At 58.8% G+C, this 42,995-nt stretch carries 41 protein-coding genes and 1 pseudogene; 4 read left to right on the forward strand and 38 right to left on the reverse strand.

Annotated features, from left to right (window positions below; genetic code table 11):
- The first annotated feature begins 14 nt into the window (after window positions 1-14).
- From ACIF4X_RS22070 to ACIF4X_RS22080, 3 genes are all read left to right on the forward strand, one after another.
- A complete protein-coding gene (locus ACIF4X_RS22070; protein WP_397483753.1) occupies window positions 15-902 on the forward strand; it encodes a hydrogen peroxide-inducible genes activator in 888 nt (295 codons plus the stop codon).
- Between the two features lie 9 nt (window positions 903-911).
- Window positions 912-2,987, forward strand: a complete 2,076-nt coding sequence (recG, locus tag ACIF4X_RS22075; protein ID WP_397483728.1) for an ATP-dependent DNA helicase RecG — start codon at window positions 912-914, stop codon at window positions 2,985-2,987.
- Between the two features lie 79 nt (window positions 2,988-3,066).
- On the forward strand, window positions 3,067-4,467 hold the full coding sequence (locus ACIF4X_RS22080; protein WP_064116442.1) for an aminoacyl-tRNA deacylase and HDOD domain-containing protein: 1,401 nt from the start codon (window positions 3,067-3,069) through the stop codon (window positions 4,465-4,467).
- Between the two features lie 152 nt (window positions 4,468-4,619).
- Here ACIF4X_RS22080 and ACIF4X_RS22085 read toward each other — a convergent pair whose 3' ends face one another.
- The gene (locus tag ACIF4X_RS22085) at window positions 4,620-5,003 is read right to left on the reverse strand and encodes a helicase (protein ID WP_016985803.1); all 384 of its coding nucleotides are present in this window, start codon (window positions 5,001-5,003) and stop codon (window positions 4,620-4,622) included.
- 515 nt (window positions 5,004-5,518) lie between these two features.
- On the opposite strand from ACIF4X_RS22085, the gene ACIF4X_RS22090 reads away from it, so the two are divergent.
- Window positions 5,519-5,890 (forward strand): DUF6124 family protein, encoded by a 372-nt coding sequence (locus tag ACIF4X_RS22090; RefSeq protein ID WP_123376100.1) that lies wholly within the window; start codon window positions 5,519-5,521, stop codon window positions 5,888-5,890.
- 51 nt (window positions 5,891-5,941) lie between these two features.
- Here the strand turns inward: ACIF4X_RS22090 and ACIF4X_RS22095 are convergent, their stop codons facing one another.
- The 37 genes and pseudogenes from ACIF4X_RS22095 to ACIF4X_RS22275 form a co-directional block, all read right to left on the reverse strand.
- The gene (locus ACIF4X_RS22095) at window positions 5,942-6,367 is read right to left on the reverse strand and encodes a hypothetical protein (RefSeq protein WP_397483729.1); all 426 of its coding nucleotides are present in this window, start codon (window positions 6,365-6,367) and stop codon (window positions 5,942-5,944) included.
- A 56-nt stretch (window positions 6,368-6,423) separates the two neighbouring features.
- Entirely contained in the window at window positions 6,424-7,395 is a 972-nt protein-coding gene (locus ACIF4X_RS22100; RefSeq protein ID WP_397483730.1) for a hypothetical protein, read from the reverse strand.
- 96 nt (window positions 7,396-7,491) lie between these two features.
- Window positions 7,492-8,040: a hypothetical protein gene (locus ACIF4X_RS22105; RefSeq protein WP_397483731.1), complete on the reverse strand. Its 549-nt coding sequence runs from the start codon at window positions 8,038-8,040 to the stop codon at window positions 7,492-7,494.
- Between the two features lie 19 nt (window positions 8,041-8,059).
- A complete protein-coding gene (locus ACIF4X_RS22110) occupies window positions 8,060-8,431 on the reverse strand; it encodes a hypothetical protein (protein WP_397483732.1) in 372 nt (123 codons plus the stop codon).
- A 4-nt stretch (window positions 8,432-8,435) separates the two neighbouring features.
- On the reverse strand, window positions 8,436-8,891 hold the full coding sequence (locus ACIF4X_RS22115) for a hypothetical protein (protein ID WP_397483754.1): 456 nt from the start codon (window positions 8,889-8,891) through the stop codon (window positions 8,436-8,438).
- Window positions 8,892-8,977: 86 nt separating this feature from the next.
- Entirely contained in the window at window positions 8,978-9,487 is a 510-nt protein-coding gene (locus ACIF4X_RS22120; RefSeq protein WP_397483733.1) for a hypothetical protein, read from the reverse strand.
- A complete protein-coding gene (locus ACIF4X_RS22125) occupies window positions 9,484-11,934 on the reverse strand; it encodes an alpha/beta hydrolase (protein WP_397483734.1) in 2,451 nt (816 codons plus the stop codon). Before ACIF4X_RS22125 ends, ACIF4X_RS22120 begins: the two co-directional genes overlap by 4 nt.
- A 9-nt stretch (window positions 11,935-11,943) precedes the next feature.
- Window positions 11,944-13,338 carry a TIGR01777 family oxidoreductase gene (locus ACIF4X_RS22130; RefSeq protein WP_397483735.1) on the reverse strand — a complete coding sequence of 465 codons (1,395 nt, stop codon included), beginning with the start codon at window positions 13,336-13,338 and terminating at the stop codon, window positions 11,944-11,946.
- A gap of 139 nt (window positions 13,339-13,477) precedes the next feature.
- Complete coding sequence (locus ACIF4X_RS22135) at window positions 13,478-14,848, reverse strand: lysozyme inhibitor LprI family protein (protein ID WP_397483736.1); 1,371 nt, start codon at window positions 14,846-14,848, stop codon at window positions 13,478-13,480.
- 32 nt (window positions 14,849-14,880) lie between these two features.
- Window positions 14,881-15,330, reverse strand: coding sequence for an XAC2610-related protein (locus ACIF4X_RS22140; protein WP_242207842.1), 450 nt, complete (start codon window positions 15,328-15,330; stop codon window positions 14,881-14,883).
- Window positions 15,331-15,339: 9 nt separating this feature from the next.
- A complete protein-coding gene (locus ACIF4X_RS22145; RefSeq protein WP_397483737.1) occupies window positions 15,340-15,765 on the reverse strand; it encodes a hypothetical protein in 426 nt (141 codons plus the stop codon).
- A gap of 47 nt (window positions 15,766-15,812) precedes the next feature.
- Window positions 15,813-16,643 carry a lysozyme inhibitor LprI family protein gene (locus ACIF4X_RS22150; RefSeq protein ID WP_397483738.1) on the reverse strand — a complete coding sequence of 277 codons (831 nt, stop codon included), beginning with the start codon at window positions 16,641-16,643 and terminating at the stop codon, window positions 15,813-15,815.
- 155 nt (window positions 16,644-16,798) lie between these two features.
- Entirely contained in the window at window positions 16,799-16,987 is a 189-nt protein-coding gene (locus ACIF4X_RS22155; protein WP_397483739.1) for a hypothetical protein, read from the reverse strand.
- Between the two features lie 105 nt (window positions 16,988-17,092).
- The gene (locus ACIF4X_RS22160) at window positions 17,093-17,629 is read right to left on the reverse strand and encodes a hypothetical protein (protein WP_397483740.1); all 537 of its coding nucleotides are present in this window, start codon (window positions 17,627-17,629) and stop codon (window positions 17,093-17,095) included.
- 14 nt (window positions 17,630-17,643) lie between these two features.
- Window positions 17,644-20,349 carry a hypothetical protein gene (locus ACIF4X_RS22165; protein WP_397483741.1) on the reverse strand — a complete coding sequence of 902 codons (2,706 nt, stop codon included), beginning with the start codon at window positions 20,347-20,349 and terminating at the stop codon, window positions 17,644-17,646.
- A gap of 51 nt (window positions 20,350-20,400) precedes the next feature.
- A complete protein-coding gene (locus ACIF4X_RS22170; RefSeq protein WP_397483742.1) occupies window positions 20,401-22,455 on the reverse strand; it encodes a type VI secretion system tip protein VgrG in 2,055 nt (684 codons plus the stop codon).
- Window positions 22,456-22,483: 28 nt separating this feature from the next.
- A complete protein-coding gene (locus ACIF4X_RS22175; RefSeq protein WP_397483743.1) occupies window positions 22,484-23,485 on the reverse strand; it encodes a serine/threonine-protein kinase in 1,002 nt (333 codons plus the stop codon).
- Window positions 23,482-24,210 (reverse strand): PP2C family protein-serine/threonine phosphatase, encoded by a 729-nt coding sequence (locus tag ACIF4X_RS22180; RefSeq protein ID WP_397483744.1) that lies wholly within the window; start codon window positions 24,208-24,210, stop codon window positions 23,482-23,484. Before ACIF4X_RS22180 ends, ACIF4X_RS22175 begins: the two co-directional genes overlap by 4 nt.
- The gene (gene tssM / locus ACIF4X_RS22185) at window positions 24,210-27,749 is read right to left on the reverse strand and encodes a type VI secretion system membrane subunit TssM (protein WP_397483745.1); all 3,540 of its coding nucleotides are present in this window, start codon (window positions 27,747-27,749) and stop codon (window positions 24,210-24,212) included. Before tssM ends, ACIF4X_RS22180 begins: the two co-directional genes overlap by 1 nt.
- A gap of 13 nt (window positions 27,750-27,762) precedes the next feature.
- Window positions 27,763-28,638, reverse strand: a complete 876-nt coding sequence (icmH, locus tag ACIF4X_RS22190) for a type IVB secretion system protein IcmH/DotU (RefSeq protein ID WP_016985783.1) — start codon at window positions 28,636-28,638, stop codon at window positions 27,763-27,765.
- 5 nt (window positions 28,639-28,643) lie between these two features.
- Window positions 28,644-29,975: a type VI secretion system baseplate subunit TssK gene (gene tssK, locus ACIF4X_RS22195; RefSeq protein WP_007920300.1), complete on the reverse strand. Its 1,332-nt coding sequence runs from the start codon at window positions 29,973-29,975 to the stop codon at window positions 28,644-28,646.
- Window positions 29,976-29,977: 2 nt separating this feature from the next.
- Window positions 29,978-30,478 carry a type VI secretion system lipoprotein TssJ gene (gene tssJ, locus ACIF4X_RS22200; RefSeq protein ID WP_007920299.1) on the reverse strand — a complete coding sequence of 167 codons (501 nt, stop codon included), beginning with the start codon at window positions 30,476-30,478 and terminating at the stop codon, window positions 29,978-29,980.
- A 5-nt stretch (window positions 30,479-30,483) separates the two neighbouring features.
- Window positions 30,484-31,680 (reverse strand): type VI secretion system-associated FHA domain protein TagH, encoded by a 1,197-nt coding sequence (tagH, locus tag ACIF4X_RS22205; RefSeq protein ID WP_397483746.1) that lies wholly within the window; start codon window positions 31,678-31,680, stop codon window positions 30,484-30,486.
- An 18-nt stretch (window positions 31,681-31,698) separates the two neighbouring features.
- Complete coding sequence (locus ACIF4X_RS22210) at window positions 31,699-31,839, reverse strand: hypothetical protein (protein WP_007920296.1); 141 nt, start codon at window positions 31,837-31,839, stop codon at window positions 31,699-31,701.
- A gap of 93 nt (window positions 31,840-31,932) precedes the next feature.
- On the reverse strand, window positions 31,933-33,453 hold the full coding sequence (locus ACIF4X_RS22215) for a sigma-54 interaction domain-containing protein (RefSeq protein WP_397483747.1): 1,521 nt from the start codon (window positions 33,451-33,453) through the stop codon (window positions 31,933-31,935).
- 10 nt (window positions 33,454-33,463) lie between these two features.
- Window positions 33,464-36,121 (reverse strand): type VI secretion system ATPase TssH, encoded by a 2,658-nt coding sequence (gene tssH, locus ACIF4X_RS22220; protein ID WP_397483748.1) that lies wholly within the window; start codon window positions 36,119-36,121, stop codon window positions 33,464-33,466.
- 11 nt (window positions 36,122-36,132) lie between these two features.
- The gene (gene tssG / locus ACIF4X_RS22225; RefSeq protein ID WP_397483749.1) at window positions 36,133-37,140 is read right to left on the reverse strand and encodes a type VI secretion system baseplate subunit TssG; all 1,008 of its coding nucleotides are present in this window, start codon (window positions 37,138-37,140) and stop codon (window positions 36,133-36,135) included.
- Entirely contained in the window at window positions 37,104-38,891 is a 1,788-nt protein-coding gene (gene tssF, locus ACIF4X_RS22230) for a type VI secretion system baseplate subunit TssF (protein WP_122596749.1), read from the reverse strand. Before tssF ends, tssG begins: the two co-directional genes overlap by 37 nt.
- A gap of 27 nt (window positions 38,892-38,918) precedes the next feature.
- A complete protein-coding gene (locus tag ACIF4X_RS22235) occupies window positions 38,919-39,344 on the reverse strand; it encodes a hypothetical protein (RefSeq protein ID WP_397483750.1) in 426 nt (141 codons plus the stop codon).
- Window positions 39,337-39,753 (reverse strand): hypothetical protein, encoded by a 417-nt coding sequence (locus ACIF4X_RS22240; protein ID WP_150647521.1) that lies wholly within the window; start codon window positions 39,751-39,753, stop codon window positions 39,337-39,339. The genes ACIF4X_RS22235 and ACIF4X_RS22240 overlap by 8 nt, the downstream gene beginning before the upstream one ends.
- Window positions 39,750-40,127, reverse strand: coding sequence for a hypothetical protein (locus tag ACIF4X_RS22245; RefSeq protein WP_397483751.1), 378 nt, complete (start codon window positions 40,125-40,127; stop codon window positions 39,750-39,752). The genes ACIF4X_RS22240 and ACIF4X_RS22245 overlap by 4 nt, the downstream gene beginning before the upstream one ends.
- Before the next feature lie 23 nt (window positions 40,128-40,150).
- On the reverse strand, window positions 40,151-40,558 hold the full coding sequence (locus ACIF4X_RS22250; RefSeq protein ID WP_283438307.1) for a hypothetical protein: 408 nt from the start codon (window positions 40,556-40,558) through the stop codon (window positions 40,151-40,153).
- Between the two features lie 22 nt (window positions 40,559-40,580).
- Window positions 40,581-40,925 (reverse strand): hypothetical protein, encoded by a 345-nt coding sequence (locus tag ACIF4X_RS22255; RefSeq protein WP_110718146.1) that lies wholly within the window; start codon window positions 40,923-40,925, stop codon window positions 40,581-40,583.
- Window positions 40,915-41,739, reverse strand: a complete 825-nt coding sequence (locus ACIF4X_RS22260; protein ID WP_095119780.1) for a hypothetical protein — start codon at window positions 41,737-41,739, stop codon at window positions 40,915-40,917. Before ACIF4X_RS22260 ends, ACIF4X_RS22255 begins: the two co-directional genes overlap by 11 nt.
- A gap of 14 nt (window positions 41,740-41,753) precedes the next feature.
- Window positions 41,754-42,254: a PAAR domain-containing protein gene (locus ACIF4X_RS22265; protein ID WP_397483752.1), complete on the reverse strand. Its 501-nt coding sequence runs from the start codon at window positions 42,252-42,254 to the stop codon at window positions 41,754-41,756.
- Between the two features lie 11 nt (window positions 42,255-42,265).
- Window positions 42,266-42,673, reverse strand: a complete 408-nt coding sequence (gene tssE, locus ACIF4X_RS22270) for a type VI secretion system baseplate subunit TssE (RefSeq protein WP_007920274.1) — start codon at window positions 42,671-42,673, stop codon at window positions 42,266-42,268.
- Between the two features lie 9 nt (window positions 42,674-42,682).
- Window positions 42,683-42,995: pseudogene (locus ACIF4X_RS22275) on the reverse strand (hypothetical protein); the annotation flags it as partial.

The raw sequence follows: 42,995 nt of genomic DNA on the forward strand, positions 1-42,995 counted from the left end.
TAACCCTCGCCCCAGTGCAGCAGGTCGGCCACGCCGCCGAGCGGTGCCACGTCAGCCAGCCGACCCTTTCGGTGGGCGTGAAAAAGCTTGAAGACGAACTCGGTGTGCTGATTTTCGAGCGCAGCAAAAGCGCCGTGCGCCTGACCCCGGTCGGCGAAGGCATCGTCGCCCAGGCGCAAAAAGTCCTTGAGCAAGCCCAAGGCATCCGCGAACTGGCCCAGGCCGGCAAAAACCAGCTGACCGCGCCACTGAAAGTCGGCGCGATCTACACCGTCGGCCCGTACCTGTTCCCGCACCTGATTCCGCAACTGCACCGGGTCGCCCCGCAGATGCCGTTGTACATCGAAGAAAACTTCACCCACGTGCTGCGCGACAAACTGCGCAACGGCGAGCTCGACGCGATCATCATCGCCCTGCCGTTCAACGAAGCCGACGTGCTGACCCTGCCGCTGTACGACGAGCCGTTCTACGTGCTCATGCCGGCCCAGCACCCGTGGACGCAAAAAGAAACCATCGACGCCGGCCTGCTCAACGACAAGAGCCTGCTGCTGCTCGGTGAAGGCCACTGCTTCCGCGATCAGGTTCTTGAAGCCTGCCCGACCCTGACCAAGGGCAACGACGGCGCCAAGCACACCACGGTCGAATCCAGCTCGCTGGAAACCATCCGCCACATGGTTGCGTCCGGTCTGGGCATTTCGATCCTGCCGTTGTCGGCGGTCGACAGTCACCACTACGCCCCCGGCGTGATCGCTGTGCGTCCGCTGTCGCCGCCGGTGCCGTTCCGCACCGTGGCCATCGCCTGGCGCGCGAGCTTCCCACGGCCGAAAGCCATCGAGATCCTCGCCGACTCCATTCGCCTGTGCTCGGTGGCCAAGCCAGCGGCACCGGTTACGGCCGGTTAAGCGAGCGTCATGACTGAGCTGTCGCAAGTGTCGGTGACGGCACTCAAGGGTGTCGGTGAAGCCATGGCCGAGAAATTGGCCAAGGTCGGCCTGGAGAACCTCCAGGACGTGCTGTTTCACCTGCCGCTGCGTTATCAGGATCGCACCCGCGTGGTGCCGATCGGCCATTTGCGACCGGGACAGGACGCCGTGGTCGAAGGCACCGTCAGCGGCGCCGACGTGGTCATGGGCCGCCGTCGCAGCCTCGTCGTGCGTTTGCAGGACGGCACCGGCGGGCTCAGCCTGCGCTTCTACCATTTCAGCAACGCGCAGAAAGAAGGCCTCAAGCGCGGCACGCGGATTCGCTGCTACGGCGAAGCCCGGCCCGGCGCCTCAGGGCTGGAAATCTACCACCCGGAATACCGCGCCATCACCGGCGACGAACCACCGCCAGTGGATGAAACCCTGACCCCAGTTTATCCGCTGACCGAAGGTCTGACCCAAGCGCGTCTGCGTCAGCTGTGCATGCAGACGCTGACCATGCTCAAGCCAGACACCCTGCCCGACTGGCTGCCGACCGAGCTGGCCCGCGACTATCAACTGGCGCCGCTGGCCGACGCGATCCGCTACCTGCACAACCCGCCCGCCGATGCCGACGTCGACGAACTCGCCCTCGGTCATCACTGGGCCCAGCATCGTCTGGCCTTCGAAGAACTGCTGACGCATCAACTGTCGCAACAACGTCTGCGCGAAAGCATGCGTTCTTTGCGCGCGCCGGCGATGCCGAAAGCGAAAAAGCTGCCGCCGAAGTACCTGGCCAACCTCGGCTTCAACCCGACTGGCGCCCAGCAGCGCGTCGGCAACGAAATCGCCTACGACCTCAGCCAGCACGAACCGATGCTGCGGCTGATTCAGGGTGACGTCGGCGCGGGCAAAACCGTGGTCGCCGCCCTCGCCGCTCTGCAAGCGCTGGAGGCCGGTTATCAAGTCGCGCTGATGGCGCCGACCGAAATCCTCGCCGAGCAACACTTCATCACCTTCAAGCGCTGGCTCGAACCGCTGGGCATTGAAGTCGCGTGGCTGGCCGGCAAGCTCAAGGGCAAAAACCGCGTCGCCGCGCTGGAACAGATCGCCAGCGGCGCGCCGATGGTGGTGGGCACCCACGCGCTGTTTCAGGACGAAGTGCAGTTCAAGAACCTTGCGCTGGTGATCATCGACGAACAGCACCGCTTCGGCGTGCAGCAGCGTCTGGCGCTGCGGCAGAAAGGCGTCGACGGACGCATGTGCCCGCATCAACTGATCATGACCGCCACACCGATTCCGCGCACATTGGCGATGAGCGCCTACGCCGACCTCGACACCTCGATCCTCGACGAACTGCCGCCCGGACGTACCCCGGTCAACACCGTGCTGGTCACCGACACCCGCCGCGTCGAAGTCATCGAACGCGTGCGCGGTGCCTGCGCCGAAGGCCGTCAGGCCTATTGGGTATGCACGCTGATCGAAGAATCTGAAGAGCTCACCTGTCAGGCCGCCGAAACCACCTTCGAAGACCTCACCCTCGCCCTCGGCGAACTGAAAGTCGGGCTGATCCACGGGCGCATGAAACCCGTCGAGAAGGCCGCCGTCATGGCCGAATTCAAGGCCGGCAATCTGCAACTGCTGGTCGCCACCACCGTGATCGAAGTCGGCGTCGACGTGCCCAACGCCAGCCTGATGATCATCGAAAACCCCGAGCGCCTCGGCCTCGCGCAACTGCACCAATTGCGCGGCCGAGTTGGCCGGGGCAGTGCCGCCAGCCATTGCGTGCTGCTCTACCATCCGCCGCTGTCGCAGATCGGTCGTCAGCGCCTGGGCATCATGCGCGAGACCAATGACGGTTTCGTCATCGCCGAAAAAGACCTCGAACTGCGCGGCCCCGGCGAAATGCTCGGCACCCGCCAGACGGGTCTGCTGCAATTCAAGGTCGCCGACCTGATGCGCGATGCCGACTTGTTGCCCGCCGTGCGCGATGCCGCGCAAGCACTGCTGGAACGCTGGCCGACCCACGTCAGCCCGTTGCTCGATCGCTGGTTGCGTCACGGGCAGCAATACGGCCAAGTGTGAGCACCGTCGCAGTTTCTGACAGATCGTTCCGACCAAGCTGGTTATACTCCTGCCATTGTTTCAAAAACGGATACAGATCATGACCGAAGCCGCCCTCGCCCCCGAATCCCCGCACGCGCCGTCTGTCATTCGACTGCTGCTAGGCAAACTCGGGATCGCCTACGAAGAAGTGCTCGACCACCACGGCCTCAATGCCTCGCGCAAGGTACAAGCCGTGTTGCTGGACGACGCCGTTGGCGCGCTGATGGTGCTGTTTCCGCAGAGCCAATTGCTCGACCTCAATCGCCTCGCCGAACTGACCGGCCGTCGCCTCACCGCCGTCTCCACCGAGCGCCTGGAAAAGATGCTCGGCAAACACAGCCTGAGCCTGTTGCCGGGCCTGCCGGCGCTGACCAGTTCGCCGTGCCTCTACGAAGAAAGCCTGCTGCGCGAACCGAAGCTGCTGATCAACTCCGGTGAGCCGGGCCTGTTGCTGGAAATCGCCAGCGAAGACTTCAAGACCATGCTGACCAAGGCCAGTGCCGCCAACTTCGGTGAAGCCCTGAGCAGCATCCGCCCGAACCTCGACCGCCCGGACGATGACCGCGAGGAAATCACCCAGGCCGTGCAAGCGTTCACCGCGCGGCGCATTCAGCAGCGTCTGGAAGCGACCATCGAGATTCCGCCGCTGGCCGAGACCGCGCAAAAAATCATCAAACTGCGCGTCGACCCCAACGCCACCATCGACGACATCACCGGCGTCGTTGAAACCGACCCGGCGCTGGCCGCGCAAGTGGTGAGCTGGGCGGCATCGCCGTACTACGCCTCGCCGGGCAAGATCCGTTCGGTGGAAGACGCGATCGTTCGCGTACTTGGCTTCGATCTGGTGATCAACCTTGCGCTGGGCCTGGCCCTCGGCAAGACCCTGAGCCTGCCGAAAGACCACCCGCAACACACCACGCCGTACTGGCAGCAGTCGATCTACACCGCCGCCGTCATCGAAGGCCTGACCCGCGCTATGCCGCGCGCCCAGCGCCCGGAAGCCGGCCTGACCTACCTGGCCGGTCTGCTGCACAACTTCGGTTACCTGCTGCTGGCCCACGTGTTCCCGCCGCACTTCTCACTGATCTGCCGCCACCTGGAGGTCAACCCGCACCTGTGCCACAGCTACATCGAGCAACACCTGCTCGGTATCAGCCGTGAACAGATCGGCTCGTGGCTGATGCGCTACTGGGACATGCCCGATGAACTGGCCACCGCCCTGCGCTTCCAGCACGACCCAAGCTACGACGGCGCCTACGCCGAATACCCGAACCTCGTCTGCCTGGCCGTGCGCCTGCTGCGCGGTCGCGGCATCGGCTCCGGCCCGGATGAAGACATTCCGGATGCGCTGCTGGAGCGTGTGGGTTTGACTCGCGACAAAGCCAACGACGTCGTCAGCAAAGTGCTTGAGGCTGAAGTTCTGCTGCGCGAACTGGCCTCGCAGTTCAGCCAGGCCTAAAACGAAACAGGCCCGCTCCCCCAAGGATCACCAAAATCCCTGTGGGAGCGAGCCTGCTCGCGAAGAATCCAACTCGGTCTACCAGACCGCCACTGATCGTTCCCACGCTCCGCGTGGGAATGCATCCCGTGACGCTCCGCGTCACCAAAGGCTCAAGCCTTAGGCTTAGCCTTCCTCGGCACCAAATACTTCATCAACCCTTGAAACCACATCACCAGCGCCGGGTTGCCCTTGAGCTGGATCGACTTGTCCTGAATGCCCTGCATAAACGCCAACTGCTTGTTCTTCGCCTGCATCGTGGCAAAGCCATAACCGGCATCTTTAAACGCAATCGCAAACGCCGGCTCCGCCACCACGCCAGACTTGCTGGTGATGCGCTGATCCTTGACCACGAAATGCCGCGCCACTTTCCCATCCAGCGTCTGCAGCTGAAACACCAGATCCTTGTCACCCAACTGCTGCTGGAACGCAGGATTTGTCCGGCTGGCCTTACCCATCAACAAACCCATCATCCACAGAAGAAAACGAAATTTCATGCGCACAGCCTCAAAAGGAAAATGAACGGCCGAGGCAGTGTAAGGGATTCGGACGATAACGCCAGTATCTGACTCTATTGGAAGAGGATGCAGACCATTTCCCGCACGATGACCGCCAAGTCACGATTCCGCAAGCAACGTCCTACACCTGTTGAAACACATCCCTGTAGGAGCTGGCGAAGCCTGCGATCTTTTGATCTTCCGGCCCGCGACTCTATGGGAAATTTCCTGCAAAGTGCGGTGCTGTCCATGAACTAGGCGAGTTGGTGCGGTGGGGATAGGATCTGTGGGTCGCCGCAAAATCGGTGATACGGACGTGCAAGTCCAGACTCGTCATGCATTCAGTTATGGCTATTCGCCGAGTGTTTTCCTATGCTCGCGAACTGTTATGGCGGTTGTGTATGGGAGACCTTCGGGTCTGCCGGTTTCCGAGTCCGGTCTTGCACACCTATACACAGCTGCCACCTTTTCGAAGCAAGCGAAACGGTGTTGGCTCCATAACTCGGAAAATACCTATGATCAAACCAACACCCAATCCCCCCGAAAACCCAGACGTTTCGCCCTACGAAACCCTGGAATCAAAGAAATTCCACGAAGCCGCCGAACGCGCCCTCGATCACCATTTCAAACCAGCCGTCGATCCACATCCCAAACGCGAGAACGGCCTCTTCAAACTCTCCCCCGGCACCGACGCCGAAGCCCTCATGGCCAACGCCTCCGAAGATCTCCTGTCCATCAGCGTCATCGCCTGCGACCTCGCCGACGACCTCCACGGCTCCCGCCGCTCGGTGGCGCTGGCCCTGAGCAGAATGGCGGACGGTGTGAGATTGATGGTGGAAGGGACACTCGACCAGATTGAAGTGCGAAGCGTGGCGGCCAAGCCGTAGCGAGATTTGCGGATGAAAAAAGGGGACGTTAAGTCCCCTTTCTTGAAGATTTCATCCCCACTGACAACCCGTCTCCGGAGAGGCTTCGATACTGAAGTCCTCATCGAACGAATACTGCTTGCCGGATTTGTAATTCGTGTAGCGCATCGAGTTCACCCGAGCGCCTTGCGTTGCAATGACATACTGCCCCGTCACTGCACCGTCTGAAACTTCCACCCAAGTCGTCGTGAATTCGTAGGGCCCGCTCTCCGTCATGACGTACTCTTCGGTTCGGTGATGAACCAAAGCAATAGCTTTCTTCGACTTGCTGTACCTGACACTGGCGCCGCTCCATTTGGCAACCACGTCGTAATAGGTTCTGAACTCAAAATTGATGTTTTTGCCTTCCAGCGAGTGGAAGCACCTTACCTGTGTAGAAACTTCGCTGTGGGCCGCCAACGGCAACACCAACAACAGCACTAAAAATAACTTCTTCACAAATCCCTCTGAACCCGTTCTGGTGAATGCGCTTATGCCGATGAACGCCGGCGTTTCTAAAGCGAATAATCCGCCACTTCTTCCAGCCGCCAACACTGCCCACGGACAAACCGATACTCGAAGACGTAGTCGGTATCCGGCTTCTGCAGGATCGCGATCGCTTTTTTGTCCCGCGCTTCCTTGACGGTCAACGTCAGGCCCTGGGCCTCTCGCGTTGCTTGATCCGGAATGACAGGAAACTTAAGTTGATCGCCGCTGAGACTGCGCTTTTCCATCTCGGGTTCGGGATCGCCGGCCACGGTCGTGACCATTTTCAGCGGTTGTTGTACGAAGGCTTTTTGCACATCTGCGCGTTCGGAGAAGGCTGAGAGGAACGCTGAAAATTCGGTCGAAGGGCAAGCAACATTGGACGTATCAACCTCGGCTTTGAGTGGATTCTGGCCGTTGTCCTGATGCAGTTTTGAATCCGCAATTATCTTTGCATCCAAGTCTGCCAAGCGCTTTTTAATGCTGGTCGCATCCTTGTAAGCACATTCGACCTTTACATCATCCGCCAGATTTCGACCGTCGAGGCAGTTCTCAAGCTCGGGATCTGGTGGGTCGCCGCTAAAAAACCGCAAAGCCAATTGTTCGCCGTCCTTCACCAGTGGCAATTCCAGCACCGAATAGGAATCACCTTCGAATTGACTGTGCGAGACTTTTTGTTTTGTCAGAACAAACATGGACTTCCCCGCTTGCTCCGGGAATTTGCGTTCAAAGAAGAACACCGAGGCGATCTGCTCACCTTCGACCTTCCACACATAATTCAGCGAAGGCTTCACTGCATTCGTGGTGGTGTAGAAGATCTCGGCGTAAGGAACATGCCCTTCCCTCACCTGACCTTTGAGGTTGTTCTTCAAAAAGAACACGGTGATTTTTTGATCACCGAGCGAGGCAACTACAGGCGGATGCAGCTCACCGATGGTTTGTGGGTCACTCGCTAATGCCGGCTGAGCCAACAAGGCAACCATGAATCCGAGCGCACTCATACAACTTAAGAGCCTGGCCAATTCCACTCACTTCCCTGTTAATCAATATTCGAATGTTAATGCTGATGGTTTCACGATGACTCAGGTGCGTCACATTTAAGGCTGGCCATAGACGATCCTCTTCACCGCCGGGCTTTCTGACATTAACTGTCTCTTCGTAACGCCATAGGCCTTGATCAGCTCTTCCCGAGATACCTTCGAGCCAAAAGAGCGTTGGTTATTATCGAAGCTGTATTGCTCCAATCGCCCTGCTGTCGAGTAATACCCATGCCACTCCGCGCAGGCACCACAACCGCCATATCCGCCTATGGAAACAAGGCTGCCCTGGGTGCCTTCCACGCAATCCATCGCCACAACAACATTGCTCAACATTTTCGTCTTCGCACCGTCGGAAGTGAGCTGTGAAACTTTGCTGATATCGCGACGAAGCACTTTGCCGCCGATGTTGATGGTTTGGTCAGAGCAAACCGGGATGACGTGGGTTTGCGCACCATCCACCGTCACCGATCGGCAGGACGACACCAACACCACTTCAACACCGCCGCACTGCATGACATCGCGTTGGGTGTAAGCATCCGTCGGCGTGGCGAAGGCTGGGGAAGAGAACAACCATGCCAGGCTCCCGGCGAACAAAAGCTGATTCATTGAGAAATCCTTTTCGCCGTTAGCCGGCCTGTTGTTCCGCCAAGCACTTCGCATAGCCGTCCGCAAACTTGGCATCGAATGACAATGCCACTGGCTCCTCCAACTCCGCCGAGCTATTGAGCAATACACGGGTAGCCGGGGTGTATTTGATCCAGCCGATCGTGCCGGTGCCGTCGGTGTCGAAGAACAACTGAGCGCGCACTACTTCACCGTCGTCCTCGTCGATCAGCAAATTGACCCTGTCCTTGCCGACATAACGAAACGGAAAATCGCTGCTCCTGACAAGCTCAGTAAGGTAGCCGTAGCAACTCCCTTCGCTGGCAGTTGCGGGCAGTGAATGAGGTAAAAGCGAAAGCGCAATCAGCACCGACCGAATGAAAAACCGGTTCATCCACTCACTCCTCATCAATCGGCGATGATTCCACGTCGGTCATGCTCAGCAGCCGGAACTCGTTATTTACGAACTCGTAGTAACGATCCCGGTTGCCGCTTTCCAAAGTATTCCCCTGGGCGTCTTCTTCGCCGTCGAGCGTGATGCCGGACACGATGATCAGGCGACTGTTGGGCTGGTAGACCATGCCGAACGTGCTGCCGTCGTAAGCATTGGGCAGACCGCCAACGACTTCCCCAGTCTGAGCGTCCAGCACTTCGCCGCAAATGGCGCTGCCGCCACAGCCGAGCCTGTGCAGGATGTAATGGCCGGCGAAGTTGACCTTGCCTTTCAGGGCTTGCACCCGTGTCTGATCCATCATTGGGCTGCTGTTCTCCTGAGGCACCAGCTTATGGTTGGGGCCGGTGAAAACTGGCGTGACGGTGTAATCCTTGAAGGTTGGATCGGCAGCGAATGCCATGGACGCGGCAGCCAATATCAAGCTGCCGAGAAGAACCGAAAATCCTTTCACGTAGTAACTCCGTAAATGCCGTGGGGCCCGTCGGCTTACTCAGCCTGCCCTTCGTAACGCTGTGTCTGCGGGTCGAATTGCCACAGATGTGGCCGGGTCATGGCCTTTTCACCCTTGTAGCGAATCCGCCCGCGCTGGTCCCTGATGTAGGAGTAGATCTCGATGTCCTTGAACTCACCTCCCCCCTTGGGTGGGCCGTCCAGAACTTTGACCCCGGCGAAGTAATCGCCGCCCGAATACCTCAAATAACCACGGCACTGGATCAGGAAGGCAAATGTGCTATCCATTGATGAGCCAATGCCGACGCGGGAATTGAAGATGAAGTCTTCGATGCCATCGCCATTTAGATCGCCGCGAAAAACCACGTGGCCCGGATCGATAGAAAATTCTTTTCCATCGAGACTGGAAAGTATGTCTTCCGGATGTTCACTGCTCTGCGACCATTGCGATAAGAAATATTTTGAGTCAGCTTCCTGATTGCAAACATCTGCCGCCATAACCGCTATCGGCAACCAGCTCACACATAACACCAGCAATCGTTTCACTTCGTATCCTTCGAATTGATCAATTCCAACTCACCATCCCGATACAACACCTCACACCCCACCCACGCCGGATCCACCTGCGGTATCACTGCCGACGGCTTGCGCAACTCACGCAACAGAGTCGAGCCATGCGACAAGCGCCCACCCATCCGCGCAATCACCGCCCGCGCGGTTTGGTAATGCGCGTGCCGCCCCGGATCGAGGGTGTCTTCGAGCAGGATGTCGGCGCCGAGGATGCCTTGCACCTGTCCCGGATAAATCATGAACCCGGTCGCCTGCTCCGCACCTTCGCGACCGTCCTGCCAAAAGCTGCCATCGCGGGTGCGCACATCCGGGTGCGGTGCAAACCAATGTTCGCGGTCCGCCAGTGGCATGGCGTGATGAAGCCGGAAGAAGATGCGCATGAGGTTGTCGCGATACCACTCGCGCACTTGCAGGTAGTAGCCGCGCAGGCCCGGCAGGCCGGTCGAATGCGCGAGGCGGATCAGCCCTGACCATTGCGGGAATGCCTGTAACGGCAGTTCGCTCGACGCGGGTCGAGGGGTGGCCGGATCGGTTTCCCAAGGCAAGCGGTGAGGACTGTTTTCAAGGTTGTCGTAAGCGGTCGGCGGGCGGCCCAGCCAATCGCCGCCGCTGCTGGCCAGCGCCGTGGCGATGCACAGATTGCCTTGCACGAGGAACACGTAAAACCGGGTGAACCAGTCCGCGAGTTGTTGGCCATCGGCAGCTTGGGCGACGAGTTCGGCCAGTTCCTGGTCGAAGCGCTGCAAGCCGTTTTCAAGATTCAGCAAATGCCCGCGAGCCTTGCGTTGCATACGCAAAAACAGCGGCAACGAACGCAGCATCTTCAGCGGTTGCCACGGCAGATGCGGCGTCGCGCCGCCAACTTCACCGGCGTAGTTATCGGCGCTAATGCCCCAGTCGGCGAGTCGGGCGAGAAACAGGTCATTGTTGATGTAGGACGCGGCGCCGAACACGGCAGTGAACGGCTCGTTGTCCTGCAACACCCGCGCATCCCAACGCGCCATGATCGCCGGAATACTCGCGGCGGCTCGGCGTTGGGCGTATTCCACCAGTACGCTCGGTTGCGGCGGCAGGATCTCGGCGATGTTGGCGGCGGTCAGGTGGCGGCGCCAGCCGTAGTCGCTGATCGGCCGGTATTGCAGCAGCCACAGTTGCGCGCCGTCCCAGGCCCATTCGACGTCGCCGGGCACGTAGTGGAACACGCGCAACACGTCTTGCAGAAAGTGCCAAAGCAGGTCTTCGGTCAAGCCATGGGATGGCGTGAACGTGCCGCTGCGCCAGGCATCGCCAAGCCTCGAAAGCGTTGCCCGTGAGGGGCTGACGTGACCGTCGGCGAGCGATTCGAGATGGCCTTCAACCCACTCCAGTTCTACCGAGAGATGGCGCACAAAAGCGATCCCGGAAACTACAGGCGTGATGAAGCGCTGCACCACCACTTCCTCGACGCCTTCGGCCGTCAGTTCGGCGATGCGTTTCGGCACATTGGCGGTCGGCTCGCGCAGATAGGTGGTGCTCAAACCGGCGTTCGCCGAATCGGCGTGATCCTCGCCGTAACTGGAAGAGCGCACCGCCCAAGTCACATCAGGTTGAGCAGCGAGAAATGCCGGCAGGCGCGGATCGCTGCAATCGTTGAGCGTCAGCGCTGCCGGCACTGCTTGTCGCGCCAGTTTAGCCAGGCGCAAACGACCGCCCTTGGTGTGCGCGACAAACCCGCGCTCGCCCGACTCCAGCCACTGCGCGAACTGCGCGGGCGAGTCGATCCACGGGTAATGACCCCAGCCGGGTTTGAGGCTGATGGTCAGATCGGCGCGGGCGAGAATCGCCGACCATGCCGCCGCTTGCTCGATACCGAGCACAGCGTCCTGATCGCCCCAAACCAGCTCGACCGGATCGGTGATCCACTCCAGCAGCGGCAGTGCGGTATCGGCGCGAATCAGATCCCAGTGCGGCACAAACGCACGGCAGCGCGCATAGCCGGCGCCCATGCGCTGGTACTGCGCGGGCGTCCAGGTCTGGTTGGAAAACTTGCGCGCGAACAGCGTGGGTTTGTTCGACAGCAGCCAGTGGATGGTCTTACGAATCGGCAGTGGCGACATCAGCGCCGGCAACCGCCGCTGCCAGAGAAACGCCCCCACCGGCGCCAACAAAACGCTGCGGGAAAAGTGTCCAGGCCGACGTTGCAACGCGTGCAGCACCAGCAACGCATTGACCCCGACCGCCATGATCGCGCTGCCCTGCTCCGTCATCGCCAGCAAGGTCTGCGCGTAGTCCGCCAGATCCTCGCAGGGTGGCTGCGGGTTGGCGCCGAAGCCCGGCAACTCCAGCGGCACCACGTCGTAGCGCTGGAAGTGCGGCAGCGCGTCATCCCACCAATCGGCAGCGCTGCCGTTGCCGGCCAGCAGGTACATCAACGGCTTGTTCATGAGCGATCCTCAGGTCAGATCGCGCAGAGCGGCGTCGAGGGTTGGATAGCGGAACGTGTAGCCCGCCTCGGTCAAACGCTGCGGCACCACGCGCTGACCGTCGAAGAACAACTGCGCCATCTCCCCCGCCAATGCACGCACTGGCGCGGCGGGAATGTGCAACCACACCGGGCGCTTGAGGACCTTACCGGCCTGCTCGGCGAACGCTGCCTGACTCACCGTTTCGGGCGCGACCATGTTGTAGGTGCCGCGCAGACTGTCGTCGTTGAAAGACCGCGCGATCACCTGAAGCACATCGTCGCGATGTACCCAGCTCATGATCTGCTGACCGTCACCCATGCGCCCGCCGAAACCCAGGCGGAACGGCAGCAGCAACGGCGTCAACGCACCGCCGGGACCGAACACTACGCCGAGGCGCAGCACCACCTGACGCACGCCAAACTCGGTGGCCGGTTGCGCGGCGGCTTCCCAACGCGCACAGAGTACGGCCATGAAGCCGTCGCCCTTGCTTTCGTGTTCGTCGAGACTTTCGCTGGCATCGCGCACGCCGTAGTAGCCGATGGCCGAGGCTTGAATCCACAGCGTTGGTTTTTGCTTGGTGTTCTTCAGCCAGGTCATCAGCGCTTCGGTGGTGCAGACTCGACTGGCGAGCAGATGTGCCTGGCGCTTGGGAGTCCAGCGTGGGCCGGCGACGGGTGCTCCGGCGAGATTGATGATTACGTCGAAGGTTTCGTCGTGGCTGAGTTCGCTGAGGGAATGCACGCAGCGGGCGCGGCCGTTGAATAGATTGGCCGCGCTCAATGGATCGCGTGTCAGTACGCTGACCGAGTGGCCGGCGTCGAGCATTAGGTTGACCAAGGCCTCGCCGATAAAACCGGTGCCGCCGGTGATTAGCACTCGCTTGTAGGCGCCACCGGCAAACGGGTTGGATTGGCTCGGTGCCTTTACTGAAGGGGATTTTCGGCGGTCATGCCGATACAACCAGAACAGCGGCGGCAACAACACCAGCAACGCAAAACCGTCGAGCCACAGGTGCGACCAGACCTGTTGTTGCGCTGAAAGCCACATGTCCTGCGGCGCCCATAACAGGATGCCGGCGCTCAACCAGCCCCAGACTGCCGGGGCTTTCAAGCGATTGCCCAAGTGCACCAGCGCGAGCATGTACAGCGAATAACTTTGCAGCGTCGCGCCGAACAGCGCGAGCCACCAGACTTGTTGTTCGTGGCCGGCAATAGGTACCGCATCAGCGCCCCAGAATGCGAGTTCGAGGGTGTGCAGGTAGCCGTCGAGTAATCCGGAATGACCGGCCCAGGTCAGGGTGAGACCGGCGAGAATGTGCACGATTGCGGCGGCGTATAGCAAGAGCACTAACGCTGGGCGAAGGGAGTTCGAGGGGGCTGGCATTCCGTGTCCTGAGCGCATTCCTTGGGGGTGGGGAGTTTAAAGGAAAATCGCGGTCGTCAGATGCTCAAGTATTAAACGTTTAAGCGAGAGGGATTCAGGCAAAACTCCTGCAAAACCGCCTCAAACATGCCCTCGAAATTCAAATGCAGTGGCTGGCTTTGATCGGCGCTGTGCCTGACGATCCCAATCGCCCCACGTTGAAAATGCCCAACTGATTACCTTTGTCAGCCGCCATCTGATAACAGGCTAACGCCCGGGACATATCCTTCGTTCCAAACTCGCCACCTTCAAAGGTCGAGGCCAGATAATTCATCGCATCAGCGGAGCCCATGGAAATAGCACGAATAACCTGCGCTTTTGCCTGCTCGGGATGGAGGCAAGGGCCGTTATAGTCGGTGGAGTTTCCTGAACAAAGAAACGTGGCATAGGCCAGCGCGCCACTTGGTATTTTCGAGGCCGCTTTGAACAACGCCTCTACCTTGCTCGTTTCCAACTGAGACGCCATTTGCGAAAGGCTCAGGCTTGCCGCCGACAGGCTCGCCTGCGCGTCACCCGACTCTGCAGCACACACGAAATTTTCCAGCGACGCTTCAATCAACTCCACCGTCAGCGGGTATTGTTCGAGAAACCCCAGCCCACCCAACGCTTCGGCACGCTGATAACAGAAGTTCTCGGCGCGGCTCATTCCCGGGTTCTCTGTTGCGACAAGATCCTTCTCACTGATCGACCAATCCTCAATCCCCTCAAGCACCCAGCACGCCTGACGAGAGAAGTTGAAGATTTTCACATTGCTGTTGCCTGCCCTTTTATCCACAACGTTGACGTGACTGTCGTCGACCTCTTCGATCTCGACTCCAGGTGTCTTGCCGGGTGTAATGGCGGCCATCAGCGGGTAGGTGAACGTTGTTCCACTAACACCGGAGGTCGAAGGTTCAAAGGTACTTCGATCCTTTCCCGCCACCGGTTTCAACACCAGGGACTTGACCGTCATTGCAGTCAGACGGCGCTGTGATTCGCTGTTGGCGGAAAACGCTGTCAGGAAAGGCGCGAACTCCTCCGAGGGGCAAGCGTCGCTGGTCGGTGCCGTCGAAGCGCTCTTATCGGATGCAAGCGCTGGGACAATCTTGTCCAGATACGCCGAGCGCTCGCGACTCATTCTGGCGATGCACGAGTTAACGGCGAAGACATGCGCCGGCATCCCCGTCTCGATTTCGAATGCCTCCAACGGACAATTCGCATCGCGCAATTTCAGCCACGCACGCTGCGACTCTTTGACCTTCGCGGCGTACTCCGCGCCCAATGCCGGATCTGCTCGATAGCCAGACTCAAGTCGCGTCATTAGCTGCTTGTAGCTGATATTCAACTGCGCATCGGCAGCCTTCTTCGCCGCCTCCGAGCACGGCACCATTTCCAGGCTTGAGGTGACCTGGCTGCAATCGTCCTGCGCATAGACCGCAGAAACTGGCAGCAGCAGCAGCGCGGCTAACAGGGTAAAAACAAAACGTTTCACGGTGTTCATCCTTGAGTCATTCAGGTTTTGCGTTAAGTGAATCGGGTGATGCATTGATCTGGTCCGTTCATGCCCCAGTAAGTGCTGAGCAACGCTTTACGCTTTTTGTCGACGCGCAGGTTAACGAAGCCATCGCCGCAGTCCGGCTGCAACTCTTCGAACACGCCGGTTTTGGCTTGATAAATGAACACTCGGTAGTAGTCATAAGTGCCCATGCCGTCATCGAGCTGCCAGATCGCGAAATCCTTGTCGCCGTCGAAATTGAAATCGTCGAACTGCATGTGGAGTTCATTCTCGGCTTCAAAATCGATTGTTCGCGACTCGCTGTGCGTTTCGCTTTTAACCGCGACGTTCAGCTTGGGGCCTTCGAGAACCAGCGTCGCTTCGACGCCTTTGGTTGGGCTGAACGTGGTGGTTTCGGCTAACGCCGGGATCGTCCACATCAGGCCGAGCAGTGATACCGCTAGAGTTTTGAATTGCATGTACTCGCCCTACTCCCATTTGCATCCGTACTCCAGAGAGGAGTCGATGCTGGTGTTATTTCCGAAATGAAAAACCTTGCCGTTAGACCTCTTCGTGTAAGACATCGAGACGATGTGCGTCCCTTGAGACACGAACTGATAGGTTCCCGTGACGTTACCGTTGATGACTTCAGACCAGGTTGTGGTGCTCTGCCAAGGCGCATCGGGACTGAGCATCTCGTCCTCGTAATCCGTCAGCACAATGGAAATGGGTTCGCTGGACTTGGCGTACTTGACGAAACCACCGGACCATTTGCTGGCTTCGTCGTAGTAGGTCCGGAGTTCGAACTTTACCGGGCTCGATTGGGATAGTTCGAAGCAAAGTGATTCGGTGGTGACTGCGCTTTGAGCGCCTAAAGGAAATAGCGCAAAAAAGAGAAAGAAAAGTTTGTTCATGCTCATCCAAGTAGACGCTTTCGCGCCAATGCTCTGACTTGTCCGTTTCAACGTCTGTTCTTGTCCGGTGCCAAAGCCAATTGGCGAGCACGCTCTATCGTCGCGCGAATCAGGCAGGCATCGGACCACTCACCGAAAACTGATTTATGCAATTTCGGGTCGGCCTGGCACTCCGCATCTCGAAATTTCATCCAGGCTCTTTGAGTTTCCCTCAGTGCTTTCTGACCGCTTTCGTCCAGCCGACTCATACGATCCCGATATACAGAATTCAGCAATGCATCCGCGTCAGGAACCATCAGATCAAGAACACCATTTCCCGAGGGAAACCACTCAACGTCCGCCAATGCCTGTTCGCTCTCATTGTTCCAATTGTAGAGGCCGTTTTCTTCGATCTTCAGTGTGGCGGATCGCTGATGGTGATTCGTCGGATCGCTCTCGCTGACCTCCGAGCGATAAACAATTTCCAAATAGATAGGGTCGGTTGTGCGCTGAGGATCATTCAATAGCGTTTGCCGAACAATGGCCCGTTGCTTATTGCTCTCAGTGATCTCTATCGAAAAGCACGGATCCGGCCCAGGACGCTCTGCGGACGCCTTCCTCTCCAAGCATTGATTACGAACCGCCATGGAAGGGGTATCCGAACCGCCACCCACATCAACGACTCTGACAAGCAACCGGACTTCCGGGTCTTTGGAAAAGTCGGCCTGAAGGATGGTGGCAATCATCGTGCCCTCAGCCATGACCACAGGCGACAGTATTGAAAGTAAAAAAATGAGGCTGAATCTGAAAAACTGCATTCCTTGGCGTCCGTAAAAAAAATCAGTGATCCGTTCAATTCTGAACGGGCCTGCGACAGAAAATAGAGTCAGAACCGACAAACGAGCCAGATCTATTTAAGTTCTCAACTAAACTCAAAGCAGTCGAGCGCAAAAAATAAATCCGTCCCCTTTGATTCCGGCGTGTTATTTAGCTAAAGGAAAGAAAAATGGGACAGACCACTGACAGACCACTTTTTTCTCAACGCTGGATCTATTCAATAGTCAGATTCAAGCCGCGTCATCAGCTGCTTGTAACTGACATTCAACTGCGCATTGGCAGCCTTCTTCGCCGCCTCCGAGCAGGGCACCATTTCCAGGCTTGAGGTGACATGGATGCAGTCACCCTGCGCATAGGCCGCTGAAACCGCCAGCAGGGTTAAAACAAAGCGGTTCATGGTGTTCATCTTTGAGTCATTCAGGCTTTGCGCTTGGCGAGCCGGGGCCAAACCACGTTCAAGCATAATAAAGTGTGGCCTATCCTATTAAACGCAAAACATTGGCAGCCATCACTATTTAGCGCCATTTATTTTCTTGATATAAGACTTGATCAACCCTGCATTTACATAAGGAAAATGTTGTTCCTCACCTTCTTGATACCCTTCTATCCCACTCAAATTTTTATCAAACCGGACAAGCTTATTTACAACCAATTTATTGTCCGCGCTTTTTTCATACCCATAAACTTGATAAAGCGTTCCGTACGTCCCAATACCCCTGCTCGTGATTTCCCATGAAACCAAAACAAGCACGTTTTTCTTACCCTTCACCGGATAAAAGAAAATAGACTCGATTTTTGGATCTGAGCCAGCCACATCGTATTTATCGACAAGACTTCTATTTTTTTTATTGTCGACTCCAACAACATCCAGAACCAGAGAAACAGGGAACTCCTCGCTAGTCGTCTGCAGGAATGATAATTCGCCCCCATTTACGATGTCAGTTTTAAACGGCCCTTGGATCACCGTTCCCTGAAGATAGTCCACATCTTGTGCACTGCTGGAGTTTGCCAGAAGAAAAACAAAAGCAAACATAAATAAACGGAGCATAGCAGAACGACCTCTTAGTTAATGTTCATAAGTGCAGCGAGTGCTTGAAACCTACTGTTCCTGTCCGCATATCCATTTTGGCCGCCATTCACCATTTGTGTTACGTCGACAACACTGCCTGTCTTGGCGACTTCGCACAATTTTGTGCCTCCCTGACCAGCTTTCGTGAACCAGAAGACAAAGGCGGACTCAACACCGTATTCGGTAGAGGAGATTAGAAGATCCGGATTTGCCACGAAATCCTGAATATCCGTAGGGTTCCGTTGATTATGCACGTTAGTAAACCGTTGATACTCCGACTTTCCCGTCACCTGCAACATGCCGCGTCCGCGATATCGGTAGCCGTCTCGACTAGCCTCATTACCATTACCCATTCGATCCGCGTAGACGTAACTGGCAAGGTTTTCAGCATTCATCGCGTAATGACTTGTTTCTGACCAAAGTTTGCTTCTCAGCACACCAAAATCGCAGCTATCCGTCTGTTCATTATACCCATTCACCTTATTATGCCATTTGCATCCGTAAGTTTTTTTCATTTGTCGGGCGCTATAATTCAATCCCTCCTCGATAATTCTGAGTTGACTCTCATGACCGACTTGAGAGAGGAAGTGCGCAATAGCCCTCGGCTGTTCCAGTTTATATGCCGCCGCATATTTGTTGAGATAAGGCAAAATATTGGAGTGATGTGCTTCCGACCCGGTCGGGTTGGCGGCCCGAAGCATTTCCATTGTAATCAGGTCTCGGGGCGCAGTAAAACTCCCAATAAGTGCAATCGGATGAAAATGCCGAACATTAGTATCACTGGTAATTCCATGCTGCCCGACAAGCTTGTCCCACCAGCTCAACTTTTTAATTCTTGCCTTTTCTTCAATCCATTCATTATGTGGCTCTGATTCACTATGGCCCATCAACTCATCCAGAGAATCCCATTTTTCTTGTTTGAATTGCCACTCGTTTTCATAGCGTGTAACCATCTGAGAAATCGGCTGTGCGAACCATGGTTTACTCAAAGCCTCTTTTATTTCCGAAGGCGTGAGCTTTTTATCACCGTTTCTGTCTAGAATTTTGTAAAGCTTTTGCTTTGTAGAACCTTCTTCGGCATTACCGATATTAGGCTGGTAGTTAGCTTGCTCTTCCTCACTAAGGCCTTCCTGTGCATGAAGAAACGCGGCCAAATGATCTACGTTACTCCCAGCTTCATCTATAAAGCTGAAACCTTCCCACTCAAAGGGAGAATGGCGTGACAACGCAGTGTCCGGCTCTGCAAACCACCCGCTAATTTCATTCCCCTCTGCGTCACCAAGCAATCCATCCAGACGCCACCAAAGCGTGTAGGTGGTGGTTCCCCCCATAACAACAGGAACTTTGATCTTTTTTTCCGCTGGTAGCGCGTCCAACACTCCGACTGGAACAAAGAAGTCATATCCAACTTTTTTGTGGGGATCGGTCACCTTAGGAGGATTTGTTGCGCTCATTCCTTGCGTGTGAGTCACCAACACGCTGTCTTTTGGAATTTTTACGAGCGTTTTTCCAGCCGCAGGCAACCCCGCAGCTTTTTCTTTACTCAGTCCGGTAAATGCCTTTACGTCTTCGCAGCTAAACACCTCGAGGTGCAATAAATTCTTTGGGGCCGAATCCGAATGGTTTTGATATTTCCCCACATGACCGATCAGACTTCCCGCCGAAATCGGGAATGGAGTTGTCAGGATATGCACAGCGTCCTTTTCGGCTGGCTCACTTTTGGCTTCAAGGTTCCCCTCCCAGACATATCCGAGCACCTCAGCAGGTGTCAACGGAGGAACAGCATTCCCGCTGACAATTTCCAACAGTTTCTGGTATTTGCCACGCGTCCCGTCGCTCCCGATTCTGACTTGCGTGCCGTGGGGCAAAATAGCTTTTGCAGCGCCTGACTGGCTCGCAGTAGCGCGAACAACGAGCCCCTTCTGAGGTGGATTCATCGGGTCTTTTGCAGCGGTACCAATGACGTAAGTGTTGGGTGTCGAGCCGGCTGTCATCTCTCTCTTGAATACCCAGCCTGTTCCGGGCTGGAGGTCGGTATTAGCGGGCGTGACGTTGACCACCTTAAGCCAGCCGTTTTCTTCTTCACCCGTCTCGACGACCGTACCGCGGCTCAAAACCGTTAACACGGTTGCGTACCCTGACTTGCCACGCGGTTCCTGACGAACACGCAAACCGAGGATTTCGTCGTCAGCCGACGCTTTGACTTGCAACGTACCCCCACCCCAAAAGGGTGGTCGCGACAACGCTGGGGTTTCTTCGTAGTTCTTCCACTGCAACAAATGCATGTAAAGACTGAAAAAGTTCAGGCTTGGACCAACCGCTGGCGGTGAAGCGGGCGATCCAGAAGGAGCTGGGGGTGCTGGTTGCACCGGCGCTTCCAATCGGTGTTTAACCAATACAAAACCGGTCGAAAATTCAGCCTCAGCCGTACCATAGGCGGATTTCGGGTACGAGCTGTCAATGCGATAAGCGACTACTTCACCGTCAGCGATGCATTTAACTTCCGCCAAGTCAGGCACCAAACCCGAGGCTTCATCGAAATGAACACCACCATGCCAAAGGCCATTGGCCCCCAACGGATAGAACCCATCTTTGGCATTGGCTAAAGCCTTATAAAACTGCTGCGGATCCGTCGCTCCTGCTGCCCCTACTTTCAGGGGATACGACCATTTTTCTACTTTCTTGGTTGTCTCTGTCATTACCAATTACCTGAATTCTGATCCCTGGTGGCTTGGATTGCCGTCGATGTCTTACCCGGAAAAATTGAGCATGCGCTTCGGTTTGCGTTTGATCTTTTCCTCAGACGCATTCAACAACGCCTGATCCATCAAACTCCCCGCCTTATCCTTATCCGCCGCCCCCGGCAGCACCGGCGGTTTAATCCCGATCCCCGTGCCGGAGCCAGCCGAGCCGCCAGCATTGATCTTGATAACCGGCCCAACCACCGTAACCCCACCGCCATCGAGCTTGATAAAGCTCCCACCCCCAAGAATGGTCAGCTCTGTCCCGGCCTCAATAACGATCTTGTCCCCAGCCTTGAGGTGTATCTCTTTCCCCACGCTGGTCAGTTGCGCAGTCCCCAGCTTCACATGCTGGTTCTGCCCAATCGTCAGGTGATCATCCAGCTTCGCTTCAACCTTGCGGTCAGAGATCGTGGTGCGATGTTCTTCGGCCTTGAGCTCGGTGTAGGTGTTCTTAACCACCGTGTCGTGACGTTCATTCCCGACCCGAATCTTCTGGTCATGCTCAACGTTCTCATCCCAATCACGCTGCGCATGAATGTAGATCTGCTCCGCACCTTTCTTGTCTTCAATGCGCAGTTCGTTGTAGCCACCGCCACCCGGTGAGCTAAGCGTTTTGAACACGCTGCGAGTCTTGTTCGCCGGCAAGGCGTACGGCACCGGGTTTTCCTTGTGGTACAGGCAGCCGGTCACCAGCGGTTGGTCGGGGTCGCCTTCGAGGAAGGTGACGAGGACTTCCATGCCGATGCGCGGGATGCTGATCGCACCGTAGCGGTCGCCGGCCCAGGAGCTGGAGACGCGCAGCCAGCAGCTGGTTTTGTCGTCGGCCTGGCCTTCGCGGTCCCAGTGGAACTGGACTTTGATGCGGCCGTATGGGTCGCAGTGGATTTCTTCGCCTTTGGGGCCGGTGACCATGGCGGTCTGACTGCCGAGAACGCGTGGTTTCGGGTGTTCGAGGGCCGGGCGGTAGAACACGTCCCACGGGGTGGCAAGGAAAGTGTTGCGGTAGCCTTGGTGGAAGTCGTCCTTGTTGTCGGTGGTGTCGCTGGTCACGCCTTCTTCGAGGACTTGCGGCTGTTTGCCTTCGTGGAAGAGCTCGGTGAGCAGCCACAGGTCGTTCCACTCGGTGCGCGGGTGGTCGGACATTTCCATGAAGTGGCCGCTGACCAGTTTGGTCTGGTCGCCGCGACCTTCGGCCTGGCGGTAGTCGGCGCGGTGGCGTTCGAGGGCGCGCTGGCTGAGGAACTTGCCGCGCGCGCGATCGATAAAGCGGCCCGGGTAGTCGTAGTCTTCGAGATCCGGCTCGGCGTCTTTGTTATCGAGAGCGCCTTCGGGTTTGTACGCGGCTTCCATTTGCAGGCGTGGTTTTTCGAAGTCGTAGTCGCGGCGAGTGGTGCGGCTGGTGCGAGTTTCCAGGCGCAGTTTGAAGCCTTTGATCACCGGCTCTTCGGCGACCATGCCGCTGCCCTGCACGTAAGCGGTTGGCTGGCCGAGTTTCTGGAACACGGTCTGGTCGTCGCCGAACACCAGCAGGTGGCCTTTGTCGCTGTGCTGGAAGTGGTAGTGAATGCCTTCCTCTTCGCACAGGCGCTGGACGAAGTGCAGGTCGGTTTCGTCGTATTGCACGCAGTAGTCACGATCCGGGCAGGGCTGGCTGAGCTGGAAGTTGTAAGCGTTGCCCTTGATGCCGTGTTCTTCGAGGATCAGCGCGATGATTTTCGGCGCCGACATCTGCTGGTAGATGCGCTGGTTAGTGCGGTGATGCAGGTATTGCAGTTGCGGCACCATCGACACTTTGTAGCGGGTCAGGCGCTTGCCGGCATCGCCTTGGGCGACGCGGTAGATCTGGCCGTGGATGCCCGAGCCTTGTGGATCGAACGCCAGGAACGCCTGCTTGTGCAGCAGTTGTTCGAGGTCCAGATCAGGGTTTTCGCTGACCAGTTCGAGGTCGAAACGAAACGGCTGGCTGATGCCTTCGGTGCCGGTGAACGACAGCACTTGCAGGTCGCCGACGTAGTCTTCCACTTTGAGGCTGAAGTGGGTTTCGTTAGCTGGGTTGAACATAAAGTGCTCCCTGTTCGAATGTCATCCGTTACGCCCGAAGTCGCAGACGTTGCAGCCAGGACGAAGTGGCGCCCAAGGCGTCACGCAATTGTTGGGCAGTGATGCTGCGTTCTGCCGGGTCGAAGCTCAGCGCGATTCGCAGCGCTGGCCAGCCGTGTTTGGGTAGATTCGCTGGTGCTTGCAGTTCGCGCTCCAGGTGCTCGTCGCGGGCCTGGGTCGAGGGCAAGCGGCGGAACGGGTGTTTGCCGCCCGCCAGTTCGTAGATCACGCAGGCCACGCCGTACACGTCCGCGCTGGCCGACAACGGTTGGCCCTCAAGCAGTTCGGGGGCGGCGTAGCCCGGGGTCCAGGCGTTGAAGCGTTCGCGGCTCAGGTGCGGCAGGCCGGGCATCACGCCCTCCTCTGCCTGACCGAGGCCGAAGTCAAAGAGGCGCAAACCGTCTTCGCTGAGCATGACGTTGCTCGGTTTCATGTCACCGTGCAGCACGCCGCGACCGTGGGCGTAGGCCAGCGTGTCGAGCAGCGGCAGGACGATGTCGCGCAGCTCTTGCCACGGCAGGCCGAGGGGCCGCTCGCAGAGCAATTTGTCCAGGGTCAGGCCACGCATGTATTCCATGGTGATGAAGGCCCGCTGGCAGTCGGTGTCGACTTCAAAGGTGTGCGCACGCACGACATTGTCGTGGCGCAGGCGTCGGGTCAGGGCGAACTCGCTGTAGAGCAAGGCACTGGCGTCCGGCGATTCGGCAAATTCTTCGCTGAGGATTTTCAGCGCAATGTAAGGGTCGGGATCACCGAACTGTTCGTGCAGCAGATCCCGCGCCCGGTAAACGGCGCCCATGCCACCGGCCCCGAGCAGACGCTCGAGGTGGTAGCGACCGGCGAGTACATCCGGCAGTGCACCGATGCTGGCCTTGGTCGGCGCCAGCAAAGGCTCTGCTTTGTTCTCCTTGGCGAAGGCGAAGTAGGTCAGGTTGTTGGCCTGTTCTTCGCTCATCAGCAAGTCATCGACTGAGGATTCGATTTCAGTCATTGGCGGATCACCACGGCTGTCAGGTTGTCGCGCGCGGCGCCACGCAGGGCGCCGTCGAACAAACGTTCCAGCGCCACGTGCGGCGCGCTGAGGCTGAGGGCGGTGCCGAGGGCATCGCTGCTCAGGCCCTGATACAAACCATCGCTGCAGAGCAAAAACGCATCCCCCGGATAGACTTCGAGTTCCAGCACATCCAGGGTCAGTGTTTCGGCAGCGCCGACGGCTCGGGTCAAGGCTTGAGCCGCCGGATGCGCCGCCGCTTGTTCGACGCTCATTTGTTGCTCGTCGATCAGTTGCTGCTGCAGCGAATGGTCCTTGGACAGCTGATACAGCCGCTGTCCACGCCACATGTAACAACGGCTGTCGCCGGCCCAGATGCAGGCCGCGCGATTGCCTTCCACCAGCAGCGCCACGACGGTGCTGCCCATGATGCTGTCGTGACGTCCGGCGGTGACAGTCAACTCCTGCCCTAAACGCCGGTTCAACCAGTGCAGGCACTGGCGGATGGCTTTGAGGCGTTCGTCGAAGTCCTCGTGTTGCGGCAGTTCAGCCAGGCTGGCGACGATCAACTGGCTGGCGATGTCGCCACCCTGATGACCGCCCATGCCGTCCGCGACCACCCACAGCCCCTGCTGTGGCGAGTCGAGGAAAGCATCTTCGTTGCGCGCCCGCACCTTGCCCGGGTCGGTACGCGCCGCGCTGCGCCAGGCACTGGCCACCAGCATCAGAGCTGCACCGGCATACGGAAGGTGCGCAGCACGCCCATGTCGAACGGGTTCGGCGTGCGCTGGCTGGTCAGCAAGTAGTTGGCGCGCAGGCCACCTACATCGGCTTTCAGCACCAGCACGTCGCGGCCGCTCAGGTACTCGGTCTGCATCAGGTCGAACAGGCGAAACAGCGACCATGGGCCGGAGTTCTTCTCGATGCCGATCGGGCGCCCGGCCATTTTGTCCATCACCAGGCTGGTGCGACCGTCTTCAGCATCGGTCGGCCACTTGAACGACATTGGCAGGATCGGACCGTGGCGGTACTCCATGGTCTTGTCGCCGAACTTGAACTCGGAACGGCTGACCGCCGGATCGAGGGTGTACGGCTCCAGTTTGAACTGCACAGTCGGCTCGGCCGGGTTGATCGAGAAGAAGCTCTGACGAATCGTCAGCGCTGCGGCCATCTGGTCCAGATACATTTTCGACACCGGCAGGCTGTGGCCGTCGACGCTGCGCATGCGGTAGTTGCCCGGATCGCCGCTGACGAACGGACGCATGTAGCTGTCGAAGAAGCGGTCGACGGTACCTTGAGCCCGGAAGAACTCGCGGAAATCGCTGATCGCCACGTCGCTGGTGCTGCTGGCGCTGAACGGATAACGCTTGCTGATGGTTTTGCCATACACGCTGTACAGCTCGTTCTGATAACGGCCGTTCAGGTACTGGTAAGCATCGTTAAGCACCAGACGCCACGAATCTTCGGCCAGCACGTTGAACCACACGCTGAGCGGACGCGGCAGACGGCTGGACGCATTGCGCAGGTTGGTCAGCGCATCACGCTGGCCGCTCATGCGGGTTTTCGCCATTTCGAACGCGGCTTGTTCCGGCGTGCTGGAACGGGCCAGACCGGCCAGTTGCAGTTGCAGGTCGTTGAGCGCGCTCAGTGCAGGCGTCAGGTCCGCCGCCGGACCGTTGTTGTCATCGAGCAAACGATGCAGCGGTTCGAAGCGGCGTTGCAGCGACTTCTTCGCGGTGTCTGGCAGGGTTTTCGCCACGTTCAGGGCCGAAGCCTTGTCCGCCACGGCAGACGCCAGTTTGCCGACTTTACCCAGTTTGCCCTTCTGCCCAGCCAATGCATCGGCAGCGTCGCCAGCTTCTTCGACAGGATCAGCGGCGGCCTGGAAGCGCGTGTTCTCGCGCACTTCGGTGAGCAATGCCAGTACCGGCGAGTTGGCCGAGGTCAGGCCCGCCAGTTGCTCGGCGCCTTCGCCGGCGTCGCTGATCGGCGGCAGGGCAACCTGGCCAACGGCTTCGCTCCAGTAGTTGGCGTAGTCGCGGAAGTACAGCTGCTCCAGCTCGACCATCAGGCGACGCAGGTCCATGTCGCTGATGCCGGCGCCTTCGCCCAGTACCCAGTTATCACGCAGGATGTCGGTGACCAGCGCCGAACCCTGTACCGAGAAATACTGCTGATAACCGGTTTGCGTGTAGAAACCCGGGATCACGTATTCGGTGCCGATAAACAGCGAGCCTTGCGGACCGAGGTGTTGGCTGAAGCGATAGTCCGGCAGGTTGCGCGCCTGCTCGCGGAGCATGCGGTAAACCACCGTGGCCAACGATTCGCTGCGCAAGACCTGACGCGCCTGAGTGACCAGTTGGTCGTTCAGCGGGTAGATAAACGGCTGCTTCAGCAAACGCTCAAGGTGCGCATTCAGACCGTTCTGCACCGCGGTATTACCGGTGTAGCGCGTCGACCAGTCAGTGCCGACCCAGTCCTTGAGCCATGCGGCGTCGCGACGGTCTTTCATGTTCAGCATCAGGTACGCGCGCAGGCTGTTGAGCAGGCGGTCGCGGTCCTTCATGTTGGCGCGGATCTGCCCTTCGAGCATCGTTGCAACCCGTGGCAGCAGCTGCTTTTCAAGCTCGCGCTCGTAAGCCTCTTTGACCACTGGATTGACGTCTTCGCCCTGATACAGGCCACCGCGTTCGTGATACGAAACGTCGCCCTTCTTCGGGAACACCTGCGTCGCGGCGTAGCTGCTGTCGAGGGTTTTCAGCACGCCCATGGCGTCATCACGCGGCGACAATGCCGTGCGTTGCTGCGACCAGTTCTGCGCCAGATTGCGCAGGTTTTCCAGACGCTCATAGTTGGCCGAGAAACCGCCCGCCCAGAGCATGCCGAACAACGCCAGTGCAGCCAGTGCGCCAACGTAAAGCGCACGTTGGCCCCAATGAATGCGGCTGCGCTCGCGCTTGTCCAGACCGGCCAGATCGGATTCCGGGAAAATCACTTGGCTGAACAAGTGGTGGATAAACCGCGAACGACCACTGCGCAGGGTCGGCAGCACACCGGCATTCAAGCCGAGGCTGGCACCGATGCCGGCGGTGGTCGAGTCCATCTCTTGAGTCAGGTGCGGTGCGCTGGTCAGGTAGAAACCGCGCAGTTGCGTGGCACGCTGATAACGGTTGCCGGTGAACGCCATGTCGACGAACAGGCACAGGCGCTCGCCGATCTGCCCCAGTTGATGCGGGAAGTCGAGGATGCGGCCACGGCGCTGGGTATCGCGCTCGGAGTGCATGCGCATGATCACTTGGCTGTTGAGGCGCCGCAGCAGTTCTTCGAACTCGTTGCGCAGCACAGCGACGTCGGTGCCGACCTGATCCTTGCGGAAACTGGTGCCGAGCACCTGATCGCTTTCTTCGCGGGTCAGTTGATCGAAGAACTCGTCGAAGCCGAGCAACTTGTCAGCCTTGCTCAGGACCAGATACACCGGCACGTCGACGTGCAGTTTCTGATGCACGTCTTGCAGACGGCCGCGAATCTGGCGCGCGAGGGTGTCGATGTCCTGCTCACTGCCACCGAACAGGGTTTCCACCGGAATGGTCACCAGCACGCCGTTCAACGGACGACCGCGACGGCGCTTGCGCAGCAGCTCCAGCAATGTCGTCCAGGCACCGCCGTCGACTTCCACATCCGGTTGCGTGGTGTAACGCCCGGCGGTGTCGATCAACACACCGTGGTCGGCAAAGTACCAGTCGCAATGACGGGTGCCGAGGGTGTCGCGGGTCAGCTTGCGGTCGATCTTGTTGATCGGGAATTCCAGACCGGAGAAGTCCAGCAGGCTGGTTTTGCCCGAGGCCTGCGGACCGATCAGCAGGTACCACGGCAAGTCACTGCGCCAGCGCTCGCTGCGGCCGCGATACAGGCTCGACGTCTTCAGGGTTTTCAGCGCGTCTTTGAAGCGCGCCTTCAACTCCTTCTGTTCTTCGTCGATCAGCTCTTCGCGGCGAATACGGTCCTGGCCGTCCTCGCTTTCTTCCTCGGCTTTCTTGCGAATACCCGAGCGCCAGCTGACGAAGACCATGGTCAGGCCCCAGATCAGGAACAGCACGGCGATGGTCAGCAGGCGAGCGGTCGAGCTCTCCCAGAACTTGTAGTCATCAACCGCCAACAACGGGCCGACGAACCACACCAGCAGCGCCACAAACAGCACCAGCAGCAAGGTCCAGACCCAGGTCTGGCGCAGGAAGGCGCCGACTTTCTTGAAAAACTTTTTCATCACACGTCCCTGTTTACGGCTGCGACTGCGGTTGCACCGCGGCCGGATCAAGCGGCTGATAAGGTTGCAGAACGGTGTCGCGCTGCTCGCCCAAGACCCAGGCGAAGCCCGAATACATCACCACCAGACAGACGAAAGTGAACAACACCACCATCCACGCCGGCACGATGCGCACCAGGTTGCGACGCTGATCGTTCAAGCCTTCCCAGTGTGGCGACAACTCGCGCGGCACGTCGCCACGCAACTGACGGATCTGCCGATACAGAGCATCGCGGATGCCTTCAAGCTCGAGCATGCCGCGTGCCTGGACGCGGTACTTGCCCTCGAAACCGAGGGACAGGCACAGGTACATCAGCTCGAGCATTGGCAAGTGCTTGACCGGGTTTTTCGACAGTCGATCGAGCAACTGGAAGAACTTCTCGCCACCAAAGGTTTCGTTGTGGAAGCTGCTCAGCAGGCTCATTTGCGACCATTCGCTTTCGTTGCCCCACGGCGTGGTCACGACGGCTTCGTCGACCACGGTGCAGAGCACGTAACGCGCGGCCATCACCTGGCTGCTTTCGGCGCCGTTGTGCAGGGCACGTACTTCAAACAGTTTCAGCCCGGCAGTCAGACGCTCGTTGAGTGCGTACAAGTCTTCGCGGGTTTCGCTGTGCTTGAGGCGCACCACTTCCGAGAGCAGCTCGGACGAGGCCGCGACCAGCGAATTGAGGCTGATGTTGAACGCTTCCGCCGGGCGCAGGCGCGCGGCGTAGATCATGCGTTCTTCCAGTTGCTCGAAACGCGGCGGCGCGGCGAAGTCGGTCAGCGGACTCGATGCCGGTCCGTGGCCTTGACGATCGAGCAGGACGGTTTTGTCGTCCTGGTTGTAATCCGTTTCCTTGATCATGTCGGTCAGTTCCTGATGGCCCAGAATTTCAGTTCAAGCTCGGCGAATTCGCCGGACACGTGGAACGCGAAACCGCCGGAGCGCTCGAGTTGTGCCAGGTCTTCGGAACTGAGTTCGAGGATGAAATAGGTTTTGTTCGAATGGAACGCGATCTGCCGCGGGGCCACCGGCAACGGTTTGACCTTGATCCCCGGCAAGTGCAGGTTGACCAGTTGGCGGATGCGCTCCACCGGGCCGACCTTGAGGTGCGCCGGCAAGCGATGGCGCAGTTCTTCGGAGTCGCAGTTGGCACTGGCTGCCAGCACGAACGACGCCGAGCCAAGCAGTTTGTGGTCGTGCAACGGCGAGACGATGATGCCGTACTGACGCGCTTGCAGGATCAGTTCGATGGCGTGCTGTTCGAGCACCATCGACAGCACCTGACGAATCGCTTCCATCAGTTTGCGGAAGCTGCCGCCCTGGTCAGCGTGGGAGTAGCGGCTGTCCAGACGCGGGCGTTTGCTCTCGCCGGAGAAGGTCGCCAGATCGCCGAGCATGGTCAGCAACGTGCGGTACAACTCTTCCGGGTGCACTTGCTCCAGGCCGAGGTAGTGGCGCAGCAGCAATTCGGTACGGTTGATCAGTTGCAGCATCATGAAGTCGCCGACCTCAGCACCGCCAACCTTGCCGTTCGAGCGAATCCGCTCGGCAATCGTGTCGCCACGGTGGTTGAGCATGCTGATGACTTCTTTCAGGCACGACAGCAGGTAGCTGGAGGCGTGGGCCTGAATGTAGGTCGGTACGAAATCCGGATCGAGGCTGATCACGCCGTCGGGGGTGGTGTCGAGCACGTCGCAGATTTTCAGCTTCACGTAGGCCTGATCGCTCTGCTGCTCGCCGAGCAACAGTTTGAAGTCCGGGCGACCGCAGCTGACCTGGCTGGCGGAATCGTCGCCGGCGTTGGAGTCGGCCACTTCGGCGTCGTACGCGGTGTAACGCGCAAGCACGTCGGATTGCTCCGGACGGCGCGACTCGATGTGGTTACCGGTGACCAGCGGCAGCGCCAGGTAGATCGGCGTGTTACCAGTGTTCGGCGGCACGTCCAGCGCCAGCGGCTCAGTGTTGCCACCAAGTTCGAACAGGCTGCCGTCCGGCAGAATCCCCGAGGCTTCACTGATCACCAGTTTGCCCATGTTGAGGAACTGCAGGTCGATCTCCAGATTGAGGAAACCCCAGGTATAGCCACCCAGCAATTGGGTGCGGGTTTTCATCTGGTGATCGTAATAACGATCGTTGTGCTGGAAGTGCTGCGGACGCAGCAGCATGCCTTCCTGCCAAATGACTTTATGGGTATTCATGATCAGTCATCCGCCTTGGCGAGCACTTGATTGGTGTTGCGGATGCCGGTCTGGTCCAGAGTCAGATCGACTTCAGTGACCTCCAGCGGAGTGATCTGAACGGTGTGGCGCCATTGGGTGTCGGGCAAGTCGCGGTAAGCGGCGAGAACGCCTACATAAAGACTGCCCTCTTCCACCTTGAGCTTCATTTCCACGGTTTCACCCGGGCGCAGCTCAAGTTCTTCGCTGGCCACCAGATCCGGGTTGAGGGACTCCTTGGCGCGTTCGTAAAGGCTGAAGAAATCAGCGTTTTCGAAGGTCACCGGGTGCTTGAGTTCGAACAGGCGCACGACGATCGGCGACGGCCGACCGTTGAGGTCCGGGTTGAGCTGATCGCTGCCGGTCAGCTTCAGGTTGATCTTGGTCACTTTCGAGTACGGCGACAGCGACGAGCAACCGGCGAGCAGCACCAGCACGGTGAGCGCAGTCAGCGTCTTGAAAAAAGCGGTCGAGCGGCGAGACATGCGCATCATCCTTGGTGGTCGGTGTGGAGGGTGGAGATCAGGCGAATCTGTTCTTCGTAGGCCTGGGCAAAGTCGCGGGCCAGCAGACGCTCGCTCCAGTCATCGTCCTGACGCAGCGCCTGGTGATAACGGCCGAACGCTCTCCAGCGTCCGCCCGAGGTCGCGATCAACGGCTTGTTGTCGCGCTCGAAACGCAGGGTCAGTTGCTCTGGCGAGAAGTGCTCCAGCGTGCCGCGCACGGCGGCGCGACTGGCGGTCAGCAGTGCCACTTGATGCGCCTGCAGATCGCGGAACGCGCGGGAAATGGCTTGCTCGGCCGGCAGATGCCCGGGCTTGCTTGGCTGCAACAGAATCTGCAGGGCTTCGCTCGGATCGACGGCGAATTTCAGCGGGTTCTTGTTGGTGCCTTGCACGGTGGTCTGGGCCAGACGCAGTTCGTTTTTCAGCTCGGAACGGGTGCGCAGGCTCTGCTGCAAACCGCCGATGCTTTGGCGCAGCAAGCGCGCAGCGTTCAGTGCCAGCGCTTCGCGCTCGTCGTGGCTGAGGCCTTTGACGTGGACACCCAGCGCCGCACCGAAGTGCTCCCAGAAACCTTCGCTTTGACGCTCAACGGCTTTCGGTGCCGGAGCGGGCTCAGGTTCGGCAGGCGCGGCGATCAGCTCCGGCACCATCAGGCTTTCCATGTCGATGCGCGCGTAGTCGGCACGCTGACGGGAATCCTCAGGCTTGGTGTTCGGCGCCAGCAGTTCGTCGATTTCCGAATACACACGCTCTTGCTGTTCGAGAGCATTGAGCGGGTCGAGATCGAGGAACGCGTCGTCCGGGATGATGCTGCCGGCAGCGCGCGGGCGACCTACTTCACCGTCGAAGGTTGCCGGGTCGCGCACCAGGCGCGCGCGAATCTCGAAGTCACCCAGCACGTAGGTGCTGCCGTGCTCGATGCGCACTGGTTCGCCTTTGTGCAGACGCGCACCGCTCTCGCCGTCCTGGACACCGTTGCTGCTGGTGTCAGTCAGGAAGAACGTACCCTCGCGGTAGCTGACAATCGCGTGGTGATTGGACAGGTGACGCTTGCGGTCAGGGATGATCCAGTCGCAGTCCTCGCCCCGCCCGATCACGCCGCCAGCCTGTTTGAAGGTCTTCTGGCACAACTCGGTGGGCACGAACTGCTTGGTGTTCAGCATTTCGAAAACCAATTCCATGTTTGATGCTCCTTGCGGTCACTTGCCGCGATTGACCGCTTGCGGATCACCCAACGGGCGATAGTCGTTGTCGTTGAATTTGTAGTTGCCGCTACAGCCGCCAAGGCCGCATAGAACGACGAGGGTCAGCAGGACAGCTTGCCAGTGACGAACAGACATCAGAGGGTCTCCAGGTGTAGACAAAGCACAAAGCGCCGACCCTTGCGGGCGGCGCTGAAATGGGGTTTTGCGGGAAAATCGATGACCTTTTGCCTACCCATCGAAATCTCCCAGATTAATGTTCAGCCGGCCGAGCCGATACAGCAGCGTGCGTCGCGGCAGACCCAGTTCGCGGGCGGCGAGGGTCTGGTTACCGTCGTTCTTGCGCAAACAATCGAGCAATAAAGTGCGCTCTACCTGCTCGAGGCGTTCGCGCAAATTCAAGTGGCTGTTGTCTTCCGGCATCGGTTCCATGCGCAGGGAGAAATGCTCGGCGAGCAACTCGCCGCCTTCGCACAACAGCACCGCACGTTCGACCAAGGCCTTGAGTTCACGCACGTTGCCGGGAAAGTTGTAGCCGGACAGGTGTTCCAGCGCCGCACTCGACCAGCGCACCGGATCGCGTTGCAAATACGTGCAGGTCTTCTCGGCGAAGTGCTGGGCCAGTTCGAGGATGTCGCCTTCGCGCTGACGCAGTGCCGGCAGCTCGATCGGGAATTGCGCGAGACGGTAATACAAGTCCTCGCGGAATTTGCCTTCGCTGACCAGCGTCGATAGATCGCGGTGCGTCGCGGCGATGATGCGTACATCGATCTTGTGGGTGTCGTTGGAACCCAGCGGACGAATCTCGCCTTCCTGCAACACGCGCAAGATCTTCGCTTGCAACGACAGCGGCATGTCGCCGATCTCGTCGAGCAACAGCGTGCCGCCATTGGCCGCATCGAACAGGCCGGCGCGGTCGCGATCGGCCCCGGTGAAGGCGCCTTTGCGATAGCCGAACAGTTCGCTTTCCAGCAGATTTTCCGGAACCGCCGCGCAGTTCTGCACGATGAACGCCTGCGACCGACGCGGGCCGCAATCATGAATCGCTCGTGCAACGACTTCCTTACCGGTGCCGGTTTCACCGCGCAACAACACGGTGTACGGGCTGTGCAGGACTTTGCTGATCAGCGAATGGGTCTGACGCATCGCCGCGCTTTTACCGATCAAGCCATAGCCGCTGATGCTCGGCACGCTGCGCGCCACCGTTGCCGATTCCGCCAGCGGCTGACGCAGGCGTTGCAACAAATGCAACTGGCCGAGCACGAACGAGCCGAGCTGGCCGAGGGAATCGGCGAAGCCTTGCAGGTGGGTACGACGACGGCTGGCGCACAGCAGCAAACCTTCAACAGCTTTGTGCTGATTGACCAGTGGTACGCACAACAACGACTGCCACGGCGAGGTTGCCGCCGGCAGAAAACTGGTTTCGTGCAGGCTGCCGCTCAAGTCGTCGAGGCACACCACGCGGTTCTGACACAGGGCGAATTGCAGCAGTTGTTCACCGTTGTAGTCCGCCGGCAGGCTCGCCGCTTCGCGCGGTTGCAGGGCACCGTCGAGGCATTCGGCGTTCATCCCCAGGCAGGTGTGGGTGGCGTCGAGCAGATACAGTTGCGTCAGTTCGCAACCGCTCAACTCGGCCAACCCACGCACGAAGTCACCCAGCAACGCAGCACCGTCCGCCGCCCGCGACAGACTGGCGAACTGCGCCAGCAACGCTTCGGCATAGACCAGTGGCTGCGGCACCTGAGTGAACATCACACCCACCTCAGGCGAACTCGCACGTCACGCTGGCTTCACCGTCGAGCGTGGCATGTACACGCTTGAGGCTTTCACCGGTGGCCATAGCGTCGAGCAAACGATCCGCCACCAGCGGCAGCACGTGCTGATCGAGCAGATGGTCGATCAGGCGCGCGCCGCTGTCGCTTTGCGTGCAACGCTCGGACAGGTGATCGACAAGGTTCTGGCACCAGCTGAAATCCAGCTGACGACGATTCAGGCGCTCGCCGAGACGACCGAGTTTGATCTCGATCAGCTCGCGCAGTACCGGGCCGCCGACCGGGTAGTACGGCACGACTTTCATCCGCGCCAGCAGCGCCGGTTTGAAGTGTTTGCTGAGCACCGGGCGAATGGTTTCTTCGAGGACTTCGGCGGTCGGCCGTGCGCCGTTCTCGCAGAGGTCGCTGATGCGGTCGCTGCCAAGGTTCGAGGTCATCAGGATCAACGTGTTGCGGAAGTCGATCTCACGACCTTCGCCGTCGTTGGCCACGCCTTTGTCGAAGATTTGGTAGAACAGGTTGAGCACGTCCGGGTCAGCCTTCTCGACTTCATCGAGCAGCACCACCGAGTAAGGTTTCTGCCGCACGGCTTCGGTGAGCATGCCGCCCTCGCCGTAACCGACGTAGCCTGGCGGTGCACCGATCAGACGGGAAACGGTGTGCTTCTCCTGAAATTCGGACATGTTGATGGTGGTGATGAAACGGTCGCCGCCGTACAGCAAGTCAGCGAGGGCCAGTGCGGTTTCGGTTTTACCGACGCCGCTCGGGCCGACCAGCAGGAACACGCCGACCGGTGCGTCAGGTTTATTCAGGCCGGCAGCAGTGGCGCGCATCGAGCGATCCAGTGCGTGCACGGCTTGTTCCTGACCACGGATGCGCGTGCGCAGGTCGGTGGCGAAACTGGCGACTTTGGCGTTGTGCTCACGGGCCAATTGCGCCAATGGCACACCGGTCCAGGCGCTGATCACTTCGGCAACCAGACGCGGGCACACTTCGAAGCTCACAAGACGCTCTTTGACCTGTGCGGCGGTCAGGGCACTGTGGGTTTCGTTGAGTTGGGCTTCCAGCGCTTCGACGCTTTGGCCTTCTTCAACTTCAGCGGCGACGGTTTCGATCACGGTGCCTTCAGCGTCTTCTTCAACGTTGACGGTCGGCTCGACGGCGGCGGCTTCGCGAGCCTTGGCCAGTTGCTGACGCAGTTCCAGCAGGCGTTCGGCCAGTTGCTTCTGCTCAGTCCACAGGGTTTCCAGAGCAACCATTTCAGTTTCGGCTTCGTCCAGACGCGCTTCCAATGCATCCAGCGCCTCGTGGTCGATCAGCAGACCGGCTTCGGCATCGCGGCGCAGGGCCTGACGCTGACGGCCACCTTCAGCCAGTTCGCCACGCAAGCGCTCGAGGCTTTCCGGGGCGGCGGCGAGGCTGATGCGTACGCGGGCGCAAGCGGTGTCGAGCACATCGACGGCTTTGTCCGGCAGTTGCCGACCGGCCAGATAACGTGCGGACAGTTCAGCCGCCGAGACCACCGCGTCATCACGCAGATAGATGCCGTGGCTCTTCTCGTAAACCTGGGCCAGACCACGGAGGATGGTCACCGCTTCGCTGACGGTCGGTTCGTGCAGTTGCACCGGTTGGAAACGACGGGCCAGTGCCGGGTCTTTCTCGAAGTATTTCTTGTACTCGGCCCACGTGGTGGCGGCGATGGTGCGCAGTTCGCCACGGGCCAGCGCCGGCTTCAGCAGGTTGGCCGCGTCAGAACCGCCGGCATTGCCGCCCGCGCCGATCAGGGTGTGGGCTTCGTCAATGAACAGAATGATCGGTTTCGGCGAGGCTTTGACTTCGTCGATCACGCCTTTAAGGCGACGCTCGAATTCACCTTTGACGCTGGCGCCGGCCTGCAACAGGCCCATGTCCAGCGACAGCAGTTCAACGCCCTTGAGCACTTGCGGCACTTCACCGGCAGCGATACGCGAGGCCAGACCTTCGACGATGGCGGTCTTGCCGACACCGGCCTCACCGACCACGATCGGGTTGTTCTTGCGGCGACGAGCAAGGATGTCGACCATCTGCCGGATCGCGCCGTCACGGCACAGCACTGGGTCGAGTTTGCCGTCACGGGCCTGTTGGGTCAGGTTGTGGGTGAAGCGCTGCAACAGCGATTCGCCCTGAGCGGCCGGTTTGCCATTGGCCGCCGGTTGCTCTTTTTGCGACAGGGCAAATTCCTTCAGGCGATCAATGTTCAACTTGGCGAGCAGCGGCTGATAACGGCTGCCGGCGTAGCGCATCGGGTTGCGCAGCAAGGCGAGGATCAGCGCCGCGTCTTCGACCTGGGTCTGGCCCAGTTCGAGGTTGGCCACCAGCAGCGCATCTTGCAGCCATTGCACCAGTTCCGGGGCGAACACAGGGTTGCGCGAAGCGCTGTGTTCGACGCGCGATTGCAGCGCGGCGCTGAGTTCACCGGCGTCAACATCTGCATCCTGCAGTGCGCGCGACAACAAGCCATTCGGGCGCTCGAGCAGGCCGAGCATCAGATCTTCGACGAGGATCTTGCTGCCGCCACGGGCCACGCAACGCTCGGCGGAACGTTCCAGATCACGGCGGGTTTCGGCGTCCAGCGCCTGGATGAGTTGTTGCAGGTCTACGTTGATCATGGCTCACGTCCTTAATGAATTTTGCTGCCCAGGGTCACCACGCCGTCCGCTTTCTCGCGGCCCAGCCAACTGGTCCAACCGAGGCGACAGGCGTTCTGCTCACCGATGCGCAGTTCGCGGATTTCTTCCTGGCGCAACACCAGGCGGATGTCGTAATCGAGCGGGTCACGCAGGGTGAACCGCACCAACGCGCAGAGCGGCTGGTAACCGAAACCGATCGGCAGGAATTCATGGAATCGCTGCCAGTCGAGTTCGGTGATGTGAATGCGGAATTTGCCGCTGCGGTCGCGCACGTGCTCGCCGAGTACGAGGTCTTCACCGAGCAGGCTGTTGGCGCGGCCCAAACGATTGCGCTGCTCTTCGAGGATCTCGACGCGACGCTCGATGCACTGCTCGATGACCAGGTCTTCGTGCTTGAAGTAGTAACGCAGCACGGCTTCGATCAACGCTGCCGAGTGCGCCCGCAAGCTAAGCAAGCCGAGGTACGGCAGCAAGCGCTTCCAGTTGAGTTCCTTGGCCTTGCGGATCTCGTCGCCGCCCAAGCCGATCAGCGCAAACAGCTGCGACGAGAACGGATCGAGCGCGCCGCTCTGGAAGCTCGCGCGGTAGCGATACTTGCGCCAGATCGGCAGCATCAGCCGTTGCAGGCGATGGTGGAACAGGTCGAGGAAGTTGCGCGTCGGGTTGCCGTCTTCGCTATCGCCCAAGGCCTGTTCGCCGTAGAACGCCGGCAACGGCGAACCCGAGCCGACCAGGCCGATCAGGTTGAAACGCATGCGCGCGCGCATCTGCCCGTGTTCTTCGAAGAACTCGACGCGATCGACATCGCTGCGCGGAAAGCCCAGGCTCGGGTTGGCCTGAAACTCCACGTGGTCGTACAGATCGTCTTCGCTCAGGTGCGGGTGTGCCTCGCGCAGCCGGTCGATCACCAGCAGCACGGCCTGAAACAGCGAGTACTCGCGTATTACCTTGGTCAGCCCGCTTAAAGCAGGGGCTGCAGGCCCATACGTGGTGTCCATTGGTACACCTCTCCCTGTGTGCTTTTTACGCGCAGCTCATGGAATGAATTGAGACTGGCGTAAAGCGCGAAAAACTCGTTAAGAACCGAAGCGAAAACGAACAGGTCGCCTTCGCCGATGTACCCTTCCGGGTCGATGGTCAGCTCGGTGCGCAAACCGCGCACCGGCAGGCCACGGTGCAAGCGGTCGACGTGGTGATGCTTGATGTGCTTGAGGCCGCCGAGCAGGCGCTTGCTGACCTTCTCCGCGTGCTGGTCGTAGTAGCGCGGCAAGTCGTAGGTTTCGAGAATCACCTTCAACGCATTGACGTCGGCCAGCGACAGATAGTTAAGCGACATGTTGCTGATCAGCTTCCACAGGAAGTCACGGTTCAGCGGTGGCGCGAAACTCGACGTGGCCGGGGTGATGTTGCGGAAACTGAGGAACTCCGGCGTCTCTTCGCAGGCCATGCAGATGTCGCCAAGCTTGAGCTTGCGCGGCAGGTTCTGGTTGGTGCAGATCAGCTCGATCGACAAGGTTTCGTGAGCTTCGGTGTGGCGAATGCCGAAACTCAGGTAGGTGTCGAGACCATCGTGCAACAGCGAAGAACGCTGGCGAATGCTGTAGTGCGGACGGCTGTTGGGCACGTCGAAACTCGGGTCGTGTTCGAAGGATTCGAACGGCACGTATTCCTGATAACCGAGGCCACCCGGCTTCCAGCCGGTCACGGTTTCCACTGAAAACACACCGCAGTTTTCCAGATCGTATTCCGCCGGCAGCAACAGGTATTCGTCCTGCTTGCCGTCGAGGCGGATCGGCAATGCATCGTGGGCGAACAGGTTGGCAATCGGCGTGCAGAACAGCTTCACGTTGTCCAGGGTCGGCCGCATGCGCATGATGCCGCTCTTGCGAATATCGAAGCGCAATTCCAGGCCGCGCATCTGCTTGAGGGTGTCTTCCGGCAGCGCGTTGATGATGTCCAGGCCGTTGACGTCGACGAACAGGAACTTGTCCTGGAAGGCGAAGTATTCCTGCAGGTAGCGATAGCCCCGGAAGGTGTTCAGCGGATACGGGATCAACGCTTCTTCTTCGGCAAAGCCCACCGGTTTGACCCGATCACCCGGGATCTTGAAGGCCATCGGCTTGCCGCTGACGCCATCAATCGGTTTGCCGGCGCCGTCGAGCGGGATCAGTTCGATGCCTTCGAGGTTGCGCAGCAGGCTCAGGTAAAGCATCTGGCTGATGTAGCGCTCGCCAGCAAAGTGCAGGCGCAGTTTGCTCAGTTCCAGCTCGCCGAGGTGGCCGTCGGCGCTCATTTCCAGGCGCAGGCTGAGCAGCGAGCCGTCGCCCTTCACCGAGTAGTTCAGCGCGGCCAGATCCAGCGGCAAGACTTCGGTCGGGTAGCAAGTACGGAAGCGGCAACGCACGTCTTCGATCGGCTTGCTTTCAATCGGCGTATCACGCTCGACGCGCAACGCCGGCCCGGATCGCTTGAGCGGATCGAACTGCAAAATGCTGAACGCCGGCAGCGGGCGCATGTAATTCGGCCACAGCAATTGCATCAACGAATGGCTGAGTTCCGGCAGCTCGTCATCGAGCTTCTGGCGCAGACGCCCAGTCAGAAACGCAAAGCCTTCGAGCAACCGCTCCACGTCCGGATCCCGCCCGGCCTGGCCCAGATACGGTGCCAGCGCCGGACTACGCTCGGCGAAACGGCGACCGAGTTGGCGCAGTGCGGTGAGTTCGCTTTGGTAGTAGTGGTTAAAGGACACGGGTTACCTGCCTGGTAGTGGAACTCATCAAAAAAATATCCTGTAGAGCGCGACTGTCACGCCGGCACAGACGTAACCGCCAATCAGGAGAAACGGCACAATCGAGATCCAGCCGTACGCCATGTAGGCATCACTGAGCTGACCGACGACCAGACTGAGCAAGCCATACAGCATCCATGGCACGGCATAGAACGGGATGAACTTCACCGGCGCCCACCAAACCATCCGCAATGCCTGCTGCTCGTTGCGGATTTGCGCCGATCGGGACATCCACAGCGAGAAACCCAGAAGCCCGGGAATTCCCCACCACAACAGGTACTGCCAATAAATCCCGGTCGACTCGGATGTTAAATACTCGCCATTCCACAGGTCATAGGAACTGATCGCCAACACCGCCAGCAGTGGCCACCACAAGGCCACCATGAAGAAGCTCAGTTGCGCACGACTAAGCATGAGCAGGGCTCGCAGGCGACGTCTGCCGCATCAGCGCAAGTCTTTCCCAACGCAGTTCAATCACCTGCGTTAGCAGAATCGCCAACAACGTGACTCCGCCTTGGGCCACGGTGTAGAACAGCGCACGTAGCGGGTTGTTCGGCACCATCATGAACAGAATCCAGGCAACCATCAGTGCGAGCAGACCGAGCTTGGCCCACAGGTTCGGGATGATCGCGGCCAGCGCGTTTATGCCAAAAAATATGTAGATGAACATGTAGTGGGCGATGCCAATCGCCACGCCACGGGTGGTGAATCCGCCGTTGAAGGCCTTGTAGGCCACCACCACTGCGTTATTCAGAAACACGTAGGCCACGCATCCCGCCGCGTGAATCGCCAGACAGAGTGCAAGACGCGCGTAGATATTCATCGCTGCGCCACTCCCTGTTTTTTCGGCGTGATCGCCATCGCCGAATACACATAGAGTTCAACGCCGTCGTAGCCGCCGATGGCGGCAGCGCTCAACGGATAGCTGTCCCGTGTGCCGTATCGAACCCAGCCCTCAGTCCACATTCCGCCACTCTCGTGGCGAATCTCGACGTAGTAGTCCGGCGCCTCGTTCCTGGTAACTTCAACGAATACACCGCCATCCTCGGCGCCCACCCACAACGCGTTGGGATGAGCGAACAGCTTTGGTTTGGTCGAGCTTTCCATTCGCAACAGCAGCGCGAAGCCGACCAGAATCGTCAGCAAACCGACCGAGCAGAGGAAAGCGGCCAGGCATTGCCTCGCTCTTGATTTCACTGAGCCGTTCCCGCTAAAAAACTTCATGGGCAGAAAGAACCATCAGTAATGACCCATGAACGAACAGCTTTTTGTTCAGTTCTTTCGGTGCTTGCGACAGCCTTTCGCAACGTCTGCGCGTCGATGGTTTTGGTCGCCGTCGGGCTCTTGATCGACAGGCTGTACTGGTCGCTGATCTGACCGGCTACGTCCTCGCCGAACGATCTGTAGTTGGCGATAGTTCTGCGCTGATTTGGATCCAACACCAAGCGGCGGGCTTTATCGTCATAGTTGGAGTCATGCACCACGGACAATTCCAGAGGCACGCCACAGGTGTTCAGCAGGAAAACATTATTGCTGTAGACCTGCTGAGCGGCGTAGGTAGTCACTGGGATGAAAAACGTGAAAAACACTGCCCACCCCGACATCGAAATCATCCTTAACTGTTTCATGAGCAGATCGATGCCTCGCTGATCATTTCTTCGTACCTTGTTTCGCACTGCACCATGTTTTGAAATTCAGGCGATCAAACCCCTGACAAACATTTGCTTTGGAAATAAAAATGTAAGGCGCAGCCGCGTCATAAGAAAAATAATAATAATTTTCCCCATCCTGACCGTAGATCCAATAGGAAGACGACCCTTGATTTATCTCATAAGGTTCAAAGGCGAGGATTGAGGATTCCGCAGGAATAAAATTAACGCCGTCCATTAACAGCATCAGCGAATTGGAGAAAATATTTGTCCACACGACAACCCCCACAGCCAAAATGCCGGCAGCAAGCGCAAGAGTGGTAGACGTCGAGAGTTTACCTTTCATAAAAATACAACCACGCCGTACCTGCTTTCGCTGCGTCTAACAACGTCATAGCATCGGTTGAATACTTTTCGGCAAGCGGCCCCGAACCGTTGTAGGAAGCAATCACCTTTTTCAGCTGGTCGGCGGTCAGCGCTCCGGAGTGACAGCGAGTCCCGGTAGCCCGGTCAACCAGTTCACGTAGATGGCCGGCGCAATAGTAGAGGTCTGCCTTCCAATCATCGCCCGGGATTCGCGTGTCCTGGTTCCAGCCAAAAATCCGGTACTGAACGTCTTCGGGCAAAGGTTTCTTGCAGTAATAGTTCTCTGTGTATTGAACGGACTTCTGCAATGTTGCCCTACTCATATTGGCAAAGCCGCTGGAGCCACCGGCCAACTTGTCCGGGACGGCATCGAAAGCCAAGTTGTCAACAATTGCCAGCAGAGTAGTCAGCGACCGTTCGCCGAATTGCATGGTTTGAAGAAATTTACTGCCCTTAGGTCCATTCTCCTGCTGCAGAATAACCGCCAGCAAAATATGCGGGACGCCATAATATTCAGCCGCCTGCTTTATCCAGACACGAATTTCTGTATCAGAGAAACTTGCCTTGAGCATTTCTTTGGTTTTTGGCACGTACCACATAATTTGCAACGGAGAAGGCAGCTCGCCGGTATAGCTCGGGATGCTGTCGTAGCCAGCCAGCGTTGTGACTTCTTTTCCGTTACAGCGGCAAACCTGCAACTCTACCGGCGCAACCTCAGAGGTTTTTGTGCTCGCGGCCGCGCCAGCTGGCACATATTCCTGCCCGTCCTTATTGATTTTTTCAGCCTCGGCCATGAATGAGTACTCCCTCAGCTCTCAATAAAAACTTCGATTTTTTCGGAAGCTGTGTGGGCCTTCACGCGATGAGTCAGGCCCAACTCATTGGTGATTCCACTTTCGAGAGAACCATCCGCTCGACGAAGTAGGTATTTAGTATCCGCAAGCGGATTGCCCAGACCGTTTTTCAGCAGGAACTGAGCATCGAAGCCCGGAATGATCAAAGGCACTGGCGGCACAAACGCCACAGGCGAATGCGAATTCCCGATAATCACCGTGCCAGAACCGGCGGTGACCTTGTTCCCATGCGAACCCACCGAACCGACCGTTGCAGCAGGTTTGCCGTTAATCAAAACCGTGGTCGCCAGATCGCCGACCATCGCACCACCACACGCCGAGGCATCGCCTTGGCGGGCGGCCGCGAGGCCATCGAAGAATACGTCGCCGGAACCGGCGGCGATCGGGTTGGTACCGTGGCCTGGAAGTGGGCAAGCGGTGGGGTCGGATACGCGTGCTGCGGGTTTGCCAGACATCGGGGTTCTCCTTAGGTGACCTTCACTTGCCCGCTGCCATCCAGGCGCGCGGAAAAACTGACCTGACGCTTGAACCCTTCAACTTCCAGCAGGCCTTCGATGCTGAAGGCCAGGCGCAGTTGATCGTGGTCACGCGGCAGGGAAATGACACGCACGTTGCTCAGGCGCGGCTCGTAGGCTTCGATGAAGTTTTCGATGGCCAGACGGGCCTGACTCAGGGAGTCGTGCAGGCTCAGACGCATGTCATTGAGATCGGGCAACCCGTAGTCGGCCAGCGTTTGCACGCTGCCGGCCCGGGTGCTGAGCATTTTGGCCAGATGGGCAGCCACTGACGCCATGGCACAAGCCTCAAGGCTGTTGCCCTTGCGTAGTTGCGCGTCGCCGTTGAGGCGTTCGAACAGGCTGCCGTATCCGTCCATGAGTCGCTCTTACTCTTTGTCCAGCTTGCCAACCAGCGACAGGGTGAAATCGGCACCCATGTACTTGAAGTGCGGACGCACGTTCAAGCTCACGCGGTACCAGCCCGGCTCGCCTTCAACGTCGCTGACGATCACTTGCGCAGCGCGCAGCGGACGACGGCCACGGACTTCGGCGCTCGGGTTTTCCTGGTCGGCAACGTACTGACGGATCCACTTGTTCAGTTCCAGCTCGAAGTCTTGCGGATTGACGTACAGGCGCTCGTTTTCCACACCCAGCGGCAACAGCTTGAGGGCATCGCGCATGACGTGTTCGCTCTGGCTG

The organism is Pseudomonas sp. NPDC085632 (assembly GCF_044541255.1).
Lineage (GTDB): Bacteria > Pseudomonadota > Gammaproteobacteria > Pseudomonadales > Pseudomonadaceae > Aquipseudomonas.

What these genes read in the sequence shown, in the direction of transcription:
- ACIF4X_RS22125 (WP_397483734.1), bottom strand. Translation starts at nt 11,934, where the DNA reads ATGAACAAGCCGTTGATGTACCTGCTGGCCGGCAACGGCAGCGCTGCC.
- tagH (WP_397483746.1), bottom strand. Translation starts at nt 31,680, where the DNA reads ATGGAATTGGTTTTCGAAATGCTGAACACCAAGCAGTTCGTGCCCACC.
- tssJ (WP_007920299.1), bottom strand. Translation starts at nt 30,478, where the DNA reads ATGTCTCGCCGCTCGACCGCTTTTTTCAAGACGCTGACTGCGCTCACC.
- ACIF4X_RS22240 (WP_150647521.1), bottom strand. Translation starts at nt 39,753, where the DNA reads ATGAATATCTACGCGCGTCTTGCACTCTGTCTGGCGATTCACGCGGCG.
- ACIF4X_RS22215 (WP_397483747.1), bottom strand. Translation starts at nt 33,453, where the DNA reads ATGTTCACTCAGGTGCCGCAGCCACTGGTCTATGCCGAAGCGTTGCTG.
- ACIF4X_RS22250 (WP_283438307.1), bottom strand. Translation starts at nt 40,558, where the DNA reads ATGAAACAGTTAAGGATGATTTCGATGTCGGGGTGGGCAGTGTTTTTC.
- ACIF4X_RS22145 (WP_397483737.1), bottom strand. Translation starts at nt 15,765, where the DNA reads ATGAACAAACTTTTCTTTCTCTTTTTTGCGCTATTTCCTTTAGGCGCT.
- ACIF4X_RS22160 (WP_397483740.1), bottom strand. Translation starts at nt 17,629, where the DNA reads ATGCTCCGTTTATTTATGTTTGCTTTTGTTTTTCTTCTGGCAAACTCC.
- ACIF4X_RS22175 (WP_397483743.1), bottom strand. Translation starts at nt 23,485, where the DNA reads ATGACTGAAATCGAATCCTCAGTCGATGACTTGCTGATGAGCGAAGAA.
- ACIF4X_RS22130 (WP_397483735.1), bottom strand. Translation starts at nt 13,338, where the DNA reads ATGCCAGCCCCCTCGAACTCCCTTCGCCCAGCGTTAGTGCTCTTGCTA.
- ACIF4X_RS22260 (WP_095119780.1), bottom strand. Translation starts at nt 41,739, where the DNA reads ATGGCCGAGGCTGAAAAAATCAATAAGGACGGGCAGGAATATGTGCCA.
- ACIF4X_RS22115 (WP_397483754.1), bottom strand. Translation starts at nt 8,891, where the DNA reads ATGGCATTCGCTGCCGATCCAACCTTCAAGGATTACACCGTCACGCCA.
- ACIF4X_RS22210 (WP_007920296.1), bottom strand. Translation starts at nt 31,839, where the DNA reads ATGTCTGTTCGTCACTGGCAAGCTGTCCTGCTGACCCTCGTCGTTCTA.
- icmH (WP_016985783.1), bottom strand. Translation starts at nt 28,638, where the DNA reads ATGATCAAGGAAACGGATTACAACCAGGACGACAAAACCGTCCTGCTC.
- ACIF4X_RS22255 (WP_110718146.1), bottom strand. Translation starts at nt 40,925, where the DNA reads ATGAAAGGTAAACTCTCGACGTCTACCACTCTTGCGCTTGCTGCCGGC.
- tssE (WP_007920274.1), bottom strand. Translation starts at nt 42,673, where the DNA reads ATGGACGGATACGGCAGCCTGTTCGAACGCCTCAACGGCGACGCGCAA.
- ACIF4X_RS22090 (WP_123376100.1), top strand. Translation starts at nt 5,519, where the DNA reads ATGATCAAACCAACACCCAATCCCCCCGAAAACCCAGACGTTTCGCCC.
- ACIF4X_RS22180 (WP_397483744.1), bottom strand. Translation starts at nt 24,210, where the DNA reads ATGCTGGTGGCCAGTGCCTGGCGCAGCGCGGCGCGTACCGACCCGGGC.
- ACIF4X_RS22235 (WP_397483750.1), bottom strand. Translation starts at nt 39,344, where the DNA reads ATGCTTAGTCGTGCGCAACTGAGCTTCTTCATGGTGGCCTTGTGGTGG.
- tssH (WP_397483748.1), bottom strand. Translation starts at nt 36,121, where the DNA reads ATGATCAACGTAGACCTGCAACAACTCATCCAGGCGCTGGACGCCGAA.
- ACIF4X_RS22105 (WP_397483731.1), bottom strand. Translation starts at nt 8,040, where the DNA reads ATGAATCAGCTTTTGTTCGCCGGGAGCCTGGCATGGTTGTTCTCTTCC.
- ACIF4X_RS22165 (WP_397483741.1), bottom strand. Translation starts at nt 20,349, where the DNA reads ATGACAGAGACAACCAAGAAAGTAGAAAAATGGTCGTATCCCCTGAAA.
- ACIF4X_RS22100 (WP_397483730.1), bottom strand. Translation starts at nt 7,395, where the DNA reads ATGAGTGCGCTCGGATTCATGGTTGCCTTGTTGGCTCAGCCGGCATTA.
- tssK (WP_007920300.1), bottom strand. Translation starts at nt 29,975, where the DNA reads ATGAATACCCATAAAGTCATTTGGCAGGAAGGCATGCTGCTGCGTCCG.
- ACIF4X_RS22140 (WP_242207842.1), bottom strand. Translation starts at nt 15,330, where the DNA reads ATGCAATTCAAAACTCTAGCGGTATCACTGCTCGGCCTGATGTGGACG.
- tssM (WP_397483745.1), bottom strand. Translation starts at nt 27,749, where the DNA reads ATGAAAAAGTTTTTCAAGAAAGTCGGCGCCTTCCTGCGCCAGACCTGG.
- ACIF4X_RS22110 (WP_397483732.1), bottom strand. Translation starts at nt 8,431, where the DNA reads ATGAACCGGTTTTTCATTCGGTCGGTGCTGATTGCGCTTTCGCTTTTA.
- ACIF4X_RS22085 (WP_016985803.1), bottom strand. Translation starts at nt 5,003, where the DNA reads ATGAAATTTCGTTTTCTTCTGTGGATGATGGGTTTGTTGATGGGTAAG.
- ACIF4X_RS22080 (WP_064116442.1), top strand. Translation starts at nt 3,067, where the DNA reads ATGACCGAAGCCGCCCTCGCCCCCGAATCCCCGCACGCGCCGTCTGTC.
- ACIF4X_RS22170 (WP_397483742.1), bottom strand. Translation starts at nt 22,455, where the DNA reads ATGTTCAACCCAGCTAACGAAACCCACTTCAGCCTCAAAGTGGAAGAC.
- tssG (WP_397483749.1), bottom strand. Translation starts at nt 37,140, where the DNA reads ATGGACACCACGTATGGGCCTGCAGCCCCTGCTTTAAGCGGGCTGACC.
- ACIF4X_RS22155 (WP_397483739.1), bottom strand. Translation starts at nt 16,987, where the DNA reads ATGAACACCATGAACCGCTTTGTTTTAACCCTGCTGGCGGTTTCAGCG.
- ACIF4X_RS22265 (WP_397483752.1), bottom strand. Translation starts at nt 42,254, where the DNA reads ATGTCTGGCAAACCCGCAGCACGCGTATCCGACCCCACCGCTTGCCCA.
- recG (WP_397483728.1), top strand. Translation starts at nt 912, where the DNA reads ATGACTGAGCTGTCGCAAGTGTCGGTGACGGCACTCAAGGGTGTCGGT.